Here is a 56,515-nt window from a genome sequence, read left to right as displayed (position 1 = left end):
GTCAGAGCCCGCGTGCCCCGGTGTCGAGGAAACGGGCGACGGCCGGGGGGACGTACGGCGACACGTCGCCGCCGAGCCCCGCGACCTGTCGCACGAGCGAGCTCGACACGAGCGCGTGCGAGGGATCGGGCAGCAGGAACACCGTCTCGACGTGGGCGAGGTCGCGGTTGACGATCGCCATCGGGGTCTCGTAGGCCACGTCCACCTGCGAACGGATGCCCTTCACGAGAACTCGGGCGCCGACCTCGGTGGCGTAGTCGACCAGGAGCCCCATGCTCCAGGCCGCCACGATGACGTCGCCCTCGATCCCGGCCTCCGAGATCGACTGCTCCACCAGCGACTGCCGCTGCGCGAGGGGCAGCATCGCCTCTTTGCCCGGATTGTGCACGACCAGCACGTGGAGCTGATCGAACAGCCCCGCCGCGCGGCGGATCACATCGAGGTGACCGAGGGTCGGCGGGTCGAACGAGCCGGGGACGACGGCGATCCGGGGGTTCATGCCGTCAGCCTACCGACGACGCCCCGCACCCGGCCCGCGCCGTCACGACTTCGCGAGCGCCGCCCGCTCCTCCACGCCGACGCGGCGCTCGAGCGCGGCCGCCAAACCGGGATGCCGCTCCAGCGTCGGATCGTCGGCCAGCAGCCGCTCCCCCTCGGCGCGGGCTTCGGTGATGAGATCGGCATCGGTCACCACGCGCAGCAGTCGCAGCGACGAGCGCACGCCCGACTGCGCCCCGCCGAGCACATCGCCCTCGCCCCGCAGCTCGAGATCGACCTCGGCCAGCGCGAAGCCGTCGAGCGTGCTCGCCACGGCCTCGACGCGAGACCGCGACGACGAACCTGGAGACGCCTCGGTAACCAGCAGACACAGGCCCGGCACCCCGCCGCGTCCCACGCGTCCGCGGAGCTGGTGGAGTTGCGACACCCCGAAGCGATCGGCCTCGAGGATCACCATGGTCGAGGCGTTCGGCACGTCGACGCCCACCTCGATCACGGTCGTGGCCACGAGGACGTCGATGTCGCCGCGCGCGAAGGCCTGCATGACCGCGTCCTTCTCGTCGGCCGGCAGCTTGCCGTGCAGGATCTGCACGCGGATGTCCGCGAACGACGGCATACGCGACAGCATCTCTTCGACCTGCACGACGCCCCACCGCGTGCGGCCGCTCTCGGCGGCGGCCGCCGCGGCCGGGGCGTCGGCGGGTTCGTCGGTCTTCTCGTCGGCGGCGAGCTGTTCGGCATCGATGGCCGCGCACACGACGAACGCCTGGCGTCCGAGACGCACCTCTTCGGCCACCCGGTCCCACACCCGCGCGAACCACCCGGGCTTCTCGGCCAGCGGAGCCACGAACGATTGGATGCCGGCACGCCCGGCCGGCATGGTGCGGATGGTCGAGACATCGAGATCGCCGAACACCGTCATGGCGACGGTGCGCGGGATCGGCGTCGCCGTGAGCACGAGCGTGTGCGGCGATTCGCCCTTGGAGCGCAGTGCCTCGCGCTGCTCGACACCGAAGCGATGCTGTTCGTCGACGACGACGAAGCCCAGCTCGGCGAAGGTCGTGCGGGCGCTGAGCAACGCGTGGGTGCCCACGACGATGCGGGCCTGCCCCGAGGCCACCCGGAGGGCGGCCTTGCGGCGCTCGGCGGCGGGCAGCTGGCCGGTGAGCAGGGTCGGCATGAGCTCGGGCGCGAGCTCGGGGCCCAGCATGCGGGCGATGGAGCGCAGGTGCTGAGCGGCGAGCACTTCGGTGGGGGCGATGAGCGCTGACTGCCCGCCCGACTCGGCGACCTGCAGCATCGCGCGCAGGGCGACGAGCGTCTTGCCCGACCCCACCTCGCCCTGCACGAGCCGGTTCATGGGCCAGTCGCCGATCATGTCGGCGGCGATCCGGGCACCCACGCTTCGCTGGTCGGGGGTGAGCTCGAACGGCAGGATCGCGTCGAATCGCTCGAGCAGCCCGCCCGCGGCGGCGGGACGCTTCGTGGCCGACAGGGCCCGCACGAACTGCCGCTGCTGCAGCAAGGCGGTCTGCAGCACGAAGGCCTCGTGCATGCGCAGCGTCGCCACGGCCGGAGCGATGTCGTCGTCGTCTTCGGGCCGGTGGATGTGCTCGAGCGCCGTGCGGGCGTCGACGAGTCCCCGGCGTGCCCGCAGGTCGTCGGGCAGCGGATCGTCGATGTCGCCCACGGCGTCGAGCACGAGCGAGATGGTCTTCTGCACGAGGGGGCTGGGGACCGAGCTGGTGGCCGGGTAGATCGGGATGGGGCGCTTGGCGGTGACCTCGGCCTCGGCCCGGGCCTCGGCGATGTCGTCGAACAGCTCGTAGTCGGGGTTGGTGAGCTGCGTCTGCCGCCGGTACTCGCCGACCTTGCCCGAGAAGATGCCCCGGCGACCCGGGGTGAGCTCTTTCAGGCGCCACGGCTGATTGAAGAACGTCAGCGACATACGCCCGTCGCCGTCGCTGATCACGACCTCGAGCAGCGACCCGCGGCGGTTCTGCATGCGCCGCTCGCTCGCGCTCACGACCTCGGCCACGATGGTCACGGGCTCACCGAGCGGCAGGGTCGCGATCGGCGTGAGCTCGCCACGTCGGGCGTAGCGACGCGGGTAGTGCTCGAGGAGTTCGCCCACGGTCTTCATGCCGAACGCGCGATCGAACGCGGCCGCCGTCTTGCCGCCGATGACACCGTCGAGACGGGAGGCGAGCGTGAGAGCGGGCATGCTCCGAGTCTAGGGAGAGCCGCCGACACCGCCGGCCGACCCCACGGGGCTGTGCATACGGGCGCGGTGATCGGCCGCACCGAGCCTAGGCTGAGACCGTGACGCGCATCATCTCCGGCCGCGCCGGCGGCACCGTCCTCGACGTCCCCCCGAAGGGCACCCGTCCCACCAGCGACCGCGTTCGCGAGTCGCTGTTCGGCGCGCTGGAGTCGGCGGGGCTGCTCGACGACGCCCGCGTCGCCGACCTGTACGCCGGCTCCGGGGCCCTCGGGCTCGAGAGCCTCAGCCGCGGAGCCGCCTCCGCGGATCTCGTGGAGCTGTCGGCCCCCGCGGCCGCGTTGATCCGCACGAACGCGGACCGCCTGCGCTCGGCCGGGGTGACCGCCCCCGCGCGGGTGCACCGCGCGAACGTGACGACGTTCCTGTCGGCATCCACCGCCGAGTGGGACCTCGTCTTCCTCGACCCGCCCTACGACCTCGGCGACGACGAGCTGACCCGGGCACTGGTCGCTTTGGCGCCCCGTCTGAGCGCGGATGCCACGGTCATCGTCGAGCGGGCCACGCGCTCGCCCGCGCCCGACTGGGCGGCCGCCGGCCTCGAGGCCGAGCGCGACCGCGCCTACGGCGACACGACCATGTGGTGGGGCCGACCGACGCTCTGACGCCGGCGCTCCCGGGCTGGTGCGGGGCGTCGCCGGCCCGCGCCGACGACGACACGGCCCACTGGCCCCGGACGGCGTCGGTGATCAGCCGCGACCCGCGTCCCAATCGCGGTAGGGATCCCAGCCGGCGCGCCCCGTCCACGCGCGGCCGTCCACCGTGACGGCGTCGGCGCCGCGCGGCACGACGGTTCCCACGCGATGACCGAGCGGCTCGGCATCCGGGGCGAAGGTGACGAGGAAGCCGTGGTCCTCCCCGCCCGCGAGCGCGAGGGCCGGGTTCTCGCCCAGGGTGGCGGAGTCGAAGGCCACCGTCACGCCGGAGGCGTCGGCCAGGCGGGTGGCGTCGAGAGCGAGGCCGTCCGACACGTCCATCATCGCCGTCGCCCCCGCGTCGGCCGCGCGCAGAGCCTCGGCGAGCGGCGGGCGCGGAGCGAGCTGTCGCGACAGGGCCAGGGCGTCGACGGCGCTGAGCGCCGCGCGCGTGTCGTCGGTGACGGGCAGCGGCGCGCCCTGGGCGTCGGTGAACCGCCCGAAGAGCACCTCGAGGCCGCGCGCCGCGAGCCCGAGCTCGCCGATGACGTAGACACCGTCGCCCGCCCGTGCGCCCGATCGGCGCACCGGCTCCCGACCGTCGAGGCTGCCGAGCGCGGTCACCGCGATGGTCAGCGTGTCCGAGACCGTGAGGTCGCCGCCCTCGACCGCGCAGCCGGGGGCGAGTTCCGCGCACGCGGCCGCGAGTCCGTCGGCGAATCCGCGCACGAACGAGACCGGTGTCGACTCGGGCATCGCCAGGGCGACGAGCAGCGCGATCGGTCGCGCCCCCATCGCGGCCACGTCGGCGAGGTTCACGGCCGCCGACTTGAAGCCCAGGTCGAAGGGCGACGACCACGCCAGCCGGAAGTCGGGGCCGTGCACCAGGGTGTCGGTCGTCGCGACCACGCGCCCATCGGGCACCACGAGCACGGCCGCGTCGTCGCCCGGACCCACCGGCGCCGTCGAGGGCGGAAGGCGGTCGAGGATGCCCCGCAGGATCTGCCCCTCGGACAGCTCTCCCACGGTGGTCTCACGGGTGGTCTCGGCGTCGGTCACCCCTCCACGCTATTAGCCTGGAGGGGTGCCCCGCTCAACTCGGACCCTCGCGCTCCTCGCCGCCGTCGCCCTGATCCCGGGGCTCGCGGCGTGCAGCACGACCGTGCCGATGCAGCCCGCGAAGCTCGCCAACGACGCCGCGTGCGCCGAGGTCGTCTCGCGTCTGCCGGCCTCGATCTCGGGGCAGGACCGCCGCTGGACCGATGCGCAGGCGACCGGCGCCTGGGGCGACCCGGCCGCGATCCTCATGACCTGCGGCCTCGAAGCCCCCGGCCCCTCGACGCTGCCGTGCCGCTCGTTCGACGGCGTGGACTGGATCGTCGACGAGTCGCAGGCCGACCAGAACCGGTACACCCTGACGACGTTCGGGCGTCAGCCCGCCGTCCAGGTCTTCCTCGACTACGACATCGCGAGCAGTGGCGACGTCGCCCAGGCGCTGGGCCCGCTCATCCGCCAGTACCTGCCCGCCACCGGTTCGGTGTGCACCTCGGTCTCGGACGCGACACCCGCGCCGACCCCGACGCCCTGACCGGCGCGACCGCACGCCGCGCGCGGCGCCCCCGTCGGCGACGCTCCGGCCGGTGCCCGTCGACGTGCGTCAGACCCGCTCGAGCGCCGCGTCGAGAAGGTCGCTGATGAGGTCGGGATACGTGAGACCCGAGGCGATCCAACAGGTGGGGAACATCGAGATCGGGGTGAAGCCCGGCATCGTGTTCACCTCGTTCACGTAGAACTCGGTGCCCGTGTAGAAGAAGTCGACGCGCGCGAGGCCCTGCCCGCCGATCGCCTCGAAGGCCTGGGCGGCGATGCGCTGCATCTCGGCGAGCTCACCGTCGCCGAGCTCCGCGGGACACACGAGATCGACGCCGGGGGCATCGAGGTACTTGGCCTCGAAGTCGTAGAACTCGCGCCCCGTGACCACGATCTCTCCGGCGACGCTCACGCGCACCGCTCCCCCGTCTCGCCCGGGCAGCACGCCGCACTCGAGCTCGCGCCCGACGATGGTCTGCTCGACGAGCGCGAGGACGTCTTCGGCGAAGGCGGTCTCGAGCGCCGCATCGAGGTCTTCCCAGCGCGACACCTTCGTGACGCCGACGCTCGAGCCAGCCTGGTTCGGCTTCACGAACACCGGAAGGTCGAGGGCGCGCATGCGGCGCTCCCACAGCGCCCGGTCGCGGGCGAGGTCGGCGCGCGTGACCGCGACCCACGGCACGACCGGGACGTTCGCCGAGCGCAGCACGCGCTTGGTGACGTTCTTGTTCATCCCGATCGCCGACATGAGCACCCCGGCGCCGGCGTAGGGGATGCCGAGCAGCTCGAGAAGGCCCTGCACCGTTCCGTCTTCGCCGAAGCGGCCGTGGAGGATGGGCATCACCACGTCGACCTCGCCGAGGGACCGGATGCCATCGGCATCCGTCACCGTCCACTCCCGCGAGAGCGTCGAGTCGGGCATCCGCACGCGGGTGCCGTTGTCGACCACCTGGGGCAGGGCCTCGGGGCGCAGGGCGAACTTGTCGGGATCGTCGTCTTCGAGCACGAAGGCGCCGTCGCGGGTGATCCCGACCGGGATCACCTCGAAACGCTCACGGTCGATCGACCGCAGAACCCCGCCCGCCGTGGCGGAACTGATCGAATGCTCGCTGGAGCGCCCGCCGAAGAGCACCACCACCACCGGTTTGGTCATTCTGCGTCCTCTCGCCCTGCGGCTGATCGTCGTCTGTCGTGAGGTGCGGCGCGATGTCGCGCGGGTCCATGGTGCCGTCGAGCACCATCTTCACCTGCTGCACGATGGGCATGTCGACACCGACCTGCTTCGCCAGCTGCAGCACCGGGGCGACGGAGGCCAGCCCCTCGGCGGTCTGCTGCATCTGCGCGACCACCTCTTTGTAGCCGTATCCCTGACCGAGCAGGCGCCCCGCGGTGTTGTTCCGGCTGAGCGGCGACTGGCACGTCGCGATCAGATCGCCGAGCCCCGCGAGCCCCTGGAGCGTCTCGGGTTGCGCGCCCTGGGCGACCGCGAAGTCGGTCATCTCGACGAGGCCGCGCGTGATGATCGACGCCTTCGTGTTCTCTCCGTAGCCGACGCCGTCGACGATGCCGATGGCGACGGCGATGAGGTTCTTCAGCACTCCGCCGAACTCGGTGCCGATGACGTCGGTGTTGACGAAGGAGCGGAAGTACCGGTTGCGCGCACGACGGGCCACCGCTTCGGCGGTCTCGGGGCTGAGCGAGCTGATGACCGCCGCGGTCGGTTGCTCGCGTGCGATCTCGAGGGCGAGGTTCGGGCCGGATGCCACCGCGATCCGCGCCGGGTCGCACTCGAGCACCTGTGCGATGACCTGGCTCATGCGCAGCCCGGTCGTCTTCTCGACGCCCTTCATGAGAGAGACGATGGGCACGTCGGTGTGCTGCACGAGCGGTTTGATGGCGGCGAGGTTCTCGCGCAGCGATTGGCTGGGAACCGAGAGGTAGATCTGCTCGGCGCCGGTGAGCGCCTCGGCGAGGTCGGTGGTCGCCGTCATGGTGCGCGGCAGGTTGATCCCGGCGAGATAGCGGCTGTTGCGCTTCGATTCGGTGATCTCGGCCGCGAGCTCGGCGCGTCGGGCCCACATGACCACCGAGGCGCCCCCGTCGGCCAGGATCTTGCCGAAGGTGGTCCCCCAGCTCCCGGCGCCGACGACGGCGACCTTGGGGCCGGCGAGGGGTGGCGCATTCCTACGGCTCAAGGCGCCCCGTCTCGTTCTGCCCGTGCTGCGACGGGTTCCACCGCTCGGCGGGGGCGGGAAGACCCCGGATGCCGGAGAGCAGGGCCGTGATCCGATTCATCATCGCGTCGGTCGCGCGGGTGAGCGTCGCCGGGTGCGTCGGGGTCGCCCGGTACTCGCTCATGTCCATGGCCGGACCGAACTCCACGATGACGTGCGAACGCCGGGGGAAGCGCAGCTTGCCGTAGCGGGGCAGGATCTGCTGCACGCCCCACTGCGCCATCGGGATGAGCGGCAGGTCGGCGGCGAGGGCCAGGCGCACCGCGCCGGTCTTGCCCCGCATCGGCCACAGGTCGGGGTCGCGCGTGAGCGTGCCCTCGGCGTACACGATGACGCCGCGGCCGTCGCGCGCGATCTGTTCGGCGGCCTTCATCGACTGGTTCGCGCTGGTCGACGCGCGGGGCACGGGCACCATGCCCGTGGCCTTCAGCGCGGCACCCAGCACGGGCACCTTGAAGAGGCTCTCTTTGGCCAGGAACCGGGGAGCCCGACCCAGCCGCCAGACGGCGACCGCAACGATCACGGGATCGAACTCGGAGTTGTGGTTGGGAGCGATCACGTACGCACCCTCACGAGGGAGGTTCTCGGCCCCGCGGATCTCGATCCGCGCGAACAGACCCGTGATCGGGACGATGATCGCCGCGAGCGGCCAGAAGGCGCTCGGGCGGCTCTTCTCGGAGGAAGCGGCCACGCCCGTCACCCCACGACGCGGAAGTCGGCGTCGAGAGCGGTGAGCTTCTCGAGGAACTTCTCGTAGCCGCGGCGGATGATGCCGATGTTGCGCACCGTCGACTCGCCCTCGGCCGCCAGCGCGGCGATGACGTAGCTGTAGCCGCCGCGCAGGTCGGGAACCTCGACGTCGGCCCCGTGCAGGGGCGTCGGGCCGTTGATGACGGCCGCCTGCTCGAGATCGCGACGCGGGACGCGCCGGTCGGCGCTCGAGAGCCCCTTGGGGTGCACGACGATGTCGGCGCCCATCTTGTTGAGGGCCTCGGTGAAACCGAGTCGGTTCTCGTAGACGGTCTCGTGCACGGTGGAGGTTCCCGACGCCTGGGTGAGCGCCACGATGAGCGGCTGCTGCCAGTCGGTCATGAAGCCCGGGTGCACGTCGGTCTCGACCATGACGGGCTTGAGCGACTCGCCACGACGGAACAGGATGCCGTCCTCGCGGACGTCGAACCATCCGCCGGCCTTGCGGAAGACGTTGAGGAAGGTCAGCATGTCCTGCTGGCGGGCGCCCTTGGCGAAGATCTCGCCGTCGGTCGCCAGCGCCGCACACGCCCAGGACGCGGCTTCGTTGCGGTCGAAGATCGCGCGGTGGTCGTAGCCGTCGAGCTTGTCGACGCCCTCGATGAAGATGACGCGGTTGGGCTCGTACGAGATGATCGCGCCCATCTTCTGCAGCACCGCGATGAGATCCATGATCTCGGGCTCGATGGCGGCGTTGCGCAGCTCCGTCACGCCCTTGGCGCGGACCGCGGTGAGCAGCACCTGCTCGGTCGCCCCGACGCTCGGGTACGGCAGCGTGATGTTCGCTCCGTGCAGGCCGTTCGGGGCCGTGATGCGGATGCCCTCGTAGCTCTTGTCGACGACCGCACCGAAGGCGCGGAGCGCGTCCATGTGGAAGTTGATCGGACGGTCGCCGATGCGGCATCCACCGAGGTCGGGAATGAGCGCCTCGCCGAGAAGGTGCAGCAGCGGTCCGCAGAACAGGATCGGGATGCGCGAGGCGCCCGCGTGCGCGTCGATCTCTTCGAAGTGCGCGGCGACCGCGCCCGAGGGATCGAGGTGCAGCGTGCCCTCTTCGTCGCCCTCGGTCACGGTCACGCCGTGCACCTCGAGGAGCGAACGCACGACCTTCACGTCGCTGATCATGGGCACGTCGCGCAGCGTGCTGGTGGTGCCGCCGAGAAGGGCTGCGACCATCGCCTTGGTGACGAGGTTCTTGGCCCCCTTGACCTCGACGGTGCCGCGCAGCGGGCGACCGCCGCGGATCGTGAGGGTCTCGGCCGCTTCCCAGTCGGGCTGTCCGGGGTTCTGATCTGCGGAATCGGTGACGAGTGTGCTCATAGGGGGGTGGACCTCACTTCGTGGACGAGGGGCGGCGAATCGAACCGATCGGGTCGATCGGATTCAGCGGACCGGGAGGGTCCGTGGCCGCCATGCCTCGCGGCGCGCCTCGAACTGCGTGATCTTGTCTTCGTCACGCAGCGTGAGCCCGATGTCGTCGAGCCCTTCGAGAAGCCGCCACCTAGTGTAATCGTCGATCTCGAACGAGACCTGGAGGTCGCCGACCGTGGCGGTCTTGGCCTGCAGATCGACGGTCATCTCGATACCGGGCTGCGCCTCGATGGCGGCCCAGATGCGCTCGACCTCGTTCTCGGTGATCACGCCCGTGACCAGGCCCTGCTTGCCCGAGTTGCCGCGGAAGATGTCGGCGAACTTGGGGCTCAGCACCACCTTGAACCCGTAGTCGCGCAGCGCCCACACGGCGTGTTCGCGGCTCGAGCCGGTGCCGAAGTCGGGACCGGCGACGAGTACGGATGCCGAACGGTAGGCGTCCTGGTTGAGGAGGAACTCGGGATCCTGGCGCCAGTTGGCGAACAGGGCGTCTTCGAAGCCCGTCTTGGTGACGCGCTTGAGGTAGACCGCCGGGATGATCTGGTCGGTGTCGACGGCCGAGCGCTTCAGGGGCGCAGCGATACCGGTGTGCGTGGTGAACTTGTCCATGTCAGGCCTCCGCCCCGGTCGAAACGATCTCATCGGTGCGGGCGGCACCGCCGGTGATCAGGGTGCCGTCGCTCGCGATCGCGTCGAGGTCGGCGGGGCTCGAGAGCGTGCCACGCACGGCGGTGGCCGCGGCGACGAGCGGCGACACCAGGTGCGTGCGGCCGCCCTTGCCCTGGCGTCCCTCGAAGTTGCGGTTCGAGGTCGAGGCGCAGCGCTCGCCCGGCGCCAGCTGGTCGGGGTTCATGCCGAGGCACATCGAGCACCCGGCGAAGCGCCACTCGGCGCCGAAGTCGATGAAGACCTTGTCGAGGCCCTCGGCCTCGGCCTCGAGGCGCACGCGCGCGGAGCCCGGCACGACCATCACGCGCACGTTCTCGGCCTTGGTGCGGCCCTGGATCACCGAGGCGAAGGCGCGCAGGTCTTCGATGCGGCTGTTGGTGCACGAGCCCATGAACACGGCATCCACGGGGATGTCCTTCATGGGGGTGCCCGCCGCCAGATCCATGTACTCCAGCGCCCGTTCGGCGGCCGCGCGCTCGTTCGGGTCGGTGATGTCGGAGGGGGTCGGCACGACGTCCGACAGCGACACGCCCTGACCGGGGTTCGTGCCCCAGGTGACGAAGGGCTCGAGGTCGGCGGCGTCGAGGAAGACCTCGGCGTCGTACACCGCACCCTCGTCGCTCGGGAGCGTGCGCCAGTACGCGACAGCCTCGTCCCAGTCCGCGCCCTGCGGCGCGTGCGGCTTGTCCTTGACGTAGGCGAAGGTCGTCTCGTCGGGCGCGATCATGCCGGCGCGGGCGCCGGCCTCGATCGACATGTTGCACATCGTCATGCGCCCCTCCATCGAGAGGGACCGGATCGCGCTGCCGCGGAACTCGAGCACGTAGCCCTGGCCGCCGTTGGCGCCGATCTTGGCGATGATCGCGAGGATGATGTCTTTCGCCGTGACGCCCGGGCGCAGGTCGCCCTCGACGGTGATGCCCATCGTCTTGAAGGGCTTGAGCGGAAGCGTCTGCGTGGCGAGCACGTGCTCGACCTCGCTGGTGCCGATGCCGAACGCCATCGCCCCGAACGCCCCGTGGGTGGAGGTGTGGGAGTCACCGCAGACGACGGTGACGCCGGGCATGGTGAGGCCGAGCTGCGGGCCCACGACGTGCACGATGCCCTGCTCCTTGTCGCCCAGGGAGTGCAGGCGCACGCCGAACTCGGCCGCGTTGCGACGCAGCGTCTCGATCTGCGTGCGGCTGGTGAGGTCGGCGATCGGCTTGTCGATGTCGAGGGTGGGGGTGTTGTGGTCCTCGGTCGCGATCGTCAGGTCCAGCCGGCGCACCGGCCGGCCCTCGGCGCGCAGGCCGTCGAAGGCCTGGGGGCTGGTGACCTCGTGCACGAGGTGCAGGTCGATGTAGATGAGGTCGGGCTGGCCGTTCTCGCCCTTGACGACGAGGTGGTCGTCCCAGACCTTCTCGGCCAGGGTGCGAGGACGATCCGGAATCCGGATGCCGTCGATCGATGCGCTGCTCATGGTTTGCGTTTCTCCTCGGGAGGGGTGTGAGGCCCGCGACGAACTCCGCGACGAGAAAGGCCTAGAACAAGGTCTCGTCGCGGCCGCTAAGGAGGAGGCCGGCGATCCGCACCTCGCCACGATACCACCGGCGACACCGGCACAGCCTTCGCCGCCGGCGTCGATCGCGAGGCCGTCGGCGGCGCGGGAGGGAGAGCGCGCGGCGTCGACGACGTAACACGGCGCCGCACGTTTGGGCGCTCCCCGGCCCCGCGTGAAAGCCTGTCGACACGCCGCAGGAAGGAGCGTGCCGCATGGCCGCGAACGCAGAACCGGGATTCTCGACCCGACAGGTGCACGTGGGCGCCTCGACCGTGTCCGCATCGCCGCGCGCGCTCCCGATCTACCTGACGGCCGGCTTCACGTTCACCGATCTCGACGAGTCCGCCGAGCACTTCGGCACGGGCGCCGGCTTCGGCTACACCCGCACGGGCAACCCCACCGTCCAGGCGGTCGAGGAGCGTCTCGCCTCTCTCGAGGGCGGCGACCAGGCCGTGCTCGTCTCGAGCGGACAGGCCGCCGTCACCGTCGCCCTGCTCGCGCTCGCGGGCGCCGGCGATCACGTCGTCGTGTCGGAGCACATCTACGAGGGCAGCCGCGGACTCCTGCTCGACAACCTCGCCCGCCTGGGGATCGAGACGACCTTCGTCGACGCCTCCGACCTCGACGCGTGGCGGGATGCCATCACCCCGCGCACGCGCGCCTTCTTCGCCGAGACGCTCTCCAACGCCCGTAACGACGTGCTCGACATCGCCGCGGTCTCGACGATCGGGCGGCAGCACGGCATCCCCCTCGTCGTGGACAGCACGTTCACCACCCCGTACCTCCTGCGGCCCCTCGAGCACGGCGCGGCCGTGGTCGTGCACTCGGCGAGCAAGTTCCTCGCCGGTCAGGGGGCCGTGCTCGGTGGCGTCATCGTCGACGACGGACGCTTCGACGCGGCGGCCTCGGGACACCGGTTCCCCCACCTCGTGCAGACCGACCGCCTGGGCGGGGCGAGCTACGCCGAGAAGCACGGCGGACGCGCGCGCGGGGCCTACATCCGCGAGAGCGTCGCCCCGCGGTTCGGTCCCTCGCCGTCGCCGCTCAACGCCTTCCTGATCGGCCAGGGCATCGAGACCCTCAGCCTGCGCGTCGAGCGGCAGTCGCAGAACGCCCTCGCCGTGGCGCGGTGGCTGGAGGAGCGCCCCGAGGTCGAGCGCGTCGACCACGTGGGCCTGGCATCGCACCCGCACCACGAGCTCGGTGCGCGCTACCTGCGCCGCGGCAGCGGCTCGGTGTTCACCGTGACCCTCCGCGGCGGTCTCGAAGCGGTCCGCCACGTCGTGCAATCGGTCGAGGTGATCACGCACATGACCCACCTGGGCGATGTGCGCTCGCTCGTGCTGCACCCGCAGAGCACCTCGCACGCCGCGCGCACGGTCGCCGAGCGCGAGCGCGCGGGGGTCTTCCCGGGCACGCTGCGCTTCTCGATCGGGATCGAAGACATCGACGACCTGCTCGCCGACCTCGCTCAGGCGCTCGACGGTCTCGCCGGGCTCTCGTCGGACGTCGAGCGAGAGGTGGTCGTGCTGTGAGCCGTCTGCAGCACTTCGGCTGGTTCCTCGCCCGCGGCTTCGGCCCCCACGGGTGGGGCCACCCCTACCTGCGGTGGAACCACCGGTGGACGGAGCCCGGGCTCTACCAGGACTCCGCCCGCACCCTGGAGCAGGCGGGCTTCGATCTGCTGATCATCGAAGACGCCCCCTCGCTGGGCAGTGCCGAGACCATCGACCTCCGCGTGCGCCACGCGTTCGGCGGCCCCAAGCACGATCCGCTGCTGCTCGCCCCCTACCTCTTCGCCGCCACGCGGCACCTCGGCGTCGTGCCCACGGTCAACCCGGCGGCGTACCTGCCGTACACGGCCGCCCGGCAGTTCGCGACCCTTCAGCACCTGAGCGGGCACCGCCTCGGGCTGAACGTGGTGACCGACACCGGCAGCGCCCGGCACTTCTCCCCCGCCCCGCAGCTCGGACACGACGCGGCCTACGACCGCGCCGAGGAGTGGCTCAGCGGCATCCGGGACCTCTGGCGCAGCTGGGGTGAGGGCGCGCTTGTGGAGGACGAGCGCAGCGGCGTCTACGCCGACGGGACGAAACTGCACGCCACGCGTCACCGCGGCGAGCACTTCGGCTTCGACGGTCCGCTGAACGCCGTTCCCTTCACCGACGGCGAGCCGGCGATCGTGTCACCCGGCGGATCCGGGCGGGGCCTGTCGTTCGCCGGGCACAACTCCGATGTGCAACTGGCGCTCGCCCCCCTCGACGAGGCGAGCATCCGCGCCTACCGCGGACGCGTCCACGCTGCGGCGGAAGCCGCGGGGCGCTCGGCCGACGACATCAAGATCCTGTTCGCCATCCAACCCGTGCTCGTGTCGTCGCCGGAGGAAGCCGACCGCCTGGTCGCGGCATCCGCCCACCCCGACGACGAGGCGCTGATCGCGATCGCCCGCAAGCAGTCGAGCGACCTCGAGACCGATCTGACGGCCCTCGATCTGGACCGCCCACTGGACCGGTCGATCTTCGGCGAGCACGTGTCGGAGGGCAGCATCCGGCGACTCGTCGGGAAGCACGACGACGACGCGCCGCTGCGCACACTGCTGGGCGCCCACGCACGCCTCGGACGACTGAACGACGGCAGCGGCTTCGTGGGGACGGCCGACGAGTTCGCCGACCGCATCGAAGAGCTCGGCACCTGGGGCAACGACGGCGTGCTGCTGTGGGGCGACCTGCACCCGGTCACCGTGCACCGCGTGCTCGACGACCTGGTCCCGATCCTGCGTCGGCGCGGCATTCTGCGCGAGGAGTACGTCGACGGCGGCCTGCACGCGAACCTCCGCGCGTTCTGAGCGCCCCGGCGCGACACCGTGTCCCACTTCGTGCAGGAAATCAGTCATCCACCCGCACAAAGTGGGACACGCCACAGAGCGCCGCCCCAGCCTCGCGCGTGATGTCCCACTTGGTGCAGAAAGACCGGCGTTCACCTGCACGAAGTGGGACACGCCCGCCTCGGGGCTGACGCGTGTGCCCAGGAGGGCGTGCGAGGCGAAACGTCAGTCGCGCTCGGGGTGCTCCACCGTCGTCGGGGTGCCCTTCTCGTCGGCGACGTCGGCCGCGGCATCCTGTGCGCCGACGGCGGCGGGCTCGCGACGGGCGGCGATCAGGCTGGCGACGGTGGCGACCGCCATCGACACGATGATCACGGCGAGCGACACCCACGTCGAGATCTCCGGCGCCCATTCGATCGGTTCGCCGTTGTTGAGGAAGGGCAGCTCGTTGACGTGCATCGCGTGGAAGACGAGCTTCACGCCGATGAACGCCAGGATGAACGCGATCCCGTAGTGCAGGTACTTGAGGCGATCGAGCAGGTCGCCGAGCAGGAAGTAGAGCTGGCGCAGCCCCATCAGCGCGAAGAGGTTCGCGGTGAAGACGATGAACGGGCTCTGCGTGATGCCGAAGATCGCCGGGATCGAGTCGATCGCGAACAGCAGATCGGTGACGCCGATCGCGACGAAGACGATGATCATCGGGGTGAACAGCTTCTTGCCGTCGACGCGCGTGACGATCTTCTTGCCGTCGTACGCGTCGCTCATCGGCAGGGCGCGGCGCAGCGTCCGCACGATGAGGTTCTCTTTCTGCGAGTCGCCGTCGTGTTCGGAGCCGGGGAACGCCTGGCGGATCGCGGTGTAGACCAGGAAGGCGCCGAAGAGGTAGAAGATCGGGCTGAAGTTCTCGATGATGGTGGCGCCCACGAGGATGAACGCCCCGCGCAGGATCAGCGCGATGATGATGCCCACCATCAGCACCTCCTGCTGATAGCGCCGGGGCACGGCGAACTGCCCCATGATCAGCACGAACACGAAGAGGTTGTCGATCGACAGGCTGTACTCGGTCAACCACCCGGCGACGAACTGCCCGGCGACCTCTCCCCCGGCGACGATCCACAGCACACCCGCGAAGATCAGGGCGAGCGTGACGTAGAACACGACCCACAGCGTCGATTCCTTCGCCGCGGGGATGTGCGGGCGCTTGAGGATGATGAGCAGGTCGGCGACCAGGATCAGCACCAGGACCACCAGAGTGACCGTCTGGAAGACGGGGTCGAGCTGCAGCTCCATGGCGGGGCCTTTCGTCGGGGAAACGCTCGATTCTATCGGGTGCCCGGCTCCGGCCCCGCCCCTCGTCCCCACCGGATGCGAGACGATCACGCGCGGGCGGACACCTCTCAGTGAGAGAGTGCTCACGGGAATCGACCGGGAGCGGGACGGATGCCATGACCCACGACGTCATCGACGACAGGGCCCTCGTGGCGCGCGCCGCCGGCGGGTCGGAGGTCGCGTACCGCGAGCTGTACCGCGCGTACGCGCGTCCGGTGTACTGGATCGCCTTCGGCCTGGTGGGCGATGCGAGCGACGCGGAAGACGTCGTGCAAGAGACGTTCGTGGTCGCGTGGCGGAAGATCCCGTCGTTGCGACTGGAGGGGGCGTCGCTCCTCCCCTGGCTCGCGACGGTGTGCCGGCTGCAGGCGCAGAACCGCCTGCGGGCGCGTCGGCGCCACGGATCGCACGCGGCGCTGGACGACGAGATCCCCGCGGTCATCGACGTCGAGGCGCAGGTCGTGCAGGCCCAGACGGTGGCGGCCATCCTCGCGGCCGTCGACCGCCTGAGCGAGCTGGACCGCGAGATCTTCCGACTGTGCGCCGCGGAGGGGTACGGCTACGAGGCCGCCGCCGCGGAGCTCGGCGTATCCCACGGCACCGTGCGCAACCGCCTCTCCCGTATCCGCTCCCGGGTACGCGCCACCGCGATGGAGACCGAGACCCCATGACCAGCCCCACCCTGCCCTCGCTTCCCGCGGATCGCGTGGATGCCATCGAGAACGCCGTCTTCGCACGCATCGGCCACGAGCGCGACCGCGTGCGTCGACGCCGTCGCGGTATCTGGACGGGGGTCGGAGCAGCCGCCGCCGTCGTGGTGATCGCGGCCGTGGTCGGCCCCACCCTGACCACCTCCCAGAGCTCCGGCGGGTCGGCGGCGGCCGGCTCCGGCGCGGCAGAGGGCGTCCCGTGGGCCGGCGAACGGTTCGACGCCGGAAGTGTCGACAGTGCGCCCGCAGCCCCGGGCCAGGAGGCGGCCGCGGGGTCGGGCGCAGCGGGAGACTCCTCGGTCGCACTCGACGCGGGCACTCGAGACGCCGGCACCCGGGACATCGTCGCCACCGGGTCGAGCACCGTGGAGGTCGACGATCTCACCGCGGCGATCGACACGATCTCGGCCACGGCGACGAGCGTCGGCGGATACGTCGAGTCGTCCCAGCTGGGCGGTGGGGCGATGGGCCTGCCGATCGACGGCTCCGCCGCCATGTCACCGACGTCGTCGGGCTGGATCACCGTGCGCGTACCCGCCGACACCCTCACCTCGGTGATGGACGGCCTTCGCGAGGTCGGCGAGGTCACGGCGACGAGCGTCACCCGCTCCGACGTGACCGAGCAAGCCGTCGACCTGCGTGCCCGGGTGTCGGCCGGAGAGACCTCGGTGGCGCGCCTCACCGAACTCCTCGCCCAAGCGGCATCGGTGTCCGACCTCATCACCGCGGAGTCCGCACTCGCGGAGCGTCAGGCGCAACTCGACAGCGACCGGCAGGTGCTGCAGTCGGTCGAGTCGCAGGTGGCGATGTCGACGCTGAGCGTGCAACTGACCGAGCCCGCGGCATCCGTCACCGCCGACCCCGCCGGCTTCGGCGACGGGCTCATCGCCGGCTGGAACGGCCTCGTCGCGACGCTGAACGGCGTCGTCATCGGCCTGGGGTTCCTGCTGCCGTGGATCGCCGTCGCGGGAGTCGTCTTCGCCGTGGTCTGGGGGACGCGTCGCCTGGTGCGTCGGCGCCGCGCCGCGAGCGAGGATTGAGACGGGTTCAGGCCCGGAGCCGCGCGGGCGCGCCACCGAGGCGCAAGAAACCGAGACACGAAAAAGGCCCCGACCACATGGTCGGAGCCTTTTTCTCTGTGGTGACCCCAGCGGGATTCGAACCCGCGTTACCGCCGTGAGAGGGCAGCGTACTAGGCCGCTATACGATGGGGCCGCTTCGCAACCGTTCAAGTATGCACCACGAATTGCGCGCACGCAAAATCGGGGCCGGAACCACCAAATTCCCGGGCGTGTCCGGCCACGGTACCGCGAGAACGCGGCGGGCGGAAGAGCCGATAGCCCGACTTCGCCTCCCCCGCCAGCGGTTGCCGCCCGCGCGGTCGCGGAGTTCACTGGGAGCATGCGCCTCACGAAGCACGAACACGCCGCCCTGGTCCTCGTCGAGTCGGGACACACCCTCGTCGTCGACCCCGGGAGCTTCACCTCGCCGCTCGAAGACCTCGTCGGTCTCGTCGGCGTCGTCATCACCCACGAACACGCCGACCATTGGACGGCCGATCACCTCACGCGCCTGCAGAAGGCCCACCCCGGCGTTCCGATCTACGGTCCCGAGGGCGTGGTGCACGCGGCCGCCGGCTTCGACGTCATCGCGGTCTCCCCCGGCGATCGCCTCGACGTGGGCCCCTTCCACCTCGAGTTCTTCGGCGGGACGCACGCGGTCATCCACGAGTCGATCCCGAACGTCGACAACGTCGGCGTACTCGTCAACGACGCGCTGTACTACCCCGGCGATTCGTACGCCGTCCCGAAGCGCTCGAAGGTGCAGCTGCTGGCCGCGCCCGTCGGTGCCCCGTGGCTGAAGATCGGCGACGCCATCGACTTCGTCCTCGACGTCAAGCCCGACCGGGTCTTCGCCACCCACGACATGACCCTGTCGACGGCGGGCAAGCAGATGGGCGCCGCGCGCCTCACCTGGGCCGCGGAGCAGAACGGCGGATCGTTCGTCGATCTGCAGCCGGGCGGTACTCTCGACGTCTGAGGTTCGGACCGGGCCACACTCCTGAACAATCCGCGCGCCCGGGCCCTTCGGCGTCCGACAGCCCGCAGCGACCGGCGAAACTCAGGAGTTCGGCCCGCCACCCGTACGCGAAACACCGGATGCCACGAGCCCTGGGGCCCGTGGCATCCGGTGTTGTGAAGCGCGGTGCTTACTGCGCGTCGAGGTCGGTCTCGAGAAGAGCGACGAGCTCGTCGAGCGCCTGCTCGGCGCCGTCGCCCTCGGCCTTCAGGGTCACGACGGTGCCGTGACCGGCACCCAGGCCCATGAGCGAGAGGATGCTGCCGGCGTTGAGGTCGGCACCGCCCTCGGCTGCGATCGTGACGGGGATCTTCTTCTCCTGCACGGCCTGCACGAAGAGCTTCGCGGGACGGGCGTGGAGGCCCGAGGCGCTGGCGATGGTGGCCTGACGTTCTGCCATGGTGAATCCTCTCGATTCGACGGGGGTATTACGCGGCGACCGTGGCCGCGGGAGCGGTCTCGGCCACGGACGGGTCCTTCTGAGCGCCGATGCGCTTGAGCGCGACGACGATCAGCGCCGTCACGACCGTACCCAACGCGATTGCGAGCGCGAAACCCCAGAAGGGGTTGATCGCGAAGAACACGAACACGCCGCCGTGCGGGGCGAACGACTGCACGCCGATGATCATGCTGAGTCCACCGGTGATCGCACCGCCCACCATCGAGGCGGGGATGACGCGCAGCGGGTCGGCGGCGGCGAACGGAATCGCGCCCTCGGAGATGAACGAAGCACCCAGCAGCCAGGCTGCGGCGCCGTTCTCACGCTCGACCGGCGTGAACCGGCCGCGGGCGAGCACGGTCGAGGCCAGCGCCATCGCGAGCGGCGGCACCATGCCCGCGGCCATGACCGCGGCCATGATCAGGTACGGCGTGGTGTTGGACTGGGTGGCGGCGGCGAGGCCCGTGGTGGCGAAGACGTAGGCGACCTTGTTGACCGGGCCACCGAGGTCGAAGCACATCATGAGGCCGAGGATCACGCCCAGCACGATCGCGCCGGCACCGCTGCCCGCGAGGCCGGTGAGGCCCTCGGTGAGGGCGGCCATGAGCGAGGCGATCGGGCGTCCGAGGAAGAGGATCATCAGCCCCGAGGCGAAGATCGAGCCGAGGAAGGGCACGATTACCACCGGCATGAGGCCGCGCAGCCACCGCGGGGCGTCGAAGCGACCGAGCCACCAGGCGATGAAACCGGCGAGCAGACCACCGATGATGCCGCCGATGAAGCCGGCGTTCATGAGCACGGCGACGGCACCGGCGACGAAGCCCGGGGCGATGCCGGGGCGATCGGCGATCGCGTAGGCGATGAAGCCCGCGAGCACGGCCACGATGAAGCCCATCGAGGTCGACCCGATCATGAACGCGACCGAGCCGAGGTACTGGCCCAGCGGGCCGAACGACGACGTGATGCCTTCGGTCGGCAGATCCCACAGCGAGTTCTGGATGATGACGTTGGCCGCGTTCTGCGTGACCTGGTACCCGCCGAGAAGGAACCCGAGGGCGATCAGCAGACCGCCACCGGCGACGAACGGGATCATGTAGCTGACACCGGTCAGCAGCCACCGCTGGATGCGGCGGCCGACCGACTGCTGGGCGATGGGGGCCTCGGCGGCACCCGCACCGGCGGCACCGCCCTGCACGCGCGCGGCGTTCGGGTTGTCGCTGGCGGCGAGGGCCTCGGCGATGAGCTGCTTCGGCTGCTCGATACCGCGCTTGACGCCGGCGCGCACGACGGGCTTGCCCGCGAAGCGCTGGGGTTCGCGCACGTCGACGTCGACCGCGAAGATCACGGCGTCGGCGTCGTCGATGACGCTCTGCGGCAGGGCCTTGTAGCCGCTCGAGCCCTGCGGCTCCACGATCAGCTCGACGCCCTCGGTCTCGGCGCCGGCGGCGGTGAGCGCGTCGGCGGCCATGAAGGTGTGGGCGATGCCGGTGGCGCACGCGGTGACCGCCACGATCTTCTTCGTGCGGCCCGCGGCACGGGTCTCGGCGCGCGTGGCGGTGGGGGCTGCCGCGGCGGCAGGTGCTGCGGCGGGGGCCGAAGCGGCGGGGGCCGGGGTCACGGCATCCGTGATGATGCGCACGGCGTCGGCGGGCGTCTGCGCGGCGCGCAGACCCGACATGAAGTCGTTGTTCATGAGGCTCCGCGCGAGCTGCGACAGCACCGCCAGGTGCGCCTCGTCGGCACCGGCGGGCGCGGCGATGAGGAACACGATGTCGGCGGGGCCGTCGGGGGCGCCGAAGTCGACCCCGGGCGTCAGACGCGCGAACGCGAGGGTCGGCTCGGTGACCGAGGCGCTGCGGGCGTGCGGAATTCCGATGCCGCCGGGCAGGCCGGTCTCGTCCTTCTGCTCACGGGCCCAGGCGTCGTCGAAGAGTTCCTGGGCGCTGGTCGCGCGACCCTGCGCGACGACGCGCTCGGCCAGGGCACGGATCACCGACTGCTTGTCGGTGCCCAGGGGCGCGTCGAGGGTGACGAGCTCCGCGGTGATGATGTCGGACATTGTCTGGTGACCTCCGTGGTCAGGATGTTGCGGTGTGGGTGGAGAAGTCGGAGACGGCGATCGTGCCCGCGGGCAGATCGGCCGGTGTCGGGGCCTGAGTCCCCGGCAGGGTCGCGGCGGCGGCGCCGTACGAGATGCTCCGCGCGAGACGGTCGGGAGCCGAGGCTCCCTCGAGGTCGGCCAGCAGGTAGCCGGCGAGCGAGCTGTCGCCCGCGCCGACCGTGCTGGCGACCTGGATTCGGGGGGCGCGACCGCGCCACGCGCCGTCGGCCGTGAACAGCAGGGCACCGTCGGCCCCGAGGGTCACGAGGGCGGATGCCACCCGCTCGGGCACGAGCGTGCGTGCGCGGCGGGTCGCTTCGGTGAGCACATCGGCGTCGCCGGCGGCGTCTTCGCCGACGAGTTCGGCGAGCTCTTCGTGGTTGGGCTTGATGAGGTCGGGACGGGCGGTGGCGACCACCGCGGCCAGGGCCGGGCCCGAGGCGTCGACCGCGACGCGCGGAGCGGCGGCGCCCCAGCGCACGCGGACCGCGGTGATGAGATCGGCGTAGAACGAGGCCGGAACGCCCGGCGGCAGCGATCCGGCGAGCACGAGCCACGTGGCGCCCTCGGCCGCGGCGACGACGCCGGCGACCAGAGCCTCGGCTTCGGCGCCGGACAGCTCGGCACCCGGCAGGTTGAGCTTGGTGGTCTCGCCCGCCGGGTCGGTGATGGTGAGGTTGGCCCGGGCGCGCCCCGCGACCTCCACCAGGTCGAGGGCGATGGCGGTGTCTTCGAGCAGCATCCGGTACGGGTCGTGCGCGTTGACGGGGACGACGGCGCGCGCGGGGGCTCCGGCCGCCGTGACCACGCGGGCGACGTTGACGCCCTTGCCGCCGGCGTCTTCGCGGGACGACAGCGCGCGCTGTACCTCACCGGGGGCGAGGGCGTCGGAGAGCACCACGGCGCGGTCGGCCGAGGGGTTGGCGGTCAGGGTGACGATCATGCGACACGCACCTCGACGTCGGCGTCGGCCAGGGCCTCCGCGAGCGAGGCGGGCGGGGCCGCGTCGGTGACGAGCACATCGATCTCGTCGAGTCGGGCGAAACGCACGAGCAGTTCCTCTCCGAACTTGGCCGCGTCGGCGACGAGCACGACGCGACGGGCCGACTGGATGATGGCGGTCTTGACGGCGGCCTCGTCGGGATCGGGCGTGCTGAGCCCGAAGCCGGCGCTCAGACCGTTCGTGCCGACGAAGGCGATATCGGGGCGCAGCTGGCCGATGGTGCGAACGGTGTGCGCACCGACGGCCGCGGCGGTCACCCCGCGTACCCGTCCGCCGATGGTGGTGAGCGAGAGACGCTCCTCGCCCGCGAGCAGGTGCGCCGCCTCGAGCGAGTGCGTGACGACCTCGACCCCGGAGCCGGCGTCGAGCGCGGCGGGGAGCATCGCGGCCACGGCGGCGGGCGTCGTTCCGCCGTCGAGGAAGATCGACCCGCGGAAGTCCGCTCCGAGAAGGCCGGCCGCCTCGGCGGCGATCGCGCGCTTGGCGTCACCGCGGCGCTCACGCCGCTCGGTGAGCGAGGACTCCGCCGTGCTGGCCCGGTCGATACCGACCGCCCCACCGTGCACGCGGCGCAGAGATCCGGTGCCCTCGAGGCGGTCGAGGTCGCGGCGCACGGTCTCGGTCGTCACGTCGAAGCGGCGGGCCAGGTCGATGACGCTGACGCGTCCGACCTCGCGCAGTTCGCGCTCGATGAGCTGCTGGCGCTCCATTGCGTACACGGGATCTCCTTCGAAGATTCCCACACGATACAACACGAAACAACACACAGCAATACTCCGCGGCATCCAGGTGCGTACCGACGCGAGGAACGTCGCGGGGCCGCCCGAGCCGGGTGTCGAGGAGACGGGTCTGCGCGCTCCGCGGCACCCGTCCCCTCGACACGGGCGACTACTGCACCGACCACCCGCCGTCGGAGGGCAGGATCGCCCCGTTGATGTTCACCGCGTCGTCGCTGAGCAGGAACGTGATGGACGCGGCGAGCTTCTCGGCGGTGGCGATCGTCGGGATCGCCTGCTGGAACGGTGCCAGGCGGGCGGATCCCGCCACAGAGGGGTGGGCGGACATCGGGATGCCGGTGGCGACGCCGCCCGGTGCGACAGCGTTGACGCGCAGCCCCTGCGGCCCGTACATGAACGCGGCGCTCCGCGTCAGACCGATCACGCCGTGCTTGGACACCGTGTACGCGTTCCCGGAGGCGTTTCCTCGGAGCCCCGCCTCGGAAGTGACGTTCACGATCGCCCCGGATCCCGCCGTGAGCATGAGCGGAACGACGGCGCGCGACAGCTTGAAGCCCCCGGTGAGATTGATACCGATCACTCGATCCCACATCTCGTCACTGGTTTCGTGCAGAGGCGAGAAGTCGTCGTTGATGCCGGCGACGTTCGCCAGGCCGTCGATGCGGTCCCCCGCGGCTGCGACGATCTCGTCGATGTCCTGCTGCCGCGTGATGTCTCCCACGACGACGACCATCTCGGCGCCCTCGGCGGCGGCCGCGGTCTCGGCGAGCCGGTCGCCGCTGATGTCGACCGCCACGACCCGACCACCCTCTCGCGCGATGCGCACGGCCGTCGCACGACCGATCCCGCCGGCGGCACCGGTGACGACGATCGTCTTCCCCGCGAATCGACCCGGCGTGATCTTCTCCACCCATCCCGCCGAGTCCCCCGACGGCGGAACGACCCCGTCGTTCGCGCGCAAGACCAGATCGTCGACCACGGATTGCGGCATCTTGCCCTGACTCATCGTCACGAGCTGCTGCAGCGGGAGTCCCCGGACGGGACCCAGGGCGTCATCGCCCACTCCGGACTCCCGTAGGAGTCCGCGGATCAGCGGGCCGCCGACGGGATGCTCCAACCATGAGCCGATGGTGCTGTCGGCGGTCACGTGTCCCGATGTCCCGGCCATTGCGTTCTCCTTCTGTTGAGGCGGCGTCCCCCAGTGAGACGACCATGCTCAGAGTAGGTATTCACGCCCGTGAATACAATCGTCGACGCCTAGGATGGACGGGTGACCGACGACGAGACGACCCCGGACGGGCCTCGGCGCGGGCGCGGCACCCGCGCCGGACTCACCGCGGCCCGGATCGTCGAGGCGGCGCGAGACCTGGACGCGGAGACGATCACCGTCAAGGCCGTCGCCGACCGCCTCGGCGTCGACCGCGCGGCGGTGCATCATCACGTCAGCGACGTGGGCGCCCTTCGACAGGCTGTGGCCTTCGAGGCGTTCACCGGGAACTTCGGCACCCTTGCTCTTCCCCAGGATGCCGATTGGCGGCAAGCGTGTCGACTCCTGGCGCTGTCGATGCACGGTGCCGTGCTCGCCGCCAAGGGTCTCGGCGTGTACGTGCGCCTCACGGCTGCCAACGTCGCGCTCCTCGAGCCCGTCGATCGCACCCTGCGCATCATGACGGAGGCCGGTTTCGATGACGAGACCGCCGCCCGTAGTCTGGCGGCGCTCACCACCATGGCCGGCGCTCTGGCACGCGAGCGACTCATCGCGCAGCAGCCGTCGGGGCACCCGCAGGTTCCGGAACTGCGTCTCGCACTCGACGAGGCGGAGAGCGCACACCTCCCGGCCCTTCGACGCTTCGCTCGAGCCGACCTCGTCGATTTCGACGACACGCAGCTGCAGATGAGCATCGACCTTCTGCTCGAGGGAATGGCCGCGCGGCTCACGAACACCCGCTGAGGACCCCGCGGTGAGGCACGCACCCGGACGGAGTCCTCGCGCGTGCTTCCCCGTCAGGGAGCGACGACCGAGATCGTGAACGCGATCTGCTGGCCGTCGGGGCCGGTGAGCGTCGCGGTCGTGGTGCCCACCTTGCGCGCCTCGAACCCCGGACGGAAGACGGCGCCCTCCGACGCTCCGCCGGCCGAGAACTCCGCGATCGTGGGATCCGCCGTCGTCCCGCTCCACTCGGCTTCGGTGCCGTCGGGCACCGCGAGCACGAGGGCGGTCGCCACGACGACCGTCGCGTCGCGAGTGTCGAGTTCTCCGGGCGAGACGACCGTCGGCGGAAGCGCCTGCGAACCGATGGACGCCGCGGGACTCGCGCTCGAGCCCGTCACCGGCGTGTCGCCCGACGCGGAGGGAGTGCATCCCGCGACCAGCAGCGGGAGGGCGACGACAGCGACGACGAGGGACCAACGCTTCACGGGTGACCTGCTTCCGGCTCCGGCCCGTCGACGCGGGCACTGAGGGGATCGTAGCGAAGCCATGCTCACCCCCGACGAACGCGCCCCCTACTCCTCCGGCGACGTGCTGTCGTCGACGGCGGTCACCGGGATCTCGATCGACGAGATCGACGTCTCACCGAGCCCGAGCAGAGCGGGCGACGCGACGTCGAGCGGAGCGTCGTCGGGCAGGACCTCGGCGCGACTGCGCGGCCGCTGGGGCTCGCCGGGAAGGCCCGCCCACTCGCTCGGTTCTTCGGGACGCTGCACGAAAAGACCCATGGCCCCATTCTCGCTCGTCACGACCGGTCGTGCATCGCCTCTCGGATGACCACGACCCGGCGGGGGCCGATCTCCCCCACGCGAAACCGGATGCCGTTCCTCGCGCCGCACGCGCCCCTCGCCCGATCAGCGGGCGAAGACGTACTGCAACGAGAGTCGCCCGTCGGCGTCGACCGCGACGTGGGCCGAGACCGTGATGCTGCCGAGGGGCGTGGGCGGCAGGCTCGCCGTGGTCGCCTGGCCCTCGGCGCGGGCCGCGTCGCCGACCTGTTGCGCGAGGGTGGCGACGTCGGCCTCGGACCATCCCCACTGAGCCGCCCGTTGCTCGAGGTCGGCGCGGATGCTGACCCACGTCGTGCTCGAGGCCGGCTGCACGCTCACCGCCGACAGGCGATCGCCGCCCGTCGCGAGCGCGAACCACGTCACGCCCGAGAAATCCAGGGACTCCCCGTCGGCCCGCACCGTCACCGTGAGCGGCACGAGGGTCTCCACCGGCGTGTCCGCGTCGGCGGGAAGGCCCAGGTCGCTGGCCGACGCCGAGGTCGTCAGATCGATGACGACGGCGCGCTGCCGGTTGAAGAAGTCGGTCCCGGCGCGGTCGAATCGGGATTGTCCGTCCGACAGCTCTTGGTCGGCCGACGGCGCGGGACCCTCGACGACCCACCAGGAGTTCGCCATCGCGTACGCGCCGACGCCGACGGCCGCGCAGATGACGACGACCACCGACAGGGTGATCCACGTCGCAAGCTGCTCCCTGCGTCGGCGCCGCTGCTGCGCCGACCGAGGCCGCGGGGGCGGCGGTGTGGTTCGGGTCATGCGGCGTACCCCTTCGCGAGTGCGGCATCACGTCGGGGCGGGAAGAAAGCAAAAGCCCCGGCTTCTCGCAACATACGCGATGACCGGGGCTTTTCGTCTTGCTGGGGTACCTGGACTCGAACCAAGAACAACGGAACCAGAAACCGCCGTGTTGCCAATTACACCATACCCCAAGGCGGTGAGCCGTAACTCGTGCCGAGGGACAAGCTTACGCGACGTCGGCCCGAGTGCCAAAACGGGGCCGGCCCGCGCGCGTCGCGTGGGCCGTTCCGTTCAACCCAGGTGCTGCACCAGGGCGCCGAGACGGCGGAGGGTGTCGGCCTTGCCGAGAAGTTCCATCGACTCGAACAGCGGCGGCGACACCCGGCGGCCCGTGAGGGCGACGCGCGGGGGGCCGAAGGCGACGCGGGGCTTGAGCCCCAGCTCGTCGACCAGAGCGGTCGACAACGCCGCCTGCACGGCCTCGGTGGTGAAGGCGGACTCGGGTACGAGCTCGAGGGCGGCGACCGAGGCGACCAGCACCTCGCCCGCGTTGGCCGGAAGGCCCTTCAGGGCGTCCTCGGCGTACTCCACGTCGGAGACGAACAAGAACCCGAGCATCCCCGGGACCTCACCGAGCAGCTGCACGCGCTCCTGCACGAGGGGCGCGGCCGACGCGATGATCGCGCGGTGCTCCTCGCTCGGCTGCTCAGCGATGAGACCCGCACCCGCGAGGTAGGGGACGATCCGCGACGCGAAGTCATCGGCATCCAACATTCGGATGTGGTCGCCGTTGATCGCCTCGGCCTTCTTCTGGTCGAAGCGCGCCGGGTTGGGGTTGACGTCGGCGATGTCCAACGCGGCGATCATCTCGTCGAGCGAGAACACGTCGCGGTCGCTCGCGAGCGACCATCCGAGCAGCGACAGGTAGTTGAGCAGGCCCTCGTGGATGAAGCCCTTCTCGCGCTGCAGGAACAGGTCGGCCTGCGGGTCGCGCTTGGAGAGCTTCTTGTTGCCGGTCTCGCCCAGCACGAGCGGCATGTGTCCGAAGCGCGGAACGTAGTCGGTGACGCCGGCGTCGAGCAGCGCGCGGTAGAGCGCGAGCTGGCGAGCGGTGGAGGGCATGAGGTCTTCGCCGCGGATGACGTGGGTGATGCCCATGAGGGCGTCGTCGACGGGGTTCACGAACGTGTACAGCGGGATGCCGCCGGCGCGGACGACCACGAAGTCGGGGAACGATCCGGCCGGGAACGTGACCTCTCCGCGAATGAGGTCGAGGTAGGTGAGGTCTTCGTCGGGCACGCGCACGCGCCAGGCGGGCTCGCGCCCCTCGGCGCGGAAGGCGGCCTTCTGCTCGTCGGTGAGGTCGCGATCGTAGTTGTCGTAGCCGAGCTGCTTCGCCCGACCGTTGGCCGCGTTGCGCGCGTCGATCTCGTCGGCGGTGGAGTAGCTCTCGTACACGGCCCCGGCCGCGATGAGCTTGTCGAGCACCTCACGGTAGATGTCGTGACGCTGGGACTGCCGGTACGGCGCGTGCGGGCCGCCCACCTCGACGCCCTCGTCCCAGTCGATGTTCATCCACCGCAGCGCCTCGAGCAACTGCTGGTAGCTCTCTTCGCTGTCGCGCGCGGCGTCGGTGTCTTCGATGCGGAAGACGAGTTTGCCGCCGTTGTGCCGGGCGTAGGCCCAGTTGAACAGGACGGTGCGGATGAGACCTACGTGCGGCAGACCCGTCGGAGACGGGCAGAAGCGGACGCGAACGTCGGCGCCGGAGGCGGTCGTGGTGCGGGGATCAGGCGTGGCAGACATCGCCTCGATCCTACCGGCGGGCGGTCCCGCTTCCCGAGAGACGGAGGTGATCGGCGAGCACGTCGGTCACCACCTCGAGAGCCGCCCCCACGGCGGGAACGTGCTCCGCTCCCCGCGCGGTGACCACGTGCAGGGTGCGCGCCTCGGCGGCGGGCAGACGGGGAGCGGCGATTCCGGCGAGCAGGGGCAACGACACCACGGCCATGCGCGGCAGGATCGCCATGCCGACCCCCTGGGCGACGAGGGCTTCGACCGCGATGAAGTTGTCGGTCTCGAACGCGATGTCCGGCGTGAATCCGGCCCGCCCGCAGGCCTCGAGCAGGTGTCCGCGGCACTGCGGGCAGCCCGCGATCCAGCGCTCCCCCGCGAGCCGCGACAGATCGATCGGGTCGTGGGCGGCGGCGGGGTGCCCGATGGGCACGACCACGACGGTGTCGTCGTCGCCGATCACCCGCGCCGAGAGTCCGGATGCCGCGGACTCCAGGTGTTCGCGCCGATCACCCGGGTAGCTGTAGGTCAGGGCGATATCGGCGCGGTTCTCGCGCACGGCGGAGATGGCTTCGGGCGGCTCGGCCTCGATGAAGCTGATCGAGACTCCCGGACGCCGGGCGGTGACCGCGGCGATCACGCGCGGCACGACCGTCGACGAGGCAGAGGGGAACGCCGCGATGCGCACACGCCCCGCGCGAAGCCCTCGCAGCTCGGCGAGGTCGCCGGCGGCCGCGTCGAGCGCGGTGGTGACGGTGGCGGCGTGCCGCGCGAGCACCAGGCCGGCCTCGGTGAGACGAATGCCGCGCCCGACCCGCTCGACGATCGGCAACCCGGCGCGCCGCTCGAGCCGACGCAACTGCTGGCTCACGGCGGGCTGGCTGTAACCGAGCGCGCGGGCGGCGGCGGTGATCGACCCCGTGTCGGCGATCGCCTTGACGACGCGGAGGGCGTTGGCGTCGAGGACGTCGTCTGTCTCGCTCATCCCCATACATAAGCATTTTTGATGCTTCTCATGCAACACCTGCCCTGGTGCAATAACCCGTTCGGCGGGAACCTGGACACATGAGCAGCCTCACCTCGCACTTCGCCGGTGGCCGCGACTACCTCGCCGCCTGCACCCTCGGCCTCCCGCCGCGAGCGACGGTCGCCGCCGTCCGCGCCGACCTCGAGTCCGCGGCATCCGGTCGTCCCGACGTCGTCGCGGCGTCGCTGGCCGTCGAGCAGGCCCGATCGTCGTTCGCCCGCTTGGTGTGCGCGCCCGTCGGCGACGTGGCCATCGGTTCGCAGACCTCGGTGCTGGTCTCGCTCATCGCCGCGTCGGTGCCCGACGGTGCCGAGGTGCTCTGCGCCGAGGGCGACTTCTCGTCGCTCGTGGCGCCCTTCGTCCACGCGGGCCGCGGCATCCGCCTGCGCACCGCTCCCCTGCACGAGCTCGCCGATGCGGTCTCGCCCGACACGTGGCTCGTGGCGTTCTCGCTGGTGCAGTCGGCGACGGGCGAGGTGGCGGATGCCGCCGGCATCGCCGCCGCCGCGGCACGAGCGGGCGCCCGCACCCTCTGCGACCTCACTCAGGCCGCGGGGTGGCTTCCGATCGACGCGACGATGTTCGACGCGACGGTGTGCCACACCTACAAGTGGCTGTGCTGCCCCCGCGGAGTGGCGTTCCTCACGATCGATCCCGAGTTCGCGCGCGAGATCCGTCCGGTGCAGGCCGGCTGGTACTCGGGCGACGACCCGTGGTCGTCGTGCTACGGCACCGGCGGCACGCTGGCATCCGACGCCCGACGCTTCGACGTGTCACCCGCCTGGCAGGCGTTCGTCGGTGCAGCCCCCGCTCTCGCACTCTTCGCCGACGCCGACATCACCGCGATCTACGCCCACGCCACCGGGCTCGCGGCGCGCTTCCGCGACGGTCTCGGCCTGGCTCACCCCGCCCGCCCCTCGGCGATCGTGACATGGCCGGATGCCACGGGCGAAGCGCTCGCCCAGCTCACCGCCCACGGCATCACGGCGTCGGGCCGCGCGGGCCGCGCCCGGGTGGCGTTCCACGTGTTCAACGACGAGCTCGACGTCGACCGCGCCCTGCACGCCCTCGGCGTGCGCAACGACTCCGACCTGTCGCCGTTCGACGGCCTGGTCTACGCGATCTGACCGCGCCCCGGCGCTCCCGCGGGTCGCGCGTGAGTCGCCAGAGATCATCGCTTCTGGGGTCTCCGAAGCGACAGATTCTCGCGGCTCACGCGGGGGTGCGGGTCCGGCGCAGCAGGATCGCGCTCAGGCAGACCGTCGACACCGGGACCAGAGCCCAGAGCGCCAGGCCGTCGTAGCCCACCGCCCCGAGGATCAGGCCGGCGAGCACCGATCCCACCGTCGCGCACGCGGTCATGAGGGTGTCACTGCGGCCCTGCCGGCGCGGGCGAAGCGCGAGCGGGGTCGCCTCGGTGAGCAGCGCCGCGCCCGACACTGTTGCCGCGCTCCAGCCCAGCCCCAGCAGCACGAGCGCGACCAACACCCCCGCCTGCGAATCCGGCATCGTGGCGGCGACGGCGAGCGAAGCCGGCAGCAGCACCTGCCCAAGCACGATGACGCGGATGCGGCCGAACCGATCGGCGAGGGCGCCGAACACCGGCGACAGCCCGTACATGCCGAACACGTGCGCGGCGATCGTGACACCGACGGCGAGGGTCACGGCATCCGGAGCCACGATGTGCGACAGATGCACCGGCGTCATCGCCATCACCGACGCCATGGTCACGTGCGAGGCGGCGACGGCCAGCATGGCGAAGCGGGCGAGGCCGGGGCGGTCGGCCTGCGGAGCGGGCGCGGAGGCGGATGCCGTCTTCTCGCGATCGAGACGTTGGGCGAGCAGCAGCGGGTCGGGACGCAGGACCAGCACGTACAGCGCGAACGCGCAGACCTGGGCGGCGAACGAGAACAGGTAGGCGCCGGTCAGGCGCGGCATGCCGACGCTCGCCCCGATCAGCTCCCCCGGCGCGAGGAGCAGGGGCCCCACGACCCCGCCGACGGTGGTCGCCCACACCACCGTCGCCAGATCGCGGCCGCGGCGGGCGGTGCTCGAGAGGTCGGTGGCGGCGAAGCGCGACTGCAGCGTCGCGGCGTTGCCGGCACCGATGAGCGCGATCCCCACGAGCAGCAGGGGGAAGAGCCGAAGACCCGCCGCCGCGATGACGACGACGATTCCGATCAGGGCCGCGACGTTCCCCGTGGTGAGGGCGACCCGCCGACCGCGGCGCCCCGCCAGGCGCGCGAGCGGGATCGCCGTCAACGCCGCACCGAGCGTGACCGCCGCCGTGGCGAAGCCCGACAGCGCCTCTTGCCCCGAGAGGTCGGCGGCCAGAAGAGCGCCGAGCGACAGCGTCGCGCCGAACGCCACGCCGGTGAGCACCTGTCCCGCCGCCAGCACCCGCACGGTGCGGCGCTGAGCAGCGGCGAGGTCGATACCCGCCGGCGCGGCGAGGTCAGGCATCGCGCGCGGTGTTGCGCAGCACCCCGATGCCGCTGACCTCGATCTCGATCGTGTCGCCGGCGTCGAAGGGGCCGACGCCCGCCGGGGTGCCGGTGAGGATCAGGTCTCCCGGGAGCAGGGTGAACACCGCCGAGGCGTACGCGACGAGTGCGCCGATGCCGTGGATCATGTCGGAGACCGGCCCCTGCTGACGCACCTCGCCGTTGACGCGCGTCGTGATCGCGGCGGCGTCGAGATCGAGGTCGGTCTCGATGACGGGGCCGACGGGGCAGAACGTGTCGAAGCCCTTCGCCCGCGACCACTGCCCGTCGGAACGCTGCAGGTCGCGCGCCGTGACGTCGTTGGCGACGGTGTAACCGAAGATGTACTCGCTCGCCCGCTCGGCGGGGACGTTCTTGGCGATGCGGCCGATGACGACGGCGAGTTCGCCCTCGTAGTCGGTGTGCGAGGTCAGGCTCGTGGGGCGCACGATCACGTCGCCCGTCCCGATGACCGAGGTGTTCGGCTTGAGGAACATCAGCGGCTCGGCGGGGGCTTCCCCGCCCATCTCGGCCGCGTGATCGTGGTAGTTCTTGCCGATGCAGACGACCTTCGAGCGCGGGATGACCGGCGCGAGCAGGGCGACCTCACCCAGCGGAACGCGCTCCCCCGTCGTCTCGAACCCGGCGAACATCGGGTCGCCGGCGAGCACCACGAGTTCACCGTCGTCGACGATGCCGTAGCGGATGGACTCCTGGTAGCTGAATCGAGCGATCTTCACCGCTCCAGCCTATCGGCGGGCTCCGACACGCCTATCTCGGCCGTCCGGGCGCCGGCCCGACGAGCGGCCCGGCCCCACGCGCACGGCCCCAGGCGCACGCCCTGTCTCCGGCCCGACACGCACGCCCTGTCTCCGGCCCGCCGTGCACCGGTGCGACGACGGGCCAGGCCCGCGCAGACCGCTCCCCGCGATGAACGCCGATCCTCGCGACACACGCCGCGGCGCGGAGTGTCTCGGGAGGGAACGCGTTCATCGGGCACGGGCGCGGCCGCCCTCGATGAAAAACGGAGGGACCCCCGGTCGCCCGGGAGTCCCTCCGTCCGTCGCCACGACTCAGGCGTCGAGGCGGTAGAGCCAGCCGTGCTTGTCTTCGGCGCGACCGTACTGGATGTCGGTGAGCTCCTGGCGCAGCTCGAGAGCCAGGGTGCCCGTGGGCTGCTCGTCGATGAAGTCGCGGCCCTTGAGCAGACCGATCGGGGTGACGACGGCGGCGGTGCCGCAGGCGAACACCTCGACGATTTCTCCGGATGCCACCCCCTGGCGCCATTCGTCGAGCGAGACGTTGCGCCCCACGACGTGGTGACCGCGGTCGCGGGCCAGCTGCAGCAGCGAGTCGCGCGTTATGCCCTCGAGGATCGAGTCGGACTGCGGGGTGACGATCGTGCCGTCTTTGTAGACGAACACCACGTTCATGCCGCCGAGTTCTTCGACGTTGCGGTCCTGGTCGAGGAAGACGACCTGGTCGCACTCGTTCTCGTAGGCCTCGGACTGCGGCAGCAGGCTGGCGGCGTAGTTGCCGCCGGTCTTCGCCGCTCCCGTGCCGCCCTTGCCGGCGCGCGAGTAGTCCTCGCTCAGCCAGATCGAGACCGGTTTCACGCCGCCCTTGAAGTAGGCGCCGGCCGGGCTCGCGATGAGGTAGTAGGCGACCTTGTGCGCGGGACGCACGCCCAGGAACGCCTCTTTCGCGAACATGAACGGGCGCAGGTACAGGCTCTGGTCTTCGCCGGAAGGCACCCAGGCGCCGTCGACGGCGATGAGCTCGCGCAGCGACTGCAGGAAGTAGGGCACGGGCAGCTCGGGCAGCGCCAGGCGCCGCGCTGAGCGCTGCAGACGGCGGCCGTTCTGGTCGGGACGGAACGTGTGCACCGATCCGTCCGCGTGGCGGTAGGCCTTGATGCCCTCGAAGATCTCTTGGCCGTAGTGCAGGACGGCCGCGGCCGGGTCGAGCGAGATCGGGCCGTACGGCGAGACGCGCGGGCGGTGCCAGCCGCCGCGGACCGACCAGCAGATGTCGACCATGTGGTCGGTGAAGCTCTGCCCGAAGCCGGGAGCGGCCAGGATCGCGTCGCGATCGGCCGCGTTCTTGGCCGCGAGGTTACGGGTGACCGAGAACTCGAGCGGGTCGAGTCCGGTGTCGGGGTCGGTGTCGATGGTCGTCATCAGTGATCCAAAATCTGTCGATTGCGCGGAGGCGATGCGGGCCGATCCGTCCAGGTTACGCCTGGACGCCGGCGGCGATGGCGTCGCCGATCTGGGCGGTGGTGCGGGCGCCGGCGCGGCTCGCGATGTCGCTCTCGACCGCGCGGGTGATGCGGGCGGATTCGTCGGTGAGCCCGAGGTGGTCGAGCAGCAGGGCGACGGAGAGGATCGCGGCCGTGGGATCGGCCTTCTGGGTGCCCGCGATGTCGGGCGCCGATCCGTGGACGGGCTCGAACATCGAGGGGAACGCGCCGCCGGGGTTGATGTTGCCCGATGCGGCGAGGCCGATGCCACCGGTGACGGCGCCGGCCAGGTCGGTCAGAATGTCTCCGAAAAGGTTGTCGGTGACGATCACATCGAAGCGGCCCGGGTTCGTGACCAGGAAGATGGTTGCCGCGTCGACGTGCAGGTAGTCTACGGCGACCCCCGGGAACTCGGATGCCACCGCGTCGACGATGCGCTTCCACATGCCGCCCGCGTGCACGAGCACGTTGGTCTTGTGCACGAGGGTGAGCGTCTGGCGGCGACGTTCGGCGAGGGCGAAGGCGTAGCGGACGACGCGCTCGATACCGAAGGCCGTGTTGACCGAGGTCTCGTTCGCGATCTCGTGCGGGGTGCCCTGTCGGATGGAGCCGCCGTTGCCCACGTAGGGCCCCTCGGTGCCCTCGCGCACGACGACGAAATCGATCTCGCCCGGATCGGCGAGCGGGCCGGAAGCTCCGGGGTACAGCTTCGACGGACGCAGGTTGACGTAGTGGTCGAGCGCGAAACGCAGCTTCAGCAGCAGCCCGCGTTCGATGTTCGCGTTCTTCAGGCGCGGGTCGCCGGGCACTCCCCCGACCGCGCCGAGCAGGATCGCGTCGTGTGCGGCGATGGCGGCGAGGTCGTCGTCGGTGAGCGTGTCGCCGGTCTCGAGGTAGCGACCCGCGCCGAGCGAGAACGGGGTCTTCTCGAACGTGACGTCGGATGCGGCGGTGACGGCGTCGAGGACCTTGACGGCCTCGGCGACCACCTCGGGACCGATGCCATCACCGGGAATGACGGCCAGCTTCACGACACGCGACATCGCTCTCCTCAGAGCTCGGGGCACGTCACTTCTTCGACGTGCTGCGGGATCCTCCCAGGGTAGTGGCAGCGATCAGGGCGGCGACGACGATCAGCCCCGCACCGATGAGCGCGGTGATCACGACGCCCGAGTCGAAGGCGTGCGCCGCCGCGAGGCGCAGCGACTCGGCGAGAGAGGGGTCGGAGAGCTTGTTCGACACCGCCACGGCTCCAGCCAGAGTCTCGCGCGCGGCGTGCGCTGCTTCTTCGGGCAGCCCCGCCGGCAGCACGAGCTGCGCCCGATAGAACGCGGCGAGGATGCCACCGAGCACCGCCGTGCCGAGCACGGCACCCACCTCGTACGCGGTCTCGGAGACCGCGCTGGCCGCGCCCGCCTTCGCGGACGGCGCGCTGGAGAGGATGAGCTCGTTCGACACGGTCTCGGCGGCGCCGATGCCGATGCCCAGCAGCGCGAAGGCGATGATCAGCAGGGCGAGGTCGGCCGTGGAGATCGCGACCATCACGTACGCCACCACCGAGAACGACAGCGCGACGGGCACGACGATGCGGGGCGAGAAACGTTTTGCCACGGCCACGACGGCCAGACCCGAGATGATCATCAACACGAGTCCGGGGAGCAGGGCGAAGCCCGCGACCATCGGCGACAGCCCGACCACCAGCTGAAGGTGCTGAGCCACGAAGTAGAGGAAGCCCACCAGGCCGACCACGCTGAGCAGGTTGACCAGGATGGCGCCCGAGAAGGTGCCCTGGCGGAACAGGGTCATGTCGAGCATGGGCGAGGGGAGGCGACGCTGACGACGGACGAAGAGCCAGCCGAAGGCGACGCCCACGACGAAGAGCACGGGTGCGAGCGAGATCGGTCCCTCGACGGCCAGCTTCTTGATGCCGTAGACGATCGGCACCATGGTGGCGAGGGAGAGCAGCACGCTGAGGGGGTCGAAACGACCCGGGGCGGGGTCGCGGCTCTCGGGGACGAAGAAGGGGGCGAGGATCAGCAGCGGCACCAGCACGGGTACGGCCATGAGGAACACCGAGCCCCACGAGAAGTGCTCGAGTAGGAAGCCGCCGACGATGGGGCCCAGAGCGGCACCGGCCGAGAAGCCGGAGGCCCAGACGGCGATGGCGATGCGGCGCTGATCGCGGTCGCGGAAGATGGTGCGCAGCAGCGAGAGCGTCGACGGCATGAGCATGGCGCCGAAGACGCCCATGAGGGCGCGACCGGTGATCAGCAGGGCCGCGGTGGGCGCGAACGCCGACAGAGCGGACACGGCGGCGAAGCCGATGGCCCCGATGAGAAGCATGCGGCGGCGACCGAAGCGGTCGCCGAGGGTGCCCATGGTGACGAGCAGCCCGGCCAGCACGAGCGGGTAGACGTCGATGATCCACAGCTGCTCGATGCTCGACGGCTGCAGCGCCAGCGAGATCTCGGGCAGCGCGAAGCTCAGCACCGTGTTGTCGACCGAGACGAGCAGCACGGGCAGCATGAGCACCGCCAGCGCGAACCATCCCCGCCACCCCGCGCGGGTCACGGTGATCTCATGGGTGGGCAACGACGAGGTGAGCATTTTCGGATTCCGTTTCTAAACCGTCCAGCCGGTATAGTAACAGAGTGTCAGCCCCATCCGCCAGTACGATCGAGGAGCCATGAGCCGCCCCCCACTCGCCCGCGACGCCGTCCTCGATGCGTTCACCCGCATCCTGGTCGATGACGGTGAACGCGCGGCGACCATGGATGCGACGGCCCGCGCCGCGGGGGTGTCGAAGGGCGGCCTGCTCTACCACTTCAACTCCAAGAGCGCCCTCGAGGCCGCCCTGGTCGAGCGCCTCGAGCACCTCGCCCGCGAAGACGTCGCCGAGATCCAGAACTCCACCGAGGGCGTCGTCGCCGCGCACCTGCGCTCCTCGCAGAACACCGGCTCGGCACTGGACGTCACGATCCTCGCGGTGTCGAGACTGGCGCAGAACGGCAACGACACGGCATCCGCCTCTCTCCGCCGCGTGCGCGAACTCTGGGAAGAGAGTCTGCGCGCGCACACGCGCGACGAGACCGCCCTGCAGATGGTGCTGCTGGTCAGCGACGGCCTGTACTTCAACGCCGTGCTCGACCTCAACGCCGTCCCCGGCCCCGCGCTCGAGGGCGCCGACCTCGACAAGCTGATCGAGGCCGTCGTCTCGGCGACCACCTAAGACGTCTCTAGGGCGGATACGCGTCCTCATCGCACGCCGTCCGGATGCCGCTCATGGCTTCGGCGATGACTTTCGAGTCCTCACCAGTGCTACGACGCCACCTGAGACAAGCAGGACACCACCGGCTGCTCCGAGATAACCGACGACTGCGTCGGCCCGAATGGTGAGAACCCCGACAGCGATGAACGCGACCCCGATCGCGATGAGCATCGCGTTGAGCATGATCAAGCTCCTCATTCTCATCCCCTCCTGAAACGAGACGTCGAATTCCACAAGTCTTTGCAGGGACCAATCAGCGCGGCTCCGCCGTTGGAGGCCGCGCCGAGAATGGCGAGCCAGTTGCGCCCCAGTATGCCTCCAGCGGCGGCGAAGCCGCTCCCCGCGAGCCGCAATTGACATTGACCAAGGAGAGCTCGTTCTCTCGCAGACAGGTCCGGACCAACAGTCGTGTAAACCGGGCGACCCGTCGAGGGGTTGATGTAACACCCTACTGATGAAGAGCAGTACTGCTGAGGGGGAGGAGCTCCCCACTGCGCATGGGCCGACGCCGTGGGAGCAAGCGTGCTCATCAGAATTGCTCCCACGACGGCCACAGATCTGAGACCCCGCGACCGTCTTACGCGTTGCGAGATGGACGGTTCCGGGGCGATGCCGGTGTCGAGGGTGTGGGAACTGAGACTTTTCATGCCGGAACGTTCTCACCACATCGCTTGTCCGCCGTTCGGGGGACAGTCTGAGAAGCCCGAAATCACTGGGCAGAGAGCAGGGCTATCGGAACCTGAGGCAAAAAAATCACCTCTCTCTTCGCCCGCAGCCCCGAGGCGTTCATCCCGACGACGCGGTTTCCTTCTTCGAGTGAGGTACATCCCAAGACCGCGTGACATGACCGCCCGGCGCCCCGTCCTGCACCCTCTGAGCACGGATGCCGTGGGGGCCGGACACACGACGAAGGGGGCCGCACCCGCGACCCCCTCCCCCGATGCCGTGCGGGTCTCAGCCCTCGACGATCTCGATCTGGCGGAACAGGTCGGCGTTCACGGCCTCGCGCATGGCGCTGAGGATGTCGTCAGGAACGGGCGAGTCGACGGTGAGCACCGAGAGGGCGCGGCCGGTCGCATCGGGCCGCGCCACCTGGAGCCCGGCGATGTTGATGCCCGCTTCGCCCAGCTTCTGGCCGTAGATCGCGACGATGCCGGGACGGTCGGCGTACCGCATGACGAGGTGGTGCTGCTCGATCGGCACCTCGATGTCGTAGCCGTTGATCGAGACGACCTTGGGCACCATGCGCGTGCCGGCGAGGGTGCCCGCCACGGTCAGCGTCGAGCCGTCGGACAGCGTTCCCCGCAGGATGGTGATGTTGCGGTACAGCGGGCTCTCGGCCTCGACGACCAGTCGAGCCTCGACACCGCGCTGCTCGGCGAAGAGCGGGGCGTTGACGTACGAGACGGTCTCGCTGACGATCTGGCTGAAGATCCCCTTGAGGGCGGCGAGGCGGTACACGCTCACGTCGTACTGCGCCAGCTCGCCGCGTACCTCGATGTCGAGGCTGGTCAGGGCGCTGTCTGCCAGGCCGCTGAAGAACTGACCGAGCATCTCGACGAGCGCGATACCGGGGCGCACGAACGGATCGATCGCTCCACCGGCGACGTTCACGGCATCCGGCACCAGGTCGCCCTCGAGGGCGAGCTTCACCGAGCGGGCGACCGAGACGCCGGCCTTCTCTTGCGCCTCGTCGGTGCTCGCACCGAGGTGCGGGGTGACGACGACGTTCGGCAGGTCGAGCAGGCGACGCGCCGGCCCGTCTTCGGCGGGGGGTTCGGTCGAGAACACGTCGAGACCGGCACCGGCGATCTCGCCCGTGGTGAGGGCCTCGTACAGCGCGTTCTCGTCGATGAGGCCACCGCGGGCGACGTTGATGACGAAGGCGGACTTCTTCATGCGACGGAGCTGCTCGGCGCCGATCATGCCGGTCGTCTCGGGCGTCTTCGGCATGTGGATGGTGACGAAATCGCTCTGCTCGAGCAGTTCGTCGAGCGAGACCAACTGCACACCCAGCTGCTGGGCGCGGGTGGCGGTGACGTAGGGGTCGTAGGCGATGACCCGCATGTCGAAGCCCTGCAGGCGGGCGGCGATCAGGGCGCCGATGCGACCCAGACCGATGATGCCGATGGTCTTCTCGAACAGCTCGGTGCCGGTGAACGAGCTGCGCTTCCACAGGCCCTGCGCGAGCGAGGCGTGCGCCGCCGGAATATGGCGCGCGAGGCTCAGCACGTGGCCGACGGTGAGTTCGGCGGCCGAGATGATGTTCGACGTCGGCGCGTTGACCACCATGACGCCGGCCGCGGTGGCCGACTTGATGTCGACGTTGTCGAGACCGACACCGGCGCGGGCGACGACCTTCAGCGAGGGCGCCGCGGCCAGGGCCTCGGCGTCGATCTTGGTGGCCGAGCGCACGAGCACCGCGTGCGCGTCGGCGAGAGCCGAGAGCAGCGCGGGGCGGTCGGTCCCATCGACGTTGCGCACGTCGAAGTCGGGGCCGAGCGCGTCGATCGTGGCGGGAGAGAGTTCTTCGGCGATGAGCACGACGGGCTTCGTCACGGATGCGTCCTTCGAAACGGTGCGTGGGGACCGGCGCGCACCCCTGTGCCTGTCCGGCGCGAACCGGAAGCGCGAAGCGTGCGGGCCGTCTGCCAGCCTAGCGCGGAGCCGAGGACGCCCCCGACCGTGTGACGGAGAGTTCCGGATGCCGGGAACCGGGCGCCGACAGCGGACGCCGCGAATCGCGCGGTGACGTCAGCGGCTCAGCTCACCCGCCGTAGAGCCCGTACGAGGTCGTCCCGTACCCGACGATGGCCAGCCAGAACGCAGCCGACAGCGTCAGACCCGCGAGAAGGACGATGGCGAACTCCCCCGCCTTGCGCCGCTGGCCGATCGCGAACGCGGCGCCGAACGCGATCAGGGGGAACACGATGGGGAGGATGTACACGACCCACCCGAGGCCGTTCAGGCCGAGCGGGCCGGTGGCCTGGAGGATCAGCAGCGCAACAGCGCTCCACACGACGTAGGCGTAGAAGAGGCCGAACAGACCGGCGATGGTCACGACGAGGCCGGTGGGCAGGTGACGCGGGCGGGCGGGCGCACTCATGCGAGGGATCCCATCGACAGGAACGGCCAGGGAACGAGCAGGACGATGCCCAGGATCAGCAGCAGGAACCGCTGCCAGGTGCGCCACCCGCGCGTCAGCACGAGCACGGCGACGAACCACACGATCGGGGCGAGAGTGGCGCCGATCGTCATCGCGACGACGGTGACCTCGGGGATCGGGATGCCGAGTCCCTGCAGCTGCCGACCGGCGAGCAACCAGCCGACGGCGAAGAGCAGGAAGGTCGCGGCCACCATGCCGATGCCGACGAGGCCCGCGTTGCCGAGGGGCGCCGCGCTCCGCGCAGCCGGGGTGTCGTCGGGAGCCGGTTCGACCGGCGCGTCCGCGGCGGTCTCGAGCACCGGGGCGTCAACGGCGGGCGCCTCCGCCTCGGGACGGTGGACCGGCTCGGGCACGAGGGGTTCGGGCCGCGGCTCGGGCACGAGCGGGTCGGGCCCGGTACCGCTCGGATGCTCGGGGGCGCGCTTGTCTCCGACGTCGAGCGTCGGATCGTCGTCACCGCCCCACGAGAGGGCGTCGTCATCGCGCGGAGTACTCACGCGTCCACGCTAGTGCCGCTCCCCCGCCCGCCGCCCGCGCCCCGCCGGACGGGGAACTCGTGCGACGGCCGAGCANCGAGTGGACAGACTCAGCGCGCGGCCGAGCCCTCGACGTAGTCGCTGTCCTGCTGCTTCCACGCGAACAGACCGCGCAGCTCCTTGCCGGTGGCCTCGATCGGGTGACCCTGCTCCTTCTCGCGGAGCTCGAGGAACTCGGGGGCGCCGTTGTCCTGGTCGGCGATGAAGCGCTCGGCGAACGCGCCCGACTGGATGTCGGCGAGCACACCCTGCATGCTCTTCTTCACGTCGGACGAGATGACGCGGGGGCCCGAGACGTAGTCGCCGTACTCGGCGGTGTCGGAGATCGACCAGCGCTGCTTGGCGATGCCGCCCTCCCACATGAGGTCGACGATGAGCTTGAGCTCGTGCAGCACCTCGAAGTACGCGATCTGCGGCTGGTAGCCGGCCTCGACGAGGGTCTCGAAGCCCGCCTGCACGAGGTGGCTCATGCCACCGCAGAGCACGGCCTGCTCGCCGAACAGGTCGGTCTCGGTCTCTTCGGTGAAGGTGGTCTTGATGACGCCGGCACGCGTGCCGCCGATGGCCTTCGCGTACGAGAGGGCGGTGTCCCAGGCCGAGCCCGAGGCGTCGCTCTCGACGGCGATGATGTCGGGGATACCGCGACCCGCGACGTACTCGCGACGCACGGTGTGGCCGGGGGCCTTGGGGGCGACGAGGATGACGTCGACGCCCTCGGGGGCGTCGATGTAGCCGAAGCGGATGTTGAAGCCGTGCGCGAAGGCGAGGGTCTTGCCCGCGGTCAGCTTGTCCTTGATGGAGTCCGCGAAGATCGAGCGCTGGTGCTGATCGGGCGCCAGGATCATGATGAGGTCGGCCCACTCGGCCGCGTCGGCGACGTTCTTGACCTCGAAGCCGTCTTCCTGCGCCTTGGCGGCCGACTTGGAGCCGTCCTTGAGGGCGATGGTGACCTCGACGCCCGAGTCGCGGAGGTTCTGCGCGTGCGCGTGGCCCTGCGAGCCGTAGCCGACGATGGCGACCTTCTTGCCCTGGATGATCGCGAGGTCGGCGTCGTCGTCGTAGAAGATCTCTGCCATGAGGATGTTTCTCCTTGAATCGTGGCCCGCTCCGGGGCCGCTGGTGAATGGAAGTGAAAAAGCTCAGCCGCGCAGGACGCGCTCGGTGATGCTCTTGCCGCCGCGACCGACCGCGAGCAGCCCCGATTGCGCGAGCTCCTTCACGCCGAAGGGCTCGATGGCCTTCAAGAACGCTTCGACCTTGCCCTTGTCGCCGGTGATCTCGATCACGATGGCGTCGGACGCGTAGTCGACGACCGAGGCGCGGAAGAGGTTCACGACCTCGAGCACGTTGGCCCGCGTCGAGTTGTCGGCGCGCACCTTCACGAGCACGTGCTCGCGCTGCACGGATGCCGCGGGGTCGAGCTCGACGATCTTGATGACGTTGATCAGCTTGTTCAGCTGCTTCGTCACCTGCTCGAGCGGCAGCCCCTCGACGTCGACGACGACGGTGATGCGGGACAGGCCCGGCACCTCGGTCACGCCCACGGCGAGGGATTCGATGTTGAAGCCGCGACGGGCGAAGAGCCCGGCGACGCGGGTCAGCAGACCCGGTTTGTCCTCCACCAGGAGGCTCAGCACGTGCCTCGACATGTCAGTCCTCCTGCTCGCTGAACGTGGGCGAGTGGTCGCGGGCGTACTGGACGTAGCTGTTGCTGACGCCCTGCGGCACCATCGGCCACACCATGGCATCGGCACTCACGACGAAGTCGATCACCACGGGGCGGTCGTTCGTGTCGAGCGCGAGCTGGATGGCGGCGTCGATCTCGTCTTCGCTCTCGACCCGGATGCCGAGGCAGCCGTACGCCTCGGCCAGCTTCACGAAGTCGGGGATGCGGCGCGTGCCGTGCCCGGTGTTGAGGTCGGTGTTGGAGTGGCGTCCGTCGAAGAACAACGTCTGCCACTGGCGCACCATGCCGAGCGAGGAGTTGTTGATGATCGCGACCTTGATCGGGATGTCGTTGATGACGCAGGTCGCGAGCTCCTGGTTGGTCATCTGGAAGCATCCGTCGCCGTCGATCGCCCACACCGCGCGCTCGGGCTGGGCCACCTTGGCGCCCATGGCCGCGGGAACGGCGTAGCCCATCGTGCCGGCACCGCCGGAGTTGAGCCACGCGTTGGGACGCTCGTACTTGATGAACTGCGCGGCCCACATCTGGTGCTGTCCGACGCCCGAGGCGTACACGCCCTCGGGTCCGGTCATCTCACCGATGCGCTGGATCACCTGCTGCGGCGACAGCAGACCGTCGGTGGTCTTGGCGTATCCGAGCGGGAACTCCTCGCGGAGTCCGTTCAGGTACGTCCACCACTCGGTGTAGTCGTGCGGCTGCTCGGCGTCTGCGGCGCGGAAGGCGGCCTCGAGGTCGATGAGAACCTCGCGCAGGTCGCCCACGATCGGCACGTCGGCGAATCGGATCTTCGAGATCTCGGCGGGGTCGATGTCGACGTGCACCACCTGGGCGTGGGGGGCGAACAGCGCCGCCTTGCCCGTGACGCGGTCGTCGAAGCGCGCGCCGAGCGAGACGATGAGGTCGCTCTCTTGCAGCGCGAGCACGGCGGGCACCGTGCCGTGCATGCCCGGCATGCCGAGGTGCTGGTCGTGCGAGTCGGGGAACGCGCCGCGCGCCATGAGCGTCGTCACCACGGGGGCGCCCGTCGCTTCGGCGAGCACCTTGAGCTCGGCCGACGCGTTCGAACGGATCGCGCCGCCGCCCACGTACAGCACGGGCTTCTTGGCGGTGGCCAGCAGCTGCGCCGCGGCCTGGATCTGCTTGCCGTGCGCCTTGGTCACCGGGCGGTAGCCGGGCAGGTCGATCTTGGGCGGCCAGACGAAGGGCGCCTCGGCCTGCTGCGCGTCCTTAGTGATGTCCACGAGCACGGGGCCGGGGCGGCCGGTCGAGGCGATCTCGAAGGCCGCGGCGATGGCACCGGGGATCTCGTCGGCGGCCTTGACCAAGAAGGAGTGCTTCGTGATCGGCATGGTGATGCCGACGATGTCGGCCTCTTGGAAGGCGTCGGTGCCCATGAGGGTCGAGAACACCTGACCGGTGATGCACACCAGCGGGACCGAGTCCATGTAGGCGTCGGCGATGGCGGTGACGAGGTTGGTCGCACCGGGGCCCGACGTGGCGATCGCCACGCCGACGCGACCCGATGCGGCCGCGTAGCCCTCGGCCGCGTGGCCGGCGCCCTGCTCGTGGCGCACGAGGATGTGGCGGACGTTCTCGTCGTCCATGAGGGGGTCGTAGACGGGCATGATCGCCCCGCCCGGAAGACCGAACACGTCGGTCACCCCGAGAAGATCGAGCGATCGGACGACCGCCTGCGCACCCGTGAGCACGGGTGCCGGTGCGGTGCGTGCGGGCGGCCGGGGAATGGCCGTGGTGGAATCGACGGACATGGTGGTACCTCGAGAACCAGAGAAGGTGAGAAGGGGACGGCCGTCAGCCCGTGACCGCGCCCTCCGCGGCGGAGTGCACGAGCTTGGAGTACTTGGCCAGAACGCCACGGGTATAGCGCGGGGGGAGCGGTTCCCAGCCCTCACGGCGGGAACTCAGCTCGGCCTCATCGACGATCAAGTCGAGGGTGCGAGCGGCGATATCGACCCGTATCAGATCACCATCGCGCACGAAGGCGATAGGACCTGCGTCCACCGCTTCGGGAGCTATGTGGCCGATGCAGAGTCCGGTTGTGCCGCCTGAGAATCGACCGTCCGTCAAGAGTAGTACATCTTTTCCGAGACCCGCGCCCTTGATGGCGGCGGTGATGGCGAGCATCTCGCGCATACCGGGGCCGCCCTTGGGGCCCTCGTACCGGATGACGACGACGTCGCCGGCGGCGATCTGACCCGCCTCGAGGGCGTCCATGGCGGCGCGCTCGCGTTCGAACACGCGCGCGGGGCCCTCGAAGACGTTGCCGTCGAAGCCGGCCGACTTCACGACCGCACCCTGGGGCGCCATCGACCCGTGCAGGATCGTGATGCCGCCGGTGGCGTGGATCGGGTTGTCGAACGAGTGGATGACCTTGCCGTCGACGGGGTCGGGGTCGAGGTCGGCGAGGTTCTCGGCGAGCGTCTTGCCCGTGACGGTGAGCGCGTCGCCGTGCAGGAGGCCCTCGTCGAGCATGGCCTTCATGATGACCGGGATGCCGCCGTGGCGGTCGACGTCGTTCATGACGTACTGACCGAACGGCTTCATGTCGGCGACGTGCGGCGTCTTGTCACCGATGCGGTTGAAGTCGTGCAGGTCGAGGTCGACCTCGGCCTCGTTGGCGATCGCGAGCAGGTGCAGGACGACGTTGGTGGAGCCGCCGAGCGCCATGGCGAGGGCGATGGCGTTCTCGAACGCCTCTTTGGTGAGGATGTCGCGCGTGGTGATGCCCTGGCGCAGCAGGTTGACCACGGCCTCGCCCGAACGGTGGGCGAAGTAGTCGCGGCGACGGTCGGCCGACGGCGGTGCGGCGGAGCCGGGGAGGCTGAGGCCCAGGGCCTCGGCGACGGAGGCCATGGTGTTGGCGGTGTACATGCCACCGCACGCACCCTCGCCCGGGGCGATCGCGCACTCGATGCGCTTGAGGTCGGCTTCGCTCATCTTGCCCGCGAGGCACGCACCGACGGCCTCGAAGGAGTCGATGATCGTGACGTCCTTCTCGGTGCCGTCGCTGAGCTTGACCCAGCCGGGGGCGATGGAGCCGGCGTAGAGGAAGACGCTCGAGAGGTCGAGACGGGCGGATGCCATGAGCATTCCCGGGATCGACTTGTCGCAACCGGCGAGCAGGACCGACCCGTCGAGGCGCTCGGCCATCATGACGGTCTCGACGCTGTCGGCGATGACCTCGCGCGACACGAGCGAGAAGTGCATGCCCTCGTGGCCCATCGAGATGCCGTCGGAGACGGAGATGGTGCCGAACTGCAGCGGGTATCCGCCGCCGGAGTGCACGCCCTCTTTCGCACCCTGAGCGAGGCGGTCGAGGCTGAGGTTGCAGGGCGTGATCTCGTTCCAGCTCGACGCGATGCCGATCTGGGGCTTGTCCCAGTCCTCGTCACCCATGCCGACCGCGCGGAGCATTCCGCGCGACGTGGTGGCTTCGATGCCGTCGGTGACGACGCGACTGCGGGGCTTGATGTCGAACTCGCCGTTGTTCGGATTCTGCGGTGCGGGCATTGCTGAAGTCTATTGCGCGTGCCGACCCTGCCACGCCCGTCGACGCGCGATCCTTCGATTACCGGTCACGGTCGGATGTGCGCCGACGCGATGCGCTCTCAGCCGGTGTGCGCGGCGCGCAGCCGCGCCACCGTCTCGAGCACCTCGACGAACCCGTCGATGTCGGAGACGGTGAGGGCGGCGACGGTTTCTCCCCCGCCCACGCGCACCCCGAGGTCGCCCGGCTCGAGCGAGGCGAGGGCGTCTTCGTCGGTGACGTCGTCTCCGGCGAACAGCACGCCGGTGGCGCCGAGGCGTTCGCGCAGGTGCCGCACCGCGGAGTCCTTGCCCTCGTGACGGAAGGAGTACTCGAGGATGTCGTGGCCCGTGCGCCGACGCCAGGTCGGCGCCTGCGCCTGCACCAGTCGATCGGCCGCGGCGCGCGCGGCCTCGGCTCCCCCGGCGTCCGCCGTGCGGGTGTGCACGCCGAGACCGTACTGCTTCGGTTCGATGCGCACGCCCGGGATCTCGGCGACGGCGCGCGCGATCTCGGCCGTGAGACGGTCGCGCAGCGCGGTCTCGTCGGCGGTGTCGGCCGCCGCGTCGGACGAGACCGTCGTCTGCTCCCCCGGCATCCGGAATTCTGCGCCGTGCGAACCCGCCAACCAGATGGGCGAGTCGTCGCCGTGCTCCGCGATGACGCGCAGATCGGCGAGGGTCCGGCCCGAGACGAGGGCCACGGTCGTGCGGGGAAGCGCGGCGAGCTCGTCGACCACCGCGCGCGCACCCGCGGTCATGCGGGCCGTGAGCGGTTCGTCGACGAGAGGCGACAGTGTGCCGTCGAAGTCGAGGGCGACGAGCAGGGTCTCGGTGGTGGCGACGGCCTCGATGGCCGCGTCGGGCGCGGTCATCGGGCGTCCTCGCCCTCGGTGCCCGCCTCGACCTCGACCGCGGCGGTCGCGCTGGTCTTGTCGTGGAAGGCCGAGAGTGCTTCGAGGAAGCCGCGCGACCAGGCCTCGACGTCGTGCTCGCGCACGCGCCTGCGCAGAGTGCGCATGCGTCGTCCCTGCTCGGCCGCGGGCATGTCGATCGCGCGGATCACGGCATCCTTGAGCCCGTCGATGTCGTGCGGGTTGATCCTCAGCGCACTGCCCATCTCGTCGGCGGCACCCGCGAACTCGCTCAGCACGAGGACTCCGCGGTTGTCGATGCGGCTGGCGACGTACTCCTTGGCCACGAGGTTCATCCCGTCGCGCAGCGCCGTGACGAGCATGACGTCGGCGGCGAGGAACAGCGCCACCATCTCTTCGCGCGGGTAGGACTGGTGCAGGTAGCGGATGGCGGTGTGCGTGGTGGTGTCGTAGTCGCCGTTGATGCGCCCGACGGTCATCTCGATCTCGTCGCGCAACTGCATGTAGGCGTCGACGCGCTCGCGGCTGGGGCTCGCGACCTGCACGAGGGTGGCGTCTTCGACCGTGGCGCGTCCGTCTTCGAGCACTTCGCCCCACGCCTTGAGGCGGTGGCGGATGCCCTTGGTGTAGTCGAGGCGGTCGACACCGAGCAGGATCTTGCGCGGATTGCCGAGACCCTCGCGGATCTCGCGGGCGCGCTGCTGGATGTCGGGGCGCTGCGCGAGCTCGATGTACGACTCGGCGTCGATCGAGATGGGGAACGCCTTCGCGAGCGCGACGCGCGTGCCGCCCTCGCCGTCGGGCACCAGGATGCCGCTGGCCTTGGTCTCGTAGCGCAGCTGACGCCGCACGGCACGGGCGAAGTTACCGGCGTCGGCCACGCGCTGGAAGCCGATGACGTCGGCGCCGAGGAGCCCCTCGAGCACCTGCTTGCGCCACGGCAGCTGCGAGTACAGGCCGTACGCGGGGAAGGGGATGTGGTGGAAGTACCCGATCGTGACGTCGGGGCGCAGCTCGCGCACCATCTTGGGTACGAGCTGCAGCTGGTAGTCCTGCACCCACACGGTGCCGTTCTCGGCGGTGGCGTCGGCGGCGGCCCGGGCGAAGCGCTGGTTCACGCGGACGTAGGCCTCCCACCAGGCGCGCTTGTACGTGGGTGGGGAGATCACGTCGTGGTAGAGCGGCCAGATCGTGTCGTTGGAGAAGCCCTCGTAATACAGCTGCACGTCGGCGGCCGACAGGGTGACCGGCACCAGCAGCGTGCCGTCGAACTCGAAGGGCTCGACCTCGACGTCGGCTTGACCCGCCCAGCCGACCCAGGCGCCCTCGGCGCTGCGCATGACGGGCTCGAGGGCGGTGACCAGCCCTCCCGGGGAACGCCGCCATCCCTCGCCGTCGGGGGTGCGATCGACGGGCAGACGATTGGCGACGACGACGAACTCGGCCTGGGTCACAGGTCCTCCTCGGGGATTGCTCTCAGGCTAACAGCGGTGCGGAAACGCGCAGGGGGCTGGACGGGATGCGACACGAGCGTCGACGGACCGTGGCACGCGCCCGCGGCCGGCGCGGCGTCCGAGCTCGGTCGATCGACGCGTCGGCGCGTCACCGTGTCAAGGCGCGGCGTGCGTTCCCCCACCCTGGGTAGGTTGGGCGCATGCGCCAGTACATCTTCGGAACCGGTCTTCTCAGCGCCATCACCGGCGGCGTCACGCTCTTGCGTGCCCTGCGCAACGACGAGCCGTTCACGTGGCGCGTCGCGCTCGCGTGGCTCAGCTGGGGCATCACCCTGGCCCTGGCCATCGGGTCGGTCGTCGACACCCGTCGCGCACGCCGCGGCAAGGTCATCGCGGGCGACTCCCCCGTTTCGAGGAAGCAGCAGAAGCTGCTGAAGAAGCGCCTCGCGCGCTGAGCCCCGTGACGGCGAACGGATGCCGCGGCCTCGAGGTCGCGGCATCCGTTCCGTGTTTCAGCCGGCGACGTTCTCGCGGGTGAGGATCAGCGCGTCGCCCTGACCGCCCCCGCCGCAGAGCGCCACCGCCGCCGTGCCACCGCCCCGCTTGACCAGCTCGTGCACGGCGTGCACGACGAGGCGGTTGCCCGACACCCCGATGGGGTGACCGATCGCGATGCCGCCGCCGTGCGGGTTGACCACGTCGTCGGACAGGCCGAGCTCGGCCTGGGAGCGGGCGACGACCGCGCCGAAGGCCTCGTTGATCTCGACGAGGTCGAGGTCGCCCGCGGTCAGCCCCTGCGCGTCGAGGGCACGGGCGATCGCGCGTGCGGGCTGGGCGTGCAGCGAGTTGTCGGGGCCGGCGACCTGGCCGGCGGCGCCCACCACGGCGAGAACGTCCCAGCCGTGGTCGGCCGCGATGCGACGGGTGGTGACGACCACGGCCGAGGCGCCGTCGGAGATCTGCGAGGCGTTGCCGGCCGTGATCGACCCGCCCTCCGCGAAGGCGGGGCGCAGCTTCGCCAGGGTGTCGACCGTGGTGTCGGCGCGGATCCCCTCGTCGGCGCGCACGACGAGCGGCTCTCCCTTGCGCTGCGGGATGGTCACGGGCACGATCTCGGCGTCGAAGACCCCGGCCGCCTGCGCGGCGGCGGCCCGCTGGTGCGAGCGGGCGGCCACGGCATCCTGATCCTGGCGCGACACCTCGTACCGCGTGTTCGCCCGCTCGGTCGACGCGCCCATGCTCTCGTGGTCGTACGCGTCGGTCAGCCCGTCGTGGGCGAGGTGGTCGAGCACCTCGACCGAGCCGTAGGCGTAGCCCTCGCGCGAGTTCATCAGCAGGTGCGGCGCGCGGGTCATGGACTCCATACCGGCGGCGACGACGACCGTGGCGTCACCGAGGCGCAGCATGCGCGCGGCGTCGATGATCGCGGTGAGGCCCGACAGACACACCTTGTTGACCGTCGCGGCGTGCACGTCCCAGCCGATGCCGGCGGCGAGGGCCGCCTGGCGCGCGGCGTTCTGCCCGACCCCGGCCTGTAGCACCTGGCCCACGAGCACCGCGTCGACCGACGCGGCCGGGATCCCGCCGCGTTCGAGCGCCCCGCGGATCGCCGCGGCGCCGAGCTCGACGGCGGTGAGCGGGGCGAGCTGCCCCTTCAGCCGCCCCTGGGGCGTGCGGGCGGCGGCGACGATGACGACGTCGGTGTCGTGTGACATGGCGGTGTCGAGTGACATGGGGTGTCCTTCCGGTCGGGGAGACGGTGGAGCGGGGCCGTCAGGGCCGTGCGGCGACGCCGGGCGCGACGATCAGGGCGGACTCGGTGGCATCCTGCACCTCTTCGATGGTGACACCGGGGGCGAGCTCGGTGAGCACGAGCCCCTCGTCGGTCACGTCGATGACGGCCAGGTCGGTGATGATGCGGTCGACGACGCCCCGGCCGGTCAGCGGCAGCGAGCAGGTGTCGACGATCTTGGGCGTTCCGTCTTTGGCGACGTGTTCCATGAGCACGATCACGCGAGCCGCTCCGTGCACGAGGTCCATCGCGCCGCCGGGGCCCTTGACCATCTTGCCCGGGATCATCCAGTTCGCGAGGTCGCCGGATGCCGACACCTGCATCGCCCCGAGGATGGCGGCGTCGATCTTCCCCCCGCGGATCATGCCGAAGCTCAGCGCGGAGTCGAAGAACGCGGCGCCCGGGAGGGTGGTCACCGTCTCTTTGCCGGCGTTGATCAGGTCGGCGTCGACGGCGTCGTCGGTCGGATAGGGACCGACGCCCAGGATGCCGTTCTCGGACTGCAGCACGACGGTCACGCCGTCGGGCACGTGGTTGGGAACGAGGGTGGGCAGGCCGATGCCGAGGTTGACGTAGGCGCCGTCGGCGAGTTCGAGGGCGGCACGCGCGGCCATCTCGATGCGGGTCAGGGGCATGTCAGATCCTCTTCTCGGTCGACGCGGACGGGGCGGAGGCGATCGGCGTCCGGGGCGGCGACAGACGCCGGCATGCGCGGCACCTCATCGGGCGCTCCCGCTCACCGTGCGCTTCTCGATGCGCTTCTCGACCTCGCCCACCTCGACGATGCGGTGCACGAACACCCCGGGCAGGTGCACGGCGTCGGGCTCGATCTCGCCCGGTTCGACGAGGGTCTCGACCTGCACGATGCACGTGCGCCCGGCCATCGCCGCGAGGGGGTTGAAGCTGCGCGCCGCCTTCCGGAACACGAGGTTGCCGTGGCGGTCGCCCTTCCAGGCATGTACGAGGGCGAAGTCGGTCGTGATCGCTTCTTCGAGCACGAATTCCCGGGGCTGGCCGTTCACGTCGAACGTGCGCACGTCCTTGGGGGGCGAGGCCACCGCGATGCCCCCGGATCCGTCGTAGCGGCGGGGCAGACCCCCCTCGGCCACTTGCGTGCCCACGCCGGTCTGCGTGAAGAAGGCGGCGATACCGGCGCCCCCCGCACGCAGCTTCTCGGCGAGCGTTCCCTGGGGCGTGAGTTCCAGCTCGAGTTCGCCCGAGAGGAACTGCCGCTCGAACTCCTTGTTCTCGCCGACGTACGACGAGGTCATCTTGCGGATGCGTCCGGCCCCCAACAGGATGCCGAGTCCCCAGTCGTCGACGCCGCAGTTGTTCGAGACGACCGAGAGGTCGCGGGTGCCCTGGGCGAGCACCGCTTCGATGAGGGCGATGGGGTTGCCCGACAGGCCGAACCCGCCCACGGCCAGGGACGCCCCGTCGGGGATGTCGGCGACGGCCTCGGCGGCCGAGCTCCAGGTCTTGTCGATCACGCGAACTCCTTCGTGTCTGCGTCGTCCCATGCTGCTCCGGCGAGCGCCGGGACCGGCAGCGGGTTCTTGCCATGTGGATGGGTCGGGGCGTAGCGTCCACATCGTGGACACGGCATCCGGAATCGACCCCGACGACGGCGCGGGTCAACGCGGCGGATCGCCCACCCCGTCCGCGGGCGGGCGCGGGGTGCCCGGCGCTCAGGCGATCGCCCGGGCCGCGCACCTGCTGCGCCTCGTGACGGCGGCGGGCGCACGCGGCGCGACAGTCGGCGACCTCGCCCGCGACGCCGACCTCACCCGCCCGACCACGCACCGGCTGCTCACGGCCCTTCGCGCCGAGGGCCTCGTCGACCGTGACGAGCACAGCGGGCACTGGCTTCCGGGGCCGGAGCTGTACCTGATGGGGAGCGTCGCGGCATCCCGCTTCGACATCACCGCGACGGCGCGCGACATCGTGCGCTCGCTCGCCGTCCGCACCGAGGAGAGCGCGTTCCTCTCGGTGCGTCGCGGGGACGAGACCGTCTGCCTCGTCCGCGAGGACGGCAGCTTCCCCATTCGTTCGTTCGTGCTGTCGGAGGGCGTGCGGTTCCCGCTGGGCGTCGCGTCGGCCGGCTTGGCGATCCTCGCGTTCCTTCCGCCCCAGGATGTGGACGCCTATCTCGAGCGGCATCCGGAACTCGTCGAGAAGTGGGGCGCCTCGCACTCGCCCGCGCGATTGCGCACGCGGATCGGCGATACGAAGGCGCGCGGCTACGCGGTGAACCCGGGGCTCATCGTGGAGGGCAGCTGGGGCATCGGCGCGGCCGTGTTCACCCGCGACGGCGACCCGCAGTGGGCACTGAGCCTCACGGGCGTGGAGTTCCGCTTCGGCGGCGAACGGCTGGCGGAGCTCGGGCGCATCCTGCTCTCGCACGCGCACCAGTTGTCGACGCGCCTCGGCTCGCGTTAGATACCTCAGGTATATACCTGCGGTATGCTTTTGGTATGACCCGCGACGACGACCTGCAGAAACTCCTGCTCGCGGTGCACGCCCTCACGCGCATCGCGGCCATCGACACCCAGAACGACGCCCCCGGCGCGCAGTGGCGCACCTTGACGCTGCTGCGCGACCACGGCCCCCAGCGCCTCGGCGACCTTGCCACCCTCAGCCGGGTGACCCAGCCCGGCATGACCCGCCTCGTCCACCAGATGGACGCCGCGGGGCTCGTGGCCCGACAGGCCGACCCCGCCGACTCGCGGGTCAGCGTGATCGCCGCGACCGACGCCGGGATCGAGGCGCTCACCCGCTGGTTCGAGTCGCTGCGCGCAGCCCTGGCCCCGCACGTGGCGGATCTGACGGATGCCGAATGGGACGCCGTGCGCGTCGCCGCCGGCGCCCTGTCGGCCCGCGTGGGCCTGCAGCCCAACCCCGCGCCCGAGACGATCGGAGCCGGTCGATGAGCGGCACCACTCCCAGCGTCTGGAAGCAGCCCGCACAGGTGTGGGCGGTGGCGTTCGCCTGCGTCGTCGCCTTCATGGGTATCGGCCTGGTCGATCCGATCCTCCCCGCCATCGCCGACGCCCTGCAGGCGAGCCCCGTCGAGACCGAGCTGCTCTTCACGAGCTACCTCGTGGTCACGGGACTCGCGATGCTCGTCACCAGCTGGATCTCGAGCCGCATCGGCGCGAAGGCGACCCTGCTGGTCGGCCTCGGACTCATCGTGGTCTTCTCGCTGCTGTGCGCTCTGAGCGGCAGCGTGGATGCCGTGATCGGCTTCCGCGCCGGCTGGGGCCTCGGCAACGCCCTCTTCATCTCCACGGCGCTGGCCACCATCGTCGGAGCCGCATCCGGCGGCAGCTCGGCGGCCATCATCCTGTACGAGGCGGCACTCGGCCTCGGCATCGCCATCGGGCCGCTGCTCGGCGGCATCCTGGGCGAGGCGAGCTGGCGCGGACCGTTCTTCGGGGTGGTCGTGCTCATGGCGATCGCGTTCGTGGCGGTCACCCTGCTGCTGCGCGGACCGACGCCCGAGCGGCGGCCGATCGCGTTCAGCGCGCCGTTCCGTGCTCTCGGTCGCCCCGCGCTGGCGATCCTCGCGGCGACCGCGCTCTTCTACAACATCGGCTTCTTCACCCTGCTCGCCTTCTCGCCGTTCCCGCTGGGGTTCGGGGCGATGGGGATCGGCCTGACGTTCTTCGGCTGGGGCCTGGGGCTCGCCGTCACGAGCGTGTGGGTCGCCCCGCTGCTGCTTCGGCACCTGCGCCTGACGACGGTGCTGCTGATCGCCCTGCCGCTCTTGGCCGTCGATCTGCTGGTCGCCGCCTTCGTGGTGTCGTCGGCCACGGCACTGGTGGTCTGCATCGTCGTCGGAGGTCTCGTGCTCGGCGTGGTGAACACCGCGCTCACCGAAGCGGTCATGGAGGCCACCGACCTTCCGCGCTCGGTCGCGTCATCGGCCTACTCGGCCGTGCGGTTCCTCGGCGGGGCCGTGGCTCCCCCGCTGGCCGCGCTGCTCTGGCACGCTTACGGCGCCGGAGTGCCGTACGTCATGGCCGCAGTGTCGGTCGTGATCTCGAGCGCGTGCATCCTGTTCGGACGCCGCCTGCTGGCCCACATCGACGGAGCACACGCGGATGCCGCGGACGAGGGCGCTGCGGTGCTGATCGGCGACGCCGCCTGAGGGGAGGGGTGAAGGGCCTCGGTCTGCGGCGTGAGTCGCGGGGCGGGGCCCTTCGTCGGTGAGGGGCGAAGGGTGCACCGTGGCCCCGCATCGACACCCCTCCAAGGCCGGATGGCCCACCGAGGAGCCCCGCGAACGGTCCTTCCGCCGATGTCGGAGGTTGCCGATACCGTCTGGACATGAGCCTCTCCGCCCCCGTGAACGACAGCCGCCGGGCCGTCGAATGGTGGCGCGATGTGCCCCCTCCCAGCGCGGAGGATCTGCAGCTCGAAGCGGACACGCTCTGGGCGAGAGAGCTCGGGCTTCTGGACGGCGATGAGAGTGGCGACGAGCGTGCGTCCGGCGAGTTCTCCTGGGCGGAGATCGACAGGTCGACCGACATCGTCGACTCTGACGACGACCCCGGCGGCGACGACCCGGCGCCCACCGCGCACGACGGCTTGACCAGCGCACCGCAGGACGGCTCGACCCCCACCGCAGACACTGGCGAGGTCGCGAGCGCGCCGATCCTCGACGACGAGGCCGACGTCGACGATCTGCTCCGCGCGCTCGAGGTCGCAGCGGTAACGCAGCGCCGGGCCACCGCCGAGGGGTACCGACTCATCGCGCTTCTCGTGAGCCGCGCGAGCATCGATCCCGAAGCCTGGGTCGGCCCCGACCCCACGCTCGACGGCGTGGGGAGCGACCCGCGGCGTCGTGGGGCCGCGGCCATCGCGCGCGACCGGCGCGACCTGGCTCAGCGCGCGGCCGTCGCCGAGATCGCCGTGCGCCTGCGCCTCTCCGAACAGACGGTTCGCGTCCGCGGTTCGCAGGCAGAGGGCATGCAGGAGCGTTGTCCGCGCACCTGGAGCGACTTCACCGAGGGGCGCACGTCGGAGCGACATGCCGTCGAGACCGCTCGTCTCGCGGACAGCCTGCCCGACAGCCCCGAAACGTGGGCGACCTTCGACGACGGCGCCTCGGAACGCGCGCGCACCCTGACGCCCGCGAAGTTCGTCGTGGCTGCGCGCGCGCTTCGCGAACGCGTCCACGCCGACTCCCTCGAGCAGCGACACGCACGAGCCGCTCGCGACCGCGGCGTCTGGGTGACGGCAGAACTCGACGGCATGGCGACACTGAGCGCGCTGCTGCCCGCGGATCGTGCCCACGCGGCGATGGCGCGCGTCGACCGGTTCGCCCGACACCTGCGCGCGACCACCGACGAAGAACGGACACTGGCGCAGCTGCGCGCCGACACGCTGGCCGACCTGCTGGATGGAGCCGACACGGTCGACGGCGCGCGACCAGGCTCGACACCAGCCACCGCGACACCCACAGTGCCGGTCAGCTCCACAACCACCCCGCTGACTCCCGAACAGGCCACGGCGCACCCACGCGTGAAGAACGCGCGCCCCGCCCCCTCGCGCGCCTCGATCGTCGTGACCGTTCCCGCGCTGACGCTCCTCGGCGGCGATGACGGACCGGCGACCCTCGACGGGTACGGTCCGATCGACCTCGACACCGCCCGTCGCCTCGCGGGTGGCGCCACGAGCTGGACCCGTCTGCTCACGCACCCGCTCAGCGGGGCTCCGTTGGCGCTCGATCGCATGTCGTATCGCGTCACGGCCGCGCTGCGCCGGTGGTTGGGCGTCACCTCACCGACGTGCGTGTTCCCCGGCTGTGCGCGGAGCGCACGGGACTGCGACATCGACCACCTCACGGCATGGGCCGAGGGCGGCACGACAGACGCCGACAATCTCGAACCCGAGTGCCGACATCATCACCTACTGCGGCACGAATCGCGCTGGAGTCCCTCCCGCGATCCCGACACGGGCGACGTGCGGTGGACGTCTCCGCGCGGCCACGAGGTCGACACAGATCCGCCACCGTTCTGACCGAGCGAAGCGCAACGGAGCTCTATACCCCCGTCACCTCGGCGTGGACGTCCCGCGCGGCCACGAAGTCGACACAGATCCGCCACCGTTCTGACCGAGCGAAGCGCGACGAAGCTCTACGCCCCCGTCCCCTCGGCGTGGACGTCCCCGCGCGGCCACGAAGTCGAGAAAGATCCGCCGCCGTTCTGACCGAGCGAAGCGCGACGGAGCCCTACGCCCCCGTCACCTCGGCATCGCCCTCACGCACCCGCTCCCCCAGCACGTCCCAGAGCTCATCGAACCGCATGTTCCACGGGGTGGCGAAGACACCGT

At 70.7% G+C, this 56,515-nt stretch carries 54 protein-coding genes and 2 tRNA genes (1 of these 56 running past the window's edge); 15 read left to right on the top strand and 41 right to left on the bottom strand.

Features of this window, described 5'->3' with window-relative positions; genetic code table 11:
• Position 1 precedes the first annotated feature (1 nt).
• Both coaD and IFR11_RS01065 read right to left on the bottom strand, forming a co-directional pair.
• The gene (gene coaD, locus IFR11_RS01070; RefSeq protein WP_191914944.1) at positions 2-499 is read right to left on the bottom strand and encodes a pantetheine-phosphate adenylyltransferase; all 498 of its coding nucleotides are present in this window, start codon (positions 497-499) and stop codon (positions 2-4) included.
• Positions 500-541: 42 nt separating this feature from the next.
• On the bottom strand, positions 542-2,722 hold the full coding sequence (locus IFR11_RS01065) for an ATP-dependent DNA helicase RecG (protein WP_191914943.1): 2,181 nt from the start codon (positions 2,720-2,722) through the stop codon (positions 542-544).
• A gap of 98 nt (positions 2,723-2,820) precedes the next feature.
• Between IFR11_RS01065 and IFR11_RS01060 the strand changes: the two genes are divergently transcribed.
• Positions 2,821-3,384, top strand: coding sequence for an RsmD family RNA methyltransferase (locus IFR11_RS01060; RefSeq protein WP_191914942.1), 564 nt, complete (start codon positions 2,821-2,823; stop codon positions 3,382-3,384).
• Positions 3,385-3,468: 84 nt separating this feature from the next.
• Here the strand turns inward: IFR11_RS01060 and thiL are convergent, their stop codons facing one another.
• Positions 3,469-4,473 carry a thiamine-phosphate kinase gene (gene thiL, locus IFR11_RS01055; RefSeq protein ID WP_191914941.1) on the bottom strand — a complete coding sequence of 335 codons (1,005 nt, stop codon included), beginning with the start codon at positions 4,471-4,473 and terminating at the stop codon, positions 3,469-3,471.
• Positions 4,474-4,498: 25 nt separating this feature from the next.
• Between thiL and IFR11_RS01050 the strand changes: the two genes are divergently transcribed.
• Complete coding sequence (locus IFR11_RS01050; protein ID WP_055836600.1) at positions 4,499-5,002, top strand: DUF3515 family protein; 504 nt, start codon at positions 4,499-4,501, stop codon at positions 5,000-5,002.
• Positions 5,003-5,071: 69 nt separating this feature from the next.
• On the opposite strand, the gene IFR11_RS01045 is transcribed toward IFR11_RS01050, so the two are convergent.
• From IFR11_RS01045 to leuC, 6 genes are all read right to left on the bottom strand, one after another.
• Complete coding sequence (locus IFR11_RS01045; protein WP_055836596.1) at positions 5,072-6,157, bottom strand: D-alanine--D-alanine ligase family protein; 1,086 nt, start codon at positions 6,155-6,157, stop codon at positions 5,072-5,074.
• The gene (locus IFR11_RS01040; protein ID WP_055836593.1) at positions 6,057-7,199 is read right to left on the bottom strand and encodes an NAD(P)H-dependent glycerol-3-phosphate dehydrogenase; all 1,143 of its coding nucleotides are present in this window, start codon (positions 7,197-7,199) and stop codon (positions 6,057-6,059) included. The genes IFR11_RS01045 and IFR11_RS01040 overlap by 101 nt, the downstream gene beginning before the upstream one ends.
• Positions 7,189-7,929 carry a lysophospholipid acyltransferase family protein gene (locus tag IFR11_RS01035; protein WP_082509674.1) on the bottom strand — a complete coding sequence of 247 codons (741 nt, stop codon included), beginning with the start codon at positions 7,927-7,929 and terminating at the stop codon, positions 7,189-7,191. The genes IFR11_RS01040 and IFR11_RS01035 overlap by 11 nt, the downstream gene beginning before the upstream one ends.
• Before the next feature lie 5 nt (positions 7,930-7,934).
• The gene (gene murA, locus IFR11_RS01030) at positions 7,935-9,308 is read right to left on the bottom strand and encodes a UDP-N-acetylglucosamine 1-carboxyvinyltransferase (RefSeq protein WP_055836587.1); all 1,374 of its coding nucleotides are present in this window, start codon (positions 9,306-9,308) and stop codon (positions 7,935-7,937) included.
• A 63-nt stretch (positions 9,309-9,371) separates the two neighbouring features.
• Positions 9,372-9,968, bottom strand: coding sequence for a 3-isopropylmalate dehydratase small subunit (gene leuD, locus IFR11_RS01025; RefSeq protein ID WP_055939793.1), 597 nt, complete (start codon positions 9,966-9,968; stop codon positions 9,372-9,374).
• 1 nt (position 9,969) lies between these two features.
• Positions 9,970-11,490, bottom strand: a complete 1,521-nt coding sequence (leuC, locus tag IFR11_RS01020) for a 3-isopropylmalate dehydratase large subunit (protein ID WP_244630509.1) — start codon at positions 11,488-11,490, stop codon at positions 9,970-9,972.
• Positions 11,491-11,783: 293 nt separating this feature from the next.
• Here leuC and IFR11_RS01015 point away from each other — a divergent pair, with 293 nt between their 5' ends.
• Both IFR11_RS01015 and IFR11_RS01010 read left to right on the top strand, forming a co-directional pair.
• Positions 11,784-13,106 carry an O-acetylhomoserine aminocarboxypropyltransferase/cysteine synthase family protein gene (locus IFR11_RS01015; RefSeq protein ID WP_191914940.1) on the top strand — a complete coding sequence of 441 codons (1,323 nt, stop codon included), beginning with the start codon at positions 11,784-11,786 and terminating at the stop codon, positions 13,104-13,106.
• Positions 13,103-14,416, top strand: a complete 1,314-nt coding sequence (locus IFR11_RS01010) for an LLM class flavin-dependent oxidoreductase (RefSeq protein WP_191914939.1) — start codon at positions 13,103-13,105, stop codon at positions 14,414-14,416. The genes IFR11_RS01015 and IFR11_RS01010 overlap by 4 nt, the downstream gene beginning before the upstream one ends.
• A 204-nt stretch (positions 14,417-14,620) precedes the next feature.
• On the opposite strand, the gene IFR11_RS01005 is transcribed toward IFR11_RS01010, so the two are convergent.
• Positions 14,621-15,685: a TerC family protein gene (locus IFR11_RS01005; protein WP_191914938.1), complete on the bottom strand. Its 1,065-nt coding sequence runs from the start codon at positions 15,683-15,685 to the stop codon at positions 14,621-14,623.
• Positions 15,686-15,840: 155 nt separating this feature from the next.
• Between IFR11_RS01005 and IFR11_RS01000 the strand changes: the two genes are divergently transcribed.
• Positions 15,841-16,395: an RNA polymerase sigma factor gene (locus IFR11_RS01000; RefSeq protein WP_191914937.1), complete on the top strand. Its 555-nt coding sequence runs from the start codon at positions 15,841-15,843 to the stop codon at positions 16,393-16,395.
• Entirely contained in the window at positions 16,392-17,474 is a 1,083-nt protein-coding gene (locus tag IFR11_RS00995) for a DUF4349 domain-containing protein (RefSeq protein WP_191914936.1), read from the top strand. Before IFR11_RS01000 ends, IFR11_RS00995 begins: the two co-directional genes overlap by 4 nt.
• A gap of 99 nt (positions 17,475-17,573) precedes the next feature.
• On the opposite strand, the gene IFR11_RS00990 is transcribed toward IFR11_RS00995, so the two are convergent.
• A tRNA-Glu gene (locus tag IFR11_RS00990) sits at positions 17,574-17,649 on the bottom strand.
• Between the two features lie 186 nt (positions 17,650-17,835).
• Here IFR11_RS00990 and IFR11_RS00985 point away from each other — a divergent pair.
• Positions 17,836-18,474 carry an MBL fold metallo-hydrolase gene (locus tag IFR11_RS00985; RefSeq protein WP_191914935.1) on the top strand — a complete coding sequence of 213 codons (639 nt, stop codon included), beginning with the start codon at positions 17,836-17,838 and terminating at the stop codon, positions 18,472-18,474.
• A 169-nt stretch (positions 18,475-18,643) separates the two neighbouring features.
• On the opposite strand, the gene IFR11_RS00980 is transcribed toward IFR11_RS00985, so the two are convergent.
• The 5 genes from IFR11_RS00980 to IFR11_RS00960 form a co-directional block, all read right to left on the bottom strand.
• Entirely contained in the window at positions 18,644-18,913 is a 270-nt protein-coding gene (locus IFR11_RS00980; protein ID WP_055836516.1) for an HPr family phosphocarrier protein, read from the bottom strand.
• Between the two features lie 28 nt (positions 18,914-18,941).
• Positions 18,942-21,011 (bottom strand): PTS fructose transporter subunit IIABC, encoded by a 2,070-nt coding sequence (locus IFR11_RS00975; RefSeq protein WP_191914934.1) that lies wholly within the window; start codon positions 21,009-21,011, stop codon positions 18,942-18,944.
• A gap of 19 nt (positions 21,012-21,030) precedes the next feature.
• Positions 21,031-21,996: a 1-phosphofructokinase family hexose kinase gene (locus IFR11_RS00970; RefSeq protein WP_055939778.1), complete on the bottom strand. Its 966-nt coding sequence runs from the start codon at positions 21,994-21,996 to the stop codon at positions 21,031-21,033.
• On the bottom strand, positions 21,993-22,775 hold the full coding sequence (locus IFR11_RS00965; protein WP_055940032.1) for a DeoR/GlpR family DNA-binding transcription regulator: 783 nt from the start codon (positions 22,773-22,775) through the stop codon (positions 21,993-21,995). The genes IFR11_RS00970 and IFR11_RS00965 overlap by 4 nt, the downstream gene beginning before the upstream one ends.
• Before the next feature lie 169 nt (positions 22,776-22,944).
• Positions 22,945-23,961, bottom strand: a complete 1,017-nt coding sequence (locus tag IFR11_RS00960; protein ID WP_191914933.1) for an SDR family NAD(P)-dependent oxidoreductase — start codon at positions 23,959-23,961, stop codon at positions 22,945-22,947.
• Positions 23,962-24,063: 102 nt separating this feature from the next.
• On the opposite strand from IFR11_RS00960, the gene IFR11_RS16240 reads away from it, so the two are divergent.
• Positions 24,064-24,744, top strand: coding sequence for a TetR/AcrR family transcriptional regulator C-terminal domain-containing protein (locus IFR11_RS16240; protein WP_191914932.1), 681 nt, complete (start codon positions 24,064-24,066; stop codon positions 24,742-24,744).
• A 53-nt stretch (positions 24,745-24,797) separates the two neighbouring features.
• Here IFR11_RS16240 and IFR11_RS00950 read toward each other — a convergent pair whose 3' ends face one another.
• The 6 genes from IFR11_RS00950 to IFR11_RS00925 all read right to left on the bottom strand — a co-directional run bounded on the left by IFR11_RS00950 (position 24,798) and on the right by IFR11_RS00925 (position 29,088).
• Entirely contained in the window at positions 24,798-25,211 is a 414-nt protein-coding gene (locus IFR11_RS00950) for a hypothetical protein (RefSeq protein ID WP_055836494.1), read from the bottom strand.
• 87 nt (positions 25,212-25,298) lie between these two features.
• A complete protein-coding gene (locus tag IFR11_RS00945; RefSeq protein WP_055836492.1) occupies positions 25,299-25,511 on the bottom strand; it encodes a hypothetical protein in 213 nt (70 codons plus the stop codon).
• 126 nt (positions 25,512-25,637) lie between these two features.
• Positions 25,638-26,327: a hypothetical protein gene (locus IFR11_RS00940; RefSeq protein ID WP_191914931.1), complete on the bottom strand. Its 690-nt coding sequence runs from the start codon at positions 26,325-26,327 to the stop codon at positions 25,638-25,640.
• A 101-nt stretch (positions 26,328-26,428) separates the two neighbouring features.
• A tRNA-Gln gene (locus IFR11_RS00935) sits at positions 26,429-26,500 on the bottom strand.
• A 100-nt stretch (positions 26,501-26,600) separates the two neighbouring features.
• Positions 26,601-28,115 (bottom strand): glutamate--tRNA ligase, encoded by a 1,515-nt coding sequence (gene gltX / locus IFR11_RS00930; RefSeq protein WP_191914930.1) that lies wholly within the window; start codon positions 28,113-28,115, stop codon positions 26,601-26,603.
• Positions 28,116-28,125: 10 nt separating this feature from the next.
• Positions 28,126-29,088, bottom strand: a complete 963-nt coding sequence (locus IFR11_RS00925; protein ID WP_191914929.1) for a LysR family transcriptional regulator — start codon at positions 29,086-29,088, stop codon at positions 28,126-28,128.
• An 80-nt stretch (positions 29,089-29,168) separates the two neighbouring features.
• On the opposite strand from IFR11_RS00925, the gene IFR11_RS00920 reads away from it, so the two are divergent.
• Positions 29,169-30,257: an aminotransferase class V-fold PLP-dependent enzyme gene (locus IFR11_RS00920; RefSeq protein WP_191914928.1), complete on the top strand. Its 1,089-nt coding sequence runs from the start codon at positions 29,169-29,171 to the stop codon at positions 30,255-30,257.
• A gap of 85 nt (positions 30,258-30,342) precedes the next feature.
• Here IFR11_RS00920 and IFR11_RS00915 read toward each other — a convergent pair whose 3' ends face one another.
• The 5 genes from IFR11_RS00915 to IFR11_RS00895 all read right to left on the bottom strand — a co-directional run bounded on the left by IFR11_RS00915 (position 30,343) and on the right by IFR11_RS00895 (position 36,462).
• Entirely contained in the window at positions 30,343-31,593 is a 1,251-nt protein-coding gene (locus IFR11_RS00915) for an MFS transporter (RefSeq protein WP_191914927.1), read from the bottom strand.
• Positions 31,586-32,353 (bottom strand): fumarylacetoacetate hydrolase family protein, encoded by a 768-nt coding sequence (locus IFR11_RS00910; RefSeq protein ID WP_055836472.1) that lies wholly within the window; start codon positions 32,351-32,353, stop codon positions 31,586-31,588. Before IFR11_RS00910 ends, IFR11_RS00915 begins: the two co-directional genes overlap by 8 nt.
• 333 nt (positions 32,354-32,686) lie before the next feature.
• Positions 32,687-33,793 (bottom strand): branched-chain amino acid aminotransferase, encoded by a 1,107-nt coding sequence (locus IFR11_RS00905; RefSeq protein ID WP_191914926.1) that lies wholly within the window; start codon positions 33,791-33,793, stop codon positions 32,687-32,689.
• A 55-nt stretch (positions 33,794-33,848) separates the two neighbouring features.
• A complete protein-coding gene (locus tag IFR11_RS00900) occupies positions 33,849-34,898 on the bottom strand; it encodes a 3-isopropylmalate dehydrogenase (protein ID WP_191914925.1) in 1,050 nt (349 codons plus the stop codon).
• A 25-nt stretch (positions 34,899-34,923) separates the two neighbouring features.
• Complete coding sequence (locus IFR11_RS00895) at positions 34,924-36,462, bottom strand: MFS transporter (RefSeq protein ID WP_191914924.1); 1,539 nt, start codon at positions 36,460-36,462, stop codon at positions 34,924-34,926.
• 79 nt (positions 36,463-36,541) lie between these two features.
• Here IFR11_RS00895 and IFR11_RS00890 point away from each other — a divergent pair, with 79 nt between their 5' ends.
• Positions 36,542-37,084 carry a TetR/AcrR family transcriptional regulator gene (locus IFR11_RS00890; RefSeq protein WP_191914923.1) on the top strand — a complete coding sequence of 181 codons (543 nt, stop codon included), beginning with the start codon at positions 36,542-36,544 and terminating at the stop codon, positions 37,082-37,084.
• Positions 37,085-37,135: 51 nt separating this feature from the next.
• Here the strand turns inward: IFR11_RS00890 and IFR11_RS00885 are convergent, their stop codons facing one another.
• From IFR11_RS00885 to IFR11_RS00840, 10 genes are all read right to left on the bottom strand, one after another.
• Positions 37,136-37,357, bottom strand: coding sequence for a hypothetical protein (locus tag IFR11_RS00885; RefSeq protein WP_191914922.1), 222 nt, complete (start codon positions 37,355-37,357; stop codon positions 37,136-37,138).
• A gap of 720 nt (positions 37,358-38,077) precedes the next feature.
• Positions 38,078-39,682 carry a phosphoglycerate dehydrogenase gene (gene serA, locus IFR11_RS00880; protein WP_070409750.1) on the bottom strand — a complete coding sequence of 535 codons (1,605 nt, stop codon included), beginning with the start codon at positions 39,680-39,682 and terminating at the stop codon, positions 38,078-38,080.
• A gap of 208 nt (positions 39,683-39,890) precedes the next feature.
• Positions 39,891-40,229 (bottom strand): hypothetical protein, encoded by a 339-nt coding sequence (locus tag IFR11_RS00875; RefSeq protein ID WP_055836453.1) that lies wholly within the window; start codon positions 40,227-40,229, stop codon positions 39,891-39,893.
• Complete coding sequence (locus tag IFR11_RS00870) at positions 40,226-40,786, bottom strand: hypothetical protein (protein WP_055836450.1); 561 nt, start codon at positions 40,784-40,786, stop codon at positions 40,226-40,228. Before IFR11_RS00870 ends, IFR11_RS00875 begins: the two co-directional genes overlap by 4 nt.
• An 89-nt stretch (positions 40,787-40,875) precedes the next feature.
• Positions 40,876-41,901 carry a ketol-acid reductoisomerase gene (ilvC, locus tag IFR11_RS00865; protein ID WP_055836447.1) on the bottom strand — a complete coding sequence of 342 codons (1,026 nt, stop codon included), beginning with the start codon at positions 41,899-41,901 and terminating at the stop codon, positions 40,876-40,878.
• Positions 41,902-41,964: 63 nt separating this feature from the next.
• Positions 41,965-42,474, bottom strand: coding sequence for an acetolactate synthase small subunit (gene ilvN, locus IFR11_RS00860; RefSeq protein WP_055836445.1), 510 nt, complete (start codon positions 42,472-42,474; stop codon positions 41,965-41,967).
• Between the two features lies 1 nt (position 42,475).
• The gene (locus IFR11_RS00855) at positions 42,476-44,281 is read right to left on the bottom strand and encodes an acetolactate synthase large subunit (protein ID WP_055836442.1); all 1,806 of its coding nucleotides are present in this window, start codon (positions 44,279-44,281) and stop codon (positions 42,476-42,478) included.
• 43 nt (positions 44,282-44,324) lie between these two features.
• A complete protein-coding gene (gene ilvD, locus IFR11_RS00850; RefSeq protein ID WP_055836440.1) occupies positions 44,325-46,043 on the bottom strand; it encodes a dihydroxy-acid dehydratase in 1,719 nt (572 codons plus the stop codon).
• Positions 46,044-46,141: 98 nt separating this feature from the next.
• Complete coding sequence (otsB, locus tag IFR11_RS00845) at positions 46,142-46,933, bottom strand: trehalose-phosphatase (RefSeq protein WP_191914921.1); 792 nt, start codon at positions 46,931-46,933, stop codon at positions 46,142-46,144.
• Entirely contained in the window at positions 46,930-48,387 is a 1,458-nt protein-coding gene (locus tag IFR11_RS00840) for an alpha,alpha-trehalose-phosphate synthase (UDP-forming) (RefSeq protein ID WP_055836433.1), read from the bottom strand. Before IFR11_RS00840 ends, otsB begins: the two co-directional genes overlap by 4 nt.
• A gap of 200 nt (positions 48,388-48,587) precedes the next feature.
• Here IFR11_RS00840 and IFR11_RS00835 point away from each other — a divergent pair, with 200 nt between their 5' ends.
• Entirely contained in the window at positions 48,588-48,842 is a 255-nt protein-coding gene (locus IFR11_RS00835) for a hypothetical protein (protein ID WP_191914920.1), read from the top strand.
• Between the two features lie 57 nt (positions 48,843-48,899).
• Here IFR11_RS00835 and IFR11_RS00830 read toward each other — a convergent pair whose 3' ends face one another.
• The 3 genes from IFR11_RS00830 to IFR11_RS00820 all read right to left on the bottom strand — a co-directional run bounded on the left by IFR11_RS00830 (position 48,900) and on the right by IFR11_RS00820 (position 51,669).
• A complete protein-coding gene (locus IFR11_RS00830) occupies positions 48,900-50,102 on the bottom strand; it encodes an acetyl-CoA C-acetyltransferase (RefSeq protein ID WP_055940030.1) in 1,203 nt (400 codons plus the stop codon).
• Between the two features lie 58 nt (positions 50,103-50,160).
• On the bottom strand, positions 50,161-50,814 hold the full coding sequence (locus IFR11_RS00825; protein ID WP_191914919.1) for a 3-oxoacid CoA-transferase subunit B: 654 nt from the start codon (positions 50,812-50,814) through the stop codon (positions 50,161-50,163).
• A gap of 84 nt (positions 50,815-50,898) precedes the next feature.
• Positions 50,899-51,669, bottom strand: a complete 771-nt coding sequence (locus tag IFR11_RS00820) for a CoA transferase subunit A (RefSeq protein ID WP_055836427.1) — start codon at positions 51,667-51,669, stop codon at positions 50,899-50,901.
• A gap of 187 nt (positions 51,670-51,856) precedes the next feature.
• On the opposite strand from IFR11_RS00820, the gene IFR11_RS00815 reads away from it, so the two are divergent.
• The 4 genes from IFR11_RS00815 to IFR11_RS00800 all read left to right on the top strand — a co-directional run bounded on the left by IFR11_RS00815 (position 51,857) and on the right by IFR11_RS00800 (position 56,203).
• Positions 51,857-52,618, top strand: coding sequence for an IclR family transcriptional regulator (locus IFR11_RS00815; RefSeq protein ID WP_055940026.1), 762 nt, complete (start codon positions 51,857-51,859; stop codon positions 52,616-52,618).
• Between the two features lie 35 nt (positions 52,619-52,653).
• Positions 52,654-53,109 carry a MarR family winged helix-turn-helix transcriptional regulator gene (locus IFR11_RS00810; RefSeq protein WP_191914917.1) on the top strand — a complete coding sequence of 152 codons (456 nt, stop codon included), beginning with the start codon at positions 52,654-52,656 and terminating at the stop codon, positions 53,107-53,109.
• Entirely contained in the window at positions 53,106-54,329 is a 1,224-nt protein-coding gene (locus IFR11_RS00805) for an MFS transporter (protein ID WP_055939740.1), read from the top strand. Before IFR11_RS00810 ends, IFR11_RS00805 begins: the two co-directional genes overlap by 4 nt.
• A gap of 179 nt (positions 54,330-54,508) precedes the next feature.
• The gene (locus IFR11_RS00800; RefSeq protein WP_191914916.1) at positions 54,509-56,203 is read left to right on the top strand and encodes an HNH endonuclease signature motif containing protein; all 1,695 of its coding nucleotides are present in this window, start codon (positions 54,509-54,511) and stop codon (positions 56,201-56,203) included.
• Positions 56,204-56,414: 211 nt separating this feature from the next.
• Here IFR11_RS00800 and IFR11_RS00795 read toward each other — a convergent pair whose 3' ends face one another.
• Positions 56,415-56,515, bottom strand: partial view of an NUDIX domain-containing protein gene (locus tag IFR11_RS00795; protein ID WP_191914915.1) — the final stretch only. The gene runs 469 nt beyond the window's last position; the window shows 101 of its 570 coding nt (coding positions 470-570); its start codon lies beyond the right edge, outside the window — the gene reads right to left on this strand; its stop codon occupies positions 56,415-56,417.

Origin of the sequence: Microbacterium sp. CFBP 8801, assembly GCF_014839455.1 — a bacterium.
In the GTDB taxonomy this organism is placed as follows: domain Bacteria; phylum Actinomycetota; class Actinomycetes; order Actinomycetales; family Microbacteriaceae; genus Microbacterium.
This window is presented reverse-complemented; position numbering and strand designations above follow the sequence as displayed.

Coding starts and splice junctions, on each gene's coding strand:
- ilvN (WP_055836445.1), bottom strand. CDS start 42,474: ATGTCGAGGCACGTGCTGAGCCTCCTGGTGGAGGACAAACCGGGTCTG.
- otsB (WP_191914921.1), bottom strand. CDS start 46,933: ATGACCGCGCCCGACGCGGCCATCGAGGCCGTCGCCACCACCGAGACC.
- coaD (WP_191914944.1), bottom strand. CDS start 499: ATGAACCCCCGGATCGCCGTCGTCCCCGGCTCGTTCGACCCGCCGACC.
- IFR11_RS00945 (WP_055836492.1), bottom strand. CDS start 25,511: ATGGGTCTTTTCGTGCAGCGTCCCGAAGAACCGAGCGAGTGGGCGGGC.
- IFR11_RS00980 (WP_055836516.1), bottom strand. CDS start 18,913: ATGGCAGAACGTCAGGCCACCATCGCCAGCGCCTCGGGCCTCCACGCC.
- IFR11_RS00925 (WP_191914929.1), bottom strand. CDS start 29,088: ATGAGCGAGACAGACGACGTCCTCGACGCCAACGCCCTCCGCGTCGTC.
- ilvC (WP_055836447.1), bottom strand. CDS start 41,901: ATGGCAGAGATCTTCTACGACGACGACGCCGACCTCGCGATCATCCAG.
- IFR11_RS00855 (WP_055836442.1), bottom strand. CDS start 44,281: ATGTCCGTCGATTCCACCACGGCCATTCCCCGGCCGCCCGCACGCACC.
- IFR11_RS00940 (WP_191914931.1), bottom strand. CDS start 26,327: ATGACCCGAACCACACCGCCGCCCCCGCGGCCTCGGTCGGCGCAGCAG.
- leuC (WP_244630509.1), bottom strand. CDS start 11,490: ATGAGCAGCGCATCGATCGACGGCATCCGGATTCCGGATCGTCCTCGC.
- IFR11_RS00805 (WP_055939740.1), top strand. CDS start 53,106: ATGAGCGGCACCACTCCCAGCGTCTGGAAGCAGCCCGCACAGGTGTGG.
- leuD (WP_055939793.1), bottom strand. CDS start 9,968: ATGGACAAGTTCACCACGCACACCGGTATCGCTGCGCCCCTGAAGCGC.
- IFR11_RS00995 (WP_191914936.1), top strand. CDS start 16,392: ATGACCAGCCCCACCCTGCCCTCGCTTCCCGCGGATCGCGTGGATGCC.
- ilvD (WP_055836440.1), bottom strand. CDS start 46,043: ATGCCCGCACCGCAGAATCCGAACAACGGCGAGTTCGACATCAAGCCC.
- IFR11_RS00960 (WP_191914933.1), bottom strand. CDS start 23,961: ATGGCCGGGACATCGGGACACGTGACCGCCGACAGCACCATCGGCTCA.
- IFR11_RS00920 (WP_191914928.1), top strand. CDS start 29,169: ATGAGCAGCCTCACCTCGCACTTCGCCGGTGGCCGCGACTACCTCGCC.
- IFR11_RS00825 (WP_191914919.1), bottom strand. CDS start 50,814: ATGCCCCTGACCCGCATCGAGATGGCCGCGCGTGCCGCCCTCGAACTC.
- IFR11_RS01065 (WP_191914943.1), bottom strand. CDS start 2,722: ATGCCCGCTCTCACGCTCGCCTCCCGTCTCGACGGTGTCATCGGCGGC.
- IFR11_RS00830 (WP_055940030.1), bottom strand. CDS start 50,102: ATGTCACACGACACCGACGTCGTCATCGTCGCCGCCGCCCGCACGCCC.
- IFR11_RS01000 (WP_191914937.1), top strand. CDS start 15,841: ATGACCCACGACGTCATCGACGACAGGGCCCTCGTGGCGCGCGCCGCC.
- murA (WP_055836587.1), bottom strand. CDS start 9,308: ATGAGCACACTCGTCACCGATTCCGCAGATCAGAACCCCGGACAGCCC.
- IFR11_RS00905 (WP_191914926.1), bottom strand. CDS start 33,793: ATGACGACCATCGACACCGACCCCGACACCGGACTCGACCCGCTCGAG.
- IFR11_RS00800 (WP_191914916.1), top strand. CDS start 54,509: ATGAGCCTCTCCGCCCCCGTGAACGACAGCCGCCGGGCCGTCGAATGG.
- gltX (WP_191914930.1), bottom strand. CDS start 28,115: ATGTCTGCCACGCCTGATCCCCGCACCACGACCGCCTCCGGCGCCGAC.
- IFR11_RS00875 (WP_055836453.1), bottom strand. CDS start 40,229: ATGAGTGCGCCCGCCCGCCCGCGTCACCTGCCCACCGGCCTCGTCGTG.
- IFR11_RS00835 (WP_191914920.1), top strand. CDS start 48,588: ATGCGCCAGTACATCTTCGGAACCGGTCTTCTCAGCGCCATCACCGGC.
- IFR11_RS00915 (WP_191914927.1), bottom strand. CDS start 31,593: ATGCCTGACCTCGCCGCGCCGGCGGGTATCGACCTCGCCGCTGCTCAG.
- IFR11_RS00985 (WP_191914935.1), top strand. CDS start 17,836: ATGCGCCTCACGAAGCACGAACACGCCGCCCTGGTCCTCGTCGAGTCG.
- IFR11_RS01015 (WP_191914940.1), top strand. CDS start 11,784: ATGGCCGCGAACGCAGAACCGGGATTCTCGACCCGACAGGTGCACGTG.
- IFR11_RS01045 (WP_055836596.1), bottom strand. CDS start 6,157: ATGACCAAACCGGTGGTGGTGGTGCTCTTCGGCGGGCGCTCCAGCGAG.
- IFR11_RS00975 (WP_191914934.1), bottom strand. CDS start 21,011: ATGTCCGACATCATCACCGCGGAGCTCGTCACCCTCGACGCGCCCCTG.
- IFR11_RS00810 (WP_191914917.1), top strand. CDS start 52,654: ATGACCCGCGACGACGACCTGCAGAAACTCCTGCTCGCGGTGCACGCC.
- IFR11_RS00890 (WP_191914923.1), top strand. CDS start 36,542: ATGAGCCGCCCCCCACTCGCCCGCGACGCCGTCCTCGATGCGTTCACC.
- IFR11_RS01005 (WP_191914938.1), bottom strand. CDS start 15,685: ATGGAGCTGCAGCTCGACCCCGTCTTCCAGACGGTCACTCTGGTGGTC.
- IFR11_RS00900 (WP_191914925.1), bottom strand. CDS start 34,898: ATGTCGCGTGTCGTGAAGCTGGCCGTCATTCCCGGTGATGGCATCGGT.
- IFR11_RS00895 (WP_191914924.1), bottom strand. CDS start 36,462: ATGCTCACCTCGTCGTTGCCCACCCATGAGATCACCGTGACCCGCGCG.
- IFR11_RS00970 (WP_055939778.1), bottom strand. CDS start 21,996: ATGATCGTCACCCTGACCGCCAACCCCTCGGCCGACCGCGCCGTGGTG.